At 71.5% G+C, this 57,671-nt stretch carries 40 protein-coding genes (1 of these 40 running past the window's edge); 27 read left to right on the top strand and 13 right to left on the bottom strand.

Going from position 1 to position 57,671, the window contains the following annotated elements:
* From K7957_RS19740 to K7957_RS19725, 4 genes are all read left to right on the top strand, one after another.
* Positions 1–188, top strand: partial view of an SDR family oxidoreductase gene (locus K7957_RS19740; protein ID WP_223014568.1) — the 3' portion only. The gene continues 172 nt to the left of window position 1, outside the view; 188 of the gene's 360 nt are visible here — the last part of the coding sequence; its start codon lies beyond the left edge, outside the window; the stop codon is at positions 186–188.
* A 157-nt stretch (positions 189–345) separates the two neighbouring features.
* Positions 346–969, top strand: a complete 624-nt coding sequence (locus K7957_RS19735) for a manganese catalase family protein (protein ID WP_246617319.1) — start codon at positions 346–348, stop codon at positions 967–969.
* A 164-nt stretch (positions 970–1,133) separates the two neighbouring features.
* A complete protein-coding gene (locus tag K7957_RS19730; protein ID WP_246617318.1) occupies positions 1,134–3,770 on the top strand; it encodes a TonB-dependent receptor domain-containing protein in 2,637 nt (878 codons plus the stop codon).
* Positions 3,771–3,948: 178 nt separating this feature from the next.
* Positions 3,949–5,979, top strand: a complete 2,031-nt coding sequence (locus tag K7957_RS19725; protein WP_223014566.1) for a hypothetical protein — start codon at positions 3,949–3,951, stop codon at positions 5,977–5,979.
* A gap of 128 nt (positions 5,980–6,107) precedes the next feature.
* Here K7957_RS19725 and K7957_RS19720 read toward each other — a convergent pair whose 3' ends face one another.
* Entirely contained in the window at positions 6,108–7,607 is a 1,500-nt protein-coding gene (locus K7957_RS19720; protein WP_343228480.1) for a tryptophan halogenase family protein, read from the bottom strand.
* Positions 7,608–7,874: 267 nt separating this feature from the next.
* On the opposite strand from K7957_RS19720, the gene K7957_RS19715 reads away from it, so the two are divergent.
* Complete coding sequence (locus K7957_RS19715) at positions 7,875–10,304, top strand: DUF3772 domain-containing protein (RefSeq protein WP_223014556.1); 2,430 nt, start codon at positions 7,875–7,877, stop codon at positions 10,302–10,304.
* Between the two features lie 336 nt (positions 10,305–10,640).
* The gene (locus tag K7957_RS19710) at positions 10,641–12,596 is read left to right on the top strand and encodes a putative bifunctional diguanylate cyclase/phosphodiesterase (RefSeq protein ID WP_223014554.1); all 1,956 of its coding nucleotides are present in this window, start codon (positions 10,641–10,643) and stop codon (positions 12,594–12,596) included.
* 170 nt (positions 12,597–12,766) lie between these two features.
* Here K7957_RS19710 and K7957_RS19705 read toward each other — a convergent pair whose 3' ends face one another.
* On the bottom strand, positions 12,767–13,816 hold the full coding sequence (locus K7957_RS19705; RefSeq protein WP_223014552.1) for a LacI family DNA-binding transcriptional regulator: 1,050 nt from the start codon (positions 13,814–13,816) through the stop codon (positions 12,767–12,769).
* 128 nt (positions 13,817–13,944) lie between these two features.
* Here K7957_RS19705 and K7957_RS19700 point away from each other — a divergent pair, with 128 nt between their 5' ends.
* From K7957_RS19700 to treY, 8 genes are all read left to right on the top strand, one after another.
* On the top strand, positions 13,945–15,147 hold the full coding sequence (locus K7957_RS19700) for an MFS transporter (RefSeq protein ID WP_223014550.1): 1,203 nt from the start codon (positions 13,945–13,947) through the stop codon (positions 15,145–15,147).
* A gap of 142 nt (positions 15,148–15,289) precedes the next feature.
* On the top strand, positions 15,290–16,195 hold the full coding sequence (locus K7957_RS19695) for a LysR family transcriptional regulator (protein WP_223014547.1): 906 nt from the start codon (positions 15,290–15,292) through the stop codon (positions 16,193–16,195).
* 192 nt (positions 16,196–16,387) lie between these two features.
* The gene (locus K7957_RS19690; protein WP_223014545.1) at positions 16,388–17,446 is read left to right on the top strand and encodes an NAD(P)-dependent alcohol dehydrogenase; all 1,059 of its coding nucleotides are present in this window, start codon (positions 16,388–16,390) and stop codon (positions 17,444–17,446) included.
* Between the two features lie 233 nt (positions 17,447–17,679).
* Positions 17,680–18,078 carry a DUF2934 domain-containing protein gene (locus tag K7957_RS19685; RefSeq protein ID WP_223014543.1) on the top strand — a complete coding sequence of 133 codons (399 nt, stop codon included), beginning with the start codon at positions 17,680–17,682 and terminating at the stop codon, positions 18,076–18,078.
* Between the two features lie 86 nt (positions 18,079–18,164).
* Positions 18,165–20,267 (top strand): glycogen debranching protein GlgX, encoded by a 2,103-nt coding sequence (gene glgX, locus K7957_RS19680; protein ID WP_246617317.1) that lies wholly within the window; start codon positions 18,165–18,167, stop codon positions 20,265–20,267.
* Positions 20,264–21,949: a malto-oligosyltrehalose trehalohydrolase gene (gene treZ / locus K7957_RS19675; RefSeq protein WP_223014540.1), complete on the top strand. Its 1,686-nt coding sequence runs from the start codon at positions 20,264–20,266 to the stop codon at positions 21,947–21,949. Before glgX ends, treZ begins: the two co-directional genes overlap by 4 nt.
* Entirely contained in the window at positions 21,946–23,832 is a 1,887-nt protein-coding gene (malQ, locus tag K7957_RS19670) for a 4-alpha-glucanotransferase (protein ID WP_223014539.1), read from the top strand. Before treZ ends, malQ begins: the two co-directional genes overlap by 4 nt.
* Positions 23,829–26,156: a malto-oligosyltrehalose synthase gene (treY, locus tag K7957_RS19665; RefSeq protein ID WP_223014536.1), complete on the top strand. Its 2,328-nt coding sequence runs from the start codon at positions 23,829–23,831 to the stop codon at positions 26,154–26,156. Before malQ ends, treY begins: the two co-directional genes overlap by 4 nt.
* A gap of 331 nt (positions 26,157–26,487) precedes the next feature.
* Here treY and K7957_RS19660 read toward each other — a convergent pair whose 3' ends face one another.
* Positions 26,488–27,009, bottom strand: a complete 522-nt coding sequence (locus K7957_RS19660; protein WP_223014534.1) for a ferritin-like domain-containing protein — start codon at positions 27,007–27,009, stop codon at positions 26,488–26,490.
* Between the two features lie 227 nt (positions 27,010–27,236).
* Between K7957_RS19660 and K7957_RS19655 the strand changes: the two genes are divergently transcribed.
* On the top strand, positions 27,237–27,881 hold the full coding sequence (locus tag K7957_RS19655) for a DUF47 domain-containing protein (protein WP_223014532.1): 645 nt from the start codon (positions 27,237–27,239) through the stop codon (positions 27,879–27,881).
* Positions 27,882–27,890: 9 nt separating this feature from the next.
* Complete coding sequence (locus K7957_RS19650) at positions 27,891–28,904, top strand: inorganic phosphate transporter (protein WP_223014530.1); 1,014 nt, start codon at positions 27,891–27,893, stop codon at positions 28,902–28,904.
* Positions 28,905–28,999: 95 nt separating this feature from the next.
* On the opposite strand, the gene glpK is transcribed toward K7957_RS19650, so the two are convergent.
* Both glpK and K7957_RS19640 read right to left on the bottom strand, forming a co-directional pair.
* Positions 29,000–30,496: a glycerol kinase GlpK gene (gene glpK, locus K7957_RS19645; RefSeq protein ID WP_223014528.1), complete on the bottom strand. Its 1,497-nt coding sequence runs from the start codon at positions 30,494–30,496 to the stop codon at positions 29,000–29,002.
* An 11-nt stretch (positions 30,497–30,507) separates the two neighbouring features.
* A complete protein-coding gene (locus tag K7957_RS19640; RefSeq protein ID WP_223014526.1) occupies positions 30,508–31,311 on the bottom strand; it encodes an MIP/aquaporin family protein in 804 nt (267 codons plus the stop codon).
* A gap of 110 nt (positions 31,312–31,421) precedes the next feature.
* On the opposite strand from K7957_RS19640, the gene K7957_RS19635 reads away from it, so the two are divergent.
* Complete coding sequence (locus tag K7957_RS19635) at positions 31,422–32,954, top strand: glycerol-3-phosphate dehydrogenase (protein ID WP_223014525.1); 1,533 nt, start codon at positions 31,422–31,424, stop codon at positions 32,952–32,954.
* Positions 32,951–33,739 (top strand): DeoR/GlpR family DNA-binding transcription regulator, encoded by a 789-nt coding sequence (locus K7957_RS19630; protein ID WP_223014524.1) that lies wholly within the window; start codon positions 32,951–32,953, stop codon positions 33,737–33,739. Before K7957_RS19635 ends, K7957_RS19630 begins: the two co-directional genes overlap by 4 nt.
* Before the next feature lie 152 nt (positions 33,740–33,891).
* On the opposite strand, the gene K7957_RS19625 is transcribed toward K7957_RS19630, so the two are convergent.
* The gene (locus tag K7957_RS19625; protein ID WP_223014523.1) at positions 33,892–34,290 is read right to left on the bottom strand and encodes a hypothetical protein; all 399 of its coding nucleotides are present in this window, start codon (positions 34,288–34,290) and stop codon (positions 33,892–33,894) included.
* Positions 34,291–34,381: 91 nt separating this feature from the next.
* On the opposite strand from K7957_RS19625, the gene K7957_RS19620 reads away from it, so the two are divergent.
* Entirely contained in the window at positions 34,382–37,594 is a 3,213-nt protein-coding gene (locus tag K7957_RS19620; RefSeq protein WP_223014522.1) for a helicase-related protein, read from the top strand.
* A gap of 226 nt (positions 37,595–37,820) precedes the next feature.
* Here the strand turns inward: K7957_RS19620 and K7957_RS19615 are convergent, their stop codons facing one another.
* The 3 genes from K7957_RS19615 to K7957_RS19605 form a co-directional block, all read right to left on the bottom strand.
* Complete coding sequence (locus tag K7957_RS19615; protein WP_223014521.1) at positions 37,821–39,122, bottom strand: OmpP1/FadL family transporter; 1,302 nt, start codon at positions 39,120–39,122, stop codon at positions 37,821–37,823.
* 157 nt (positions 39,123–39,279) lie between these two features.
* A complete protein-coding gene (locus K7957_RS19610; RefSeq protein ID WP_223014520.1) occupies positions 39,280–41,607 on the bottom strand; it encodes a 3-hydroxyacyl-CoA dehydrogenase/enoyl-CoA hydratase family protein in 2,328 nt (775 codons plus the stop codon).
* Between the two features lies 1 nt (position 41,608).
* Positions 41,609–42,745, bottom strand: a complete 1,137-nt coding sequence (locus K7957_RS19605; protein WP_223014518.1) for a thiolase family protein — start codon at positions 42,743–42,745, stop codon at positions 41,609–41,611.
* Positions 42,746–42,925: 180 nt separating this feature from the next.
* Here K7957_RS19605 and K7957_RS19600 point away from each other — a divergent pair, with 180 nt between their 5' ends.
* The gene (locus K7957_RS19600) at positions 42,926–43,513 is read left to right on the top strand and encodes an alpha/beta hydrolase (protein WP_223014516.1); all 588 of its coding nucleotides are present in this window, start codon (positions 42,926–42,928) and stop codon (positions 43,511–43,513) included.
* A gap of 124 nt (positions 43,514–43,637) precedes the next feature.
* On the opposite strand, the gene K7957_RS19595 is transcribed toward K7957_RS19600, so the two are convergent.
* From K7957_RS19595 to K7957_RS19580, 4 genes are all read right to left on the bottom strand, one after another.
* Positions 43,638–44,636, bottom strand: a complete 999-nt coding sequence (locus K7957_RS19595) for a sugar kinase (RefSeq protein ID WP_223014514.1) — start codon at positions 44,634–44,636, stop codon at positions 43,638–43,640.
* A gap of 53 nt (positions 44,637–44,689) precedes the next feature.
* On the bottom strand, positions 44,690–45,103 hold the full coding sequence (locus K7957_RS19590) for an acyl-CoA thioesterase (RefSeq protein ID WP_223014512.1): 414 nt from the start codon (positions 45,101–45,103) through the stop codon (positions 44,690–44,692).
* 192 nt (positions 45,104–45,295) lie between these two features.
* Positions 45,296–46,663 carry an FAD/NAD(P)-binding protein gene (locus K7957_RS19585; RefSeq protein ID WP_223014510.1) on the bottom strand — a complete coding sequence of 456 codons (1,368 nt, stop codon included), beginning with the start codon at positions 46,661–46,663 and terminating at the stop codon, positions 45,296–45,298.
* A complete protein-coding gene (locus tag K7957_RS19580; RefSeq protein WP_223014508.1) occupies positions 46,660–47,748 on the bottom strand; it encodes a Gfo/Idh/MocA family protein in 1,089 nt (362 codons plus the stop codon). Before K7957_RS19580 ends, K7957_RS19585 begins: the two co-directional genes overlap by 4 nt.
* Before the next feature lie 30 nt (positions 47,749–47,778).
* On the opposite strand from K7957_RS19580, the gene K7957_RS19575 reads away from it, so the two are divergent.
* The 7 genes from K7957_RS19575 to K7957_RS19545 all read left to right on the top strand — a co-directional run bounded on the left by K7957_RS19575 (position 47,779) and on the right by K7957_RS19545 (position 57,220).
* Entirely contained in the window at positions 47,779–48,675 is an 897-nt protein-coding gene (locus tag K7957_RS19575) for an aldo/keto reductase (RefSeq protein WP_223014506.1), read from the top strand.
* A complete protein-coding gene (locus tag K7957_RS19570) occupies positions 48,672–49,736 on the top strand; it encodes an LLM class flavin-dependent oxidoreductase (RefSeq protein WP_223014504.1) in 1,065 nt (354 codons plus the stop codon). The genes K7957_RS19575 and K7957_RS19570 overlap by 4 nt, the downstream gene beginning before the upstream one ends.
* Before the next feature lie 202 nt (positions 49,737–49,938).
* Entirely contained in the window at positions 49,939–51,186 is a 1,248-nt protein-coding gene (locus K7957_RS19565) for an MFS transporter (RefSeq protein WP_223014502.1), read from the top strand.
* Between the two features lie 112 nt (positions 51,187–51,298).
* Complete coding sequence (locus K7957_RS19560; RefSeq protein ID WP_223014500.1) at positions 51,299–52,459, top strand: glycoside hydrolase family 43 protein; 1,161 nt, start codon at positions 51,299–51,301, stop codon at positions 52,457–52,459.
* 143 nt (positions 52,460–52,602) lie between these two features.
* Positions 52,603–54,042, top strand: a complete 1,440-nt coding sequence (gene xylB / locus K7957_RS19555) for a xylulokinase (protein WP_223014498.1) — start codon at positions 52,603–52,605, stop codon at positions 54,040–54,042.
* A 28-nt stretch (positions 54,043–54,070) separates the two neighbouring features.
* Positions 54,071–55,381, top strand: a complete 1,311-nt coding sequence (gene xylA, locus K7957_RS19550) for a xylose isomerase (protein ID WP_223014496.1) — start codon at positions 54,071–54,073, stop codon at positions 55,379–55,381.
* A 258-nt stretch (positions 55,382–55,639) separates the two neighbouring features.
* A complete protein-coding gene (locus K7957_RS19545; RefSeq protein WP_223014494.1) occupies positions 55,640–57,220 on the top strand; it encodes an aldehyde dehydrogenase (NADP(+)) in 1,581 nt (526 codons plus the stop codon).
* Positions 57,221–57,671 lie beyond the last annotated feature (451 nt).

The following is a 57,671-nucleotide window of genomic DNA, read 5'->3' as shown; positions in this document are numbered from 1 at the left end:
TGTGGACGCCGCTGATCCCCTCGACCATGCCGCGCGCGACAGCGAAGAACTTCGGCGAGAACACGCCGATCGGTCGCGCCGCGCAACCCGCCGAACTGGCGCCGGCCTCTGTCCTGCTCGCCGGCGGCGAGGCGAGCTACATCCTCGCCGCGACCATCGCGGCGACCGGCGGCGGCCCCTTGCTCTGACCGAGGCGCGCGCTCGGAGCGCCATGGTCCGGGCGCACGGACTTGACGCAGGTCGTTGTAATAGCCACGTTATTCTAACCCACTATCGAAAGTTTCGGGCGGGCTGAACCGCTGGCGGATGATCAGGGCGGGATCATCACATCAGCGAGGACGTGCGATGTATTATCACGACGAGAGGCTCCACGCCGAGGGCGCCGCGGACAGCATCGTCGGCGCGGTGATGGGCGGCGAACGACCGCGTCACATCATCGAGGGGCTGATCCACAAGAACCTGCTCTCGACCGGGCTCGCGGCGATGCCGGTCGACTCCGACGGCGTGCCGTTCAACATGAGCCATGTCTACGCCAGCGGGAACATCGCCGCCGACATGTACTGCAACGTCGCGGCGGAGAGCACCGGGCGCGTGCTCGCGACGCGGCTGTATAACGCGGCGCGCGACGAGGGCATGAAGAAGATGCTCCACTTCATGATCGCGCGCGACACGATGCACGAGGAGCAGTGGCTCGCGGTGATCGAGGAGCTCGGCGGCGCCGCGACCCAGCTGCCGATCCCCAATGCCTTCCCGCAGGAGAAGGAGGACCAGGGGCACGATTACGACTTCTTCGTCACCTCGCCCGACGGCACCTATCCCGAGGGGCGCTGGACCAGCGGGCCGAGCATCGACGGGCGCGGCGAGTTCGCCGTCTTCCGCAACGAGCCGCCGGGCGGTGAGCCCGATCTCGGGGCGGCGCGGCCGGACGGCATGGCCCAGGTCGAGCAGGCCGGCGCAACCTCGGTCTGAGCGGAGCCGCCGCCGCGACCGTTGCGCGCCGGCCACAGCTGGGGCGGGATCGTTCCGACGCGATCCCGCCCCATCTTTGAAATCGATTAACGAAGGCATAGAAATGCGATCGACGCCGCCCCCATCGAGAGGGTGACGCGACCCACGTTCCTCAGGAGGGGAAGATGCTGCTACTCACCACGCGCCGCGCCGCTTTGCTCGCCGGTGCCGCGCTGCTGCCGACCGCGCCCGCGATGGCGCAGACCGTCGCCAGCGCCCCCGACGCCTCGCCGGTCGACCGGACCGGCACACCCTCGCCCGCACAGGGCTCGCCGACCACCGAGCCCGGCACCGCGACAGCGGCCGAGAACGGTGACGGCCTGCAGGACATCGTCGTCACTGGCCAGACCTCGCGCGACCGCCCGCTGATCACCTCCTCGGCCGACATCACCTACGCCACCCGCGACGACATCGATCGCCGCGCGCCGCGCTCCACCGCGGACATGCTCGAGCTCGTCCCCGGCATCTTCGTCGAGGGCACCGCGGGCGAGGCGTCGAACAATTACTCGGTGCGCGGCCTCCAGGGCGGCGGGCAGCGCTTCGTCCAGCTCGAGGAGGACGGTATGCCGATCCTCTACGGCGGCGGCGGCGCCGACTTCTTCTTCCAGCAGGACCTCACGATCGATCGGCTCGAGGCGGTCAAGGGCGGCTCGTCGGGCGTGCTCACCGTCAACGGCGCGGGCGCGACGATCAACTTCATCTCGAAGCGCCCCAACCAGGAGCGATTCGAGGCGATCGCGCGCGGCACCTATTACAATTACGGGCTCAAGCGCGCCGACCTCTACGTCTCGGCGCCGCTGGCGGAGAACCTCGCCTTCAGCATCGGCGGCTATTATCAGAGCAGCCCGGGCGTGCGGCGCAACCCGTTCGACTATGACGGCTATCGCGTGAAGGCGATGCTGGAATACCGCTTCGACGGCGGCGGCTTCCTGCGACTCTCCGCCAAGCGCGGCGACATGAACACCGCCTACTACGCCAGCATGCCGTACCGCTACGACAATGGGACGCCGAGCGGTTTTCCCGGCCTCGACACGCAGCGCGACAATATCGGCGGCGACGCCTTCCGCAACATCGCGGTGCCGGTGTCGACCTTCGTGGAGAGCGACGGCATCCGTAACTTCCACTACGACCAGGGTATCAAGTCGATCTCGAACCAGTTCCGCGTCGACTTCGAGAAGCCGGTGACGGACACGTTCGATGTCTTCCTGCGCAGCCGCTACCTCGATTACTCCTATGACTTCAACGGCCTGTTCCCGGGCTCGGGCACCGGCAACGCGGGCCTGGCCAGCGCGGTGAGCTATCTGACACCGGGCAGCGGCTCGCCGATCAATGACCTGCTCAGCGCCGGCGCGGTGGCCTTCCCCGCCCGGGTGAGCTTCGGCATCCGCAACCTGCGCACCGGCACGGTGATCGGTGCCAACCAGACGAGCCAGCTCGACGCGCTCAACGGCAACGGCTTCCTCCAGCGCACCACGCTCAACCACGACCGGCTCGACGCGCACGACTTCGGGCTCAACCTGGGCGGCCGCTGGGAATATCAGGGCGGCAGCTTCACCAACTCGCTGACCGCGGGCATGATGTACTATGCCGTCCACCGCCGCCAGAACCAGTCGGCGGTCGCCAGCGTCGTCAACGACGTGCGCGACAACAGCGACATCTACGACATCGTCGCGCTCGACGGCGGCAACAACGTGATCGGCACGCTGAGCGACAACGGCCTGGTCTCCTACGGCGACTGGGGCAACGGCATCCGCGTGCGCGACGACAATGCCGTGTCGCTCTACGCCAACGACGAGCTCGCGATCGGCAAGCTCCGCATCGACGGCGGCATTCGGTTCGAGAACATCCAGTCGACCGCGCGGGACGGCATCGACGCGGCCGCGGTCGACGCCGCCAACCGCATCGTCGAGATCCGCCCTGGTGTGTTCCAGCAACAGGTCCCGAGCGGCACAGCCGGTCTGATCACCACGGTCGGCCCGACCTTCGCCGGCCGATATACGACGCTCAACCGCACGCAGGAGAAGATCGCCTGGACGGTCGGCGCCAACTATCTGATCACGCCGAATCTCTCGATCTACGCGCGCTACGCCGACGGTTTCCAGACCAACAGCGCCGACCCGATCACCACGATCAAATTGTACGAGGCCGGGATCCGCTACCAATATGAGCGTTTCTTCAGCGGCTCGGTCACGGTGTTCCGCACCAACTTCGACGACCAGAACTACAATTTCGCCAATCCCGAGAACCCGGCGCAGCAGCAGAACATCAACGCCGACCTGCGCACCAAGGGCATCGAGATCGACGCGGTGATCCGCCCGGTGCGCTGGTTCTCGATCGACGGCCAGGCGGTGTTCCAGGATCCGCGGCTCCAGAACCTCCAGCTCGATGGCGCCACCCAGGCGGGCTATGAGGGCAATCGCCCCGAGCGGACACCCTCCACCCTGTGGACGGTGACGCCCGCGATCCAGCTGCCGAACGGGCTCGGCGACATCTTCGCGCGCTACAAATACGTCGGCAAGATCTTCGCCGACGCGGGCAACGGCGTCGCGCTGCCGGGCTATGGCGTCACCAGCGCGGGCATCAATGTCAACGTCACGCCGCAGCTGCAGGTGAGCTTCAACGCGGAGAACATCTTCAACGTCGTCGGCCTGACTGAGGGCAACCCGCGCCAGGGGCAGACGCAGGCGATCACCCAGGGCTTCTTCTACGCCCGCGGCATCGTCGGCCCGACCTATGGCGGATCGGTCACGCTGCGGTTCTGAGGACGGGAGGGCGAGCGGCGAGGATAGGTCGTCCGCCACTCCCCCACACCGTGCTCCTGCGCACGCAGGAGCCCAGAGCCGATAGCACGACGGCTGCGATCCTGGGCTCCTGCGTGCGCAGGAGCACGGCGACAGCTAGACTGCTGATGCGTCTACCCCTCACATCCGGAGCCCGACCATGACCCGCGCCGTCCGCCTCCTCGCCGTGCTGCTGCTCGCGGGCAGCGCCGGCGTGGCGCTCGCCCAGCGTCCGCCCGAGCTCGCCTATCAGCTCAGCGAGGGCGACAATCTCAACGCCTTCCTGCGCGACGGCGCCACCGCGGCGCACCTGCTGCTGCGCGACGGCGCCGAGCCGCGCATCCTCGTCGCCTTCCCGGCGGGCAACAGCGGCGTCGGCCTCTGGTTCGAGCGCACCGCCGCGCCGGTCACGTGGCGGCTCGACCGCGCGCCCGCCGCGCTCACGCTGCGCGACGCACGCGGCCGCGCGCTCCACGGCATGCGCGCGGTCGCCAGCGTCGCCGCGCCGCGGCTGGCCCTGCGCCAGGCTGTGCTGTCGAACGTCCGCTTCCTGCGTGACTATCAGAGCGTCGCGCGCTTCCCCCCCGAGGTCGGCGTTGCCGCGCGCCTCGGCCGCGACACGATCACCTACGCGCGCGACCGCGCCGACGGTGCGCCCGGCTACCGGCTCGGCTTGCGCGTGCTCGCCGGCAGGATAGAGCGCGGTGCCTTGGTGGCGGGGCGCGACGGCCGTATCCAGCTCGAGATCACCGCCGCGACCGGGGATACGCCGCTCACCGGCATCGCGCTGCCTGAGCTGCTCAACGCGACCGCCGCCGACGATCCCACCGCGCGGGACGCCCTTCGCTTCCTCAGCTATCGCGAGAAGTTCCTGGCGGGCTCGTGGCGGTTCGACACCTATTTCGGCCGTGACACGCTGATGTCGGTCCGGCTGCTCATGCCCGCGCTCCAGCCCACCGCGATCGAGGCGGGGCTCGGCGCGGTCCTGGCGCGGCTCGCCGCCGACGGTGACGTCGCGCATGAGGAAGGCCTGTCCGAGTTCGCGCTGCTGGAGAATCGCAGAGCCGGGCGCAGCGGCGACGCCGCCACACTCGACTATGCCATGATCGACGACGACTTCATGCTCGCGCCGGTCGCCGCCACCTATCTGCTCGAGCACGCCGATCCGGCCCGCGCGCGCGCCTTCCTCGCGCGGCCGATCGCGAGCGAGGCGCGTCCCGGCACCAGCGAACCCGCCGGCGCGGCGCTGCTGCGCAACCTGCGGCTGGTGATCGAGCGCGCGCGCGGCTTCGCCGAGGCGCCTGCGTCGGACCGGCTGGTCGCGCTGCGTCCCGGCCGCATGACCGGCCAGTGGCGCGACAGCGAGGAGGGGCTCGGGCGCGGCCGCTACCCCTATGACGTCAACGCCGTCCTGGTCCCCGCCGCGCTCGACGCCGCGGCCCGGCTGAGCGCGGCGGGGCTGCTCGACCCTTATGTGAGCGCGTCCGATCGCGCCGGACTGGCGCGCGCGGCGGCGATGGCGGCGACGTGGCGCGAGCGCGCGCCCGCGCTCTTCCGCGTCGAGCTGCCCGCGCGCGAGGCAGCACCGAAGATCGCGGCCTATGCGCGCACGCTCGGCGTGCCCGCCGCGCCCGCGCTGGCGAGCCTGGGGCAGGCGCCGCTGGTCTATCACGCGCTGTCGCTCGACGAGCGCGGGCGCGCGGTACCGATCCTCAACTCCGACGAGGGCTTCGCGCTGCTGTTCGGCGCGCCGCCCGCGGCCGAGCTGGAACGCGACGTCGCCGCGCTGGCACGCCCCTTCCCCGCCGGGCTGATGACCGACATCGGCCTGCTGGTCGCCAACCCGGCGCTGGCGGACGCGGCGACGCAGGCGCGCTTCACCCCCGCGGCCTATCACGGTGCCCTGGTGTGGTCGTGGCAGCAGGCGCTGTTCGCCGCCGGGCTGGAGCGACAGCTCCAGCGCCGCGACCTGCCCGCCTCGACCCGCGCGGTGCTGACCGACGCGCAGTCGCGGCTGTGGCGCGCGATCGCCGCGACGCGCGCGACGCAGAGCTCGGAGCTGTGGTCCTGGGCCTTTCGCGACGGACGCTACGAGGTGGTGCCGTTCGGCGCTGGCAAGAAGGATGTCGACGAGTCCAACGCGGCGCAGCTGTGGAGCACCGTCTATCTGGCGGTACGTCCGCCGCGGTGAGCGGCCGGCCGGCATCATAAGCCAGTTGTTCCTGCGCACGCAGGAGCTCCGAGCCACGAGCGCGCTAACCTGCCGCCCTGGGCTCCGACTTTCGCCGGAGCACGCGTCCGCGCGGCGAGCCGCGTCTGTCACGCCATCGCCGCCGCCAGCGCGTCGTCGTGCGTCGGCAGCGTCGGGGCGGCGCGCGCGATCAGCGCGGCGAGCGCGCGCACCTGCTCGATGTTGGCCGCGCCGCCGAGCGCGTCGGCGAGCGGGTGATAGCCCGCGGCCGCGATCCCCTGCCCCTCCAGCACCGCCAGCCAGCTCGCCTCGCGGAACAGCTCGTCGGGCTCCAGCATCAGCCGCCCGCCGCGGCGATACAGCGCCTCGCGCTCGACCAGCGCCTCGGGCAACGCCATCGCGCGGCACGCTTCCCACAGCGGCTCGGGCTTGTCGCGCTGCGCGTGATAGTGGAGGATGAGGAAGTCGCGGATCCGCTCCATCTCCGCCGCCATCAGTCGGTTGTAGCGCGCCGCCAGCGCCGCATCGTCGCCGCGCCCGGGGAAGAGCGTCAGCAGCTTGGCGATGCCGCTCTGGATCAGGTGGATGCTGGTCGATTCGAGCGGCTCGAGGAAGCCCGCCGCGAGGCCGATCGCGACCACGTTGCCGCGCCACGGCTCGGGCCGGGCGCCCGCGGTGAAGCGCAGGAAGCGCGGCTCGCCCAGCACCTCACCGTCGAGATGCGCGAGCAGCGTCGCCGCCGCCTCGTCGTCGGAGACAAAAGGTGAGGCATAGACATAGCCGTTGCCGGTGCGATGCTGCAGCGGGATCCGCCACTGCCAGCCCGCCGCCCGTGCGGTGGAGCGCGTGTACGGCAGCGTCGGCCGCGTCGCCGCGCTGGGCACCGCCACCGCGCGGTCGCACATCAGCCAGCGCGACCAGTCGTCGTAGCCCGCGCCTATCTCGCCCGCGATCAGCAGCGCGCGGAAGCCCGAACAGTCGACGAACAGCTCGCCCGCGAGCCGCTCGCCGCGCTGGGTGGTGAGCGCGACGAGGCGGCCGCTCGCCGCGTCGCGCTCGACCGCGGCGAGCCTCCCCTCGACCCGCACCACCCCGGCCGCCTCGGCGAGACCGCGCAGGTGCGCGGCATAGCGCGCCGCGTCGAAGTGATAGGCGTAGCCCAACGTCGTCAGGATCGAGCGCTGCTCCGCCGCCGGCTTGGCGAAGCGCCCGGTGATCGCCGCCTGCGTGGACAACGACAGCGCGGCGAGCGGCAGGTCGAGCCCTTCCGCGCGCGCGCGCAGCCAGCGGTGGTGGAAGGCCACTCCCGGCAGGTCCGCGCCGAAAACACCGAAGGGGTGGAAATATCGGTGCCCCGGTCGCGCCCAGTCGACGAACTCGATGCCCAGTTTGTAGGTCGCCCCGGTGGCCCGCAGGAACGCCGTCTCATCGAGCCCGATCAGCTGGTTGAACCAGTGGATCGTCGGGATCGTCGCCTCGCCGACGCCGACCGTGCCGATCTCCTCCGACTCGAGCAGCGTGATCGCGACCGAGCGACCGAGCTGGCGCGCGAGCGCGATCGCGGTCATCCAACCGGCGGTGCCCCCGCCGAGGATCACCACGCGCTCCACCCGCTCCCGCTCCGACACGCCCGTCTCCTCTCGCCGACGGTGTAGAGCGGAACGGCGACGAGGGGGAGCCGGGACGCGTTGGGTTGGACGCGACAGGGCAATTCATTTTCCTCGGCGTCATCCTGAACTCGTCTCAGGATCCACTGGTCCGCAGGCGCCGCGACGGCTGAGTCTGCCGCGCCGTGGATCCTGAGACGAGCTCAGGATGACGGCTGCCGCGACACCACACCCGCTTCTCGCCCGCGCTCTGGCCGCGCCCCCGCCCGCTCTGCTATCGCCGCGGCGATGACGTGCCCCCCGCTGTCCGCCCGCGCGCGCGCCGCCGCGCTGTCGCTGCTGGCGCTGCTCGCGCTCCTGCTCGCGCCCCCCGCCGCCGCGCAGGTCGACCCGGTCACCGCCGCCACCGCGCGGCTGATCAAGGCCGAGCGCGAGGTGCGCGCGGTCGACGGCGCGCTCGACCAGTCGACCGATCGCGAGGCACGGAACAGCTTGCGCGAACGCGTCAACGCCGCGCGGGAGGACGCCGCCACCGCCGCCGACGACCTCACCGACCAGCTCGCTCTGATCGACGCGCGCGCCGCGCAGCTCGGCCCCGCCGCCGCGAGCGAGGCGCCCGATCTGGCCGCGCAGCGCGCGCGGCTGGCGCGGCAGCGCACCACGATCGATTCGAACAGCAAGCGCGGCCGGCTGATCGCGGTCGAGGCGCAGCAGCTGGTGGAGGAGATCGACCGCACCGAGGCCGAGCAGTTCAGCCAGACGATCGCGGCGCACGTTCCCTCGCCGCTCTCCCCCGGCTTCTGGGGCGCAGTGCTGCAGGCCGCGCCCCGCGACCTGCGACGCATCGAGGTGGTGCTCACGCTCGCGACGCGTCAGCTCGTCGCGGGCTGGCGCGCCGCCCCGGTCTGGCCCGCGCTGCTCGGTCTGCTCGTCGCGCTGGCGATCGCGCTGCCCGGCCGCGCCGCGGCGGTGCGGATCGGGCTGCGCTTCCTGATCGACGACGCGCCGGGGCATCGCGTGCGCCGCTCGGGGAACGCGATCTGGCGCGTGCTCGTCGGCACGCTGACGCCGCTGCTCGCGAGCTTCGCCCTGGTGCAGGGGCTTCGCTGGGCCGGGCTGGTGCCCGCGGCGGTCAATGGGCTGGCGGACACGTTCGTGCAGGGGAGCTCGTTCGCCGGCTTCACCGTCGCGGTGACGGGCGCGGTGCTGATGCGCAACCAGCCGAGCTGGCGCGTCGCGCCGATCGCCGACGACGTGGCGCGACGGCTGCGCCCGTTCAGCTGGCTGCTCGCCGCGGTCGCCTTCTTCTCGATCACGGTCAACGCCTTCAACCAGACGGTCGGCGCCAGCGCCGCGGCGCTGAGCGCGACCCAGGTGTTCGTCGCGCTGCTGCACCTGCTGATCCTGGCCGCGGCGCTGGTCGCGCTCGGGCGGCTGCGCGCCGCGCGCGCGGAGGACGATCAGGCGCCCGCGCGCGCGGGCCTGGGTGCCGCCGCGCTGGTGGCCTGGACGGTGGTGGTGGTGGCGTCGCTCGCGCTGCTGCTCGGCTATGTCGGGCTGGCCTCGTTCATCGTCCGGATCGTCGCCTGGGCGACCGTGCTCGGCTGCGCCACCTTCCTGCTGATGGCCGCGATCGACGACCTCGCCACGACGGTCTTCACGCGCGACGGCGGGCTGGGGCGAACGCTGTCGCGCGCGCTCGGCGTCCGCGGCGCGCTGATCGAGCAGTTCGGCGTGCTCGCCTCGGGCGTGCTACGGCTGACGCTCGCGCTGTTCGCGCTGGGGCTGCTGTTCTCGCCCTTCAACGGCGGCAACGGCGTCGGCGCCCTGGTCTCGCGGCTCGGCACGCTCGCGCAGGGCGTGCAGGTCGGCGGCATCGCGATCTCGCCGGGGACGATCCTGCGCGGCGTGGTGGTGCTGTTCATCGGGCTGGCGCTGGTGCGCGGCTTCATGCGCTGGCTCGAGCAGCGCTACCTGCCCGCCACCGACCTGGACGGATCGGGGCGCAACTCGGTCAGCCTGGTGGCGCGCTACGTCGGCGTGGCGCTCGCGGTGATCTGGGCGCTGGCCTCGCTCGGCATCGGCGTCGAGCGGATCGCGCTGCTGCTCTCCGCATTGTCCGTCGGCATCGGCTTCGGCCTGCAGGCGATCACCTCCAACTTCGTGTCGGGGCTGATCCTGCTGGCCGAGCGACCGATCAAGATCGGCGACTGGATCCGCGTCGGCACCGACGAGGGCGACGTCAAGCGCATCAGCGTGCGCTCGACCGAGATCGCGCTGGCCGACCATTCCACGCTGATCGTGCCCAACAGCGAACTGATCACCAAGTCGGTGCTCAACAAGACGCTGGCGAGCCCGCTCGGCCGCATCCAGGTGCAATTCTCGGTGCCGCTGGAGAGCGACGGCGACAAGGTGCGCGCGATCGTCGCCCAGGCCTTCGCCGACGAGAGCGCCGTGCTCGACGAACCCGCGCCCGCGATCTTCATCGACTCGATCGCGGACGGCCGGATCTTCTTCAACTGCTTCGCCCACGTCGGCTCGCCGCGTGCCGCTTACAGCTCGCGCAGCGCGGTCTTCACCGTGCTGCTGCGCCGCTTTCGCGAGGAAGGGATCGAGCTGGGCACGGTGCCGCAGCGGCTCGAGCTGCTCTCGCGCGATCCGGCGAGCGGCCCCCTTCGCTCCGACGGGCCGACGCAGGAGCAACGATCCCAGGCATAGCGACTCCTTCGATTGCGCCTCCTCACTACCTCCCCGTCATCCCGGACTTCGTCCGGGGTCCACCCTTCCCCGAGAACAACCCTTTCTGAGTGCGCGGCGCGAGGGATTCCGGACCAAGTCCGGGATGACGGAAGCAGGTGTAGACGCGTCGCGGTCCGCGAGCACGATGTTCGGTCCGGTATCGAGAGCGCCCCACGCGCACAGAGCGTCGGCCCTCGCTCCGCATACCGCTCCAAATTGGAAGAAATCGCGGTCGCCGCGTTAGTGTATCGTCAGCCCATTCGTTCTATGGCCCATGCCGGGGAAAGGGGCGCTCGCGCGCGGCTGGGGGTGGCGATGGTGGGGCGGCTGTATCGTTGGTACGCTGAGATCGGAGACGATCCGCGGCTCGCGATCGCCCAGATCACCAATCTCTATCGCCAGGTGCCGCTACTGTACGGGCTGCTGCTGATCAACTCGCTGGCGGTGGCGGTGACGCATCACGACAGCGCGCCGGCGCTGCTCACCGTCACCGTGCCCGCGCTACTGTTCGCCGTCACGCTGATCCGCCTGCTGCGCTGGGCGCGCGCCGGGCGCCGCGGTGCCGCGCTCACGCCCGCCTCGGCGCGTCGCCAGCTGCGCACGATCACCGTCGCGGCGGGACCGATCGCGATCGCCTATATGCTCTGGTCGCTGCTGCTGATGCGCTACGGCGGGGCGGCGCAGCAGACGCACGCCGCTGTCTATCTCTCGACGACGGTGATGGGCTGCGTCTTCTGCCTCATGTCGCTGCCGCAGGCCGCACTTCTGGTGGCGACGATGGTCGTACCGCCCTTCGTCGCCGCCTGCCTCGCGCACTATCAGATCATGTTCACGGTGATCGCCACCAACGTCGCGCTCGTCGTGGCGGTGCTGCTGCGCGTGTTGTTCAACAGTTTCGACTATTTCCGCGACCAGGTGGCGGCACGCGCCGCGCTGGAGCATCAGCATGCCGAGCTGGTACGGCTCAACGCCGAGAACGGTCGGCTGGCACTGACCGACAGCCTCACCGCGCTCGCCAACCGCCGCCAGTTCCACCACGACCTCGACCTGCTCGCCGCCGCACGCGACGGCACGCCGTTCGCGGTCGGACTGCTCGACCTCGACCGATTCAAGCCGGTCAACGACACATATGGCCATCAGGTCGGCGACCTGCTGCTGGTCGAGCTGGCGCGGCGGATGCGCGCGGTCGCGGGTGGCGCCACCACCGTCTACCGGCTCGGCGGCGACGAGTTCGGCCTGCTCACCGTCGGCGAGCGCGACGAGGCGGTCGCGGCGGCCGAATGGCTGTGCCAGAGCATCGCCGCACCGTTCAGCGTCGGCGAGCTTCGGGTCGCCGTCGGCGGCTCGCTCGGGTTGGCTCTATCGTGCGAAGTGGAGGCCGCGGGCGTGCTCGCGGGTGAGCTGTTCGACCGTGCCGACTATGCGCTCTACCATGCCAAGCGAGTCAACGGCGGTGGCACCTGCGTGTTCACGCCCGACATGGCGCGCGCGATCCGCACCGACCGCGCGATCGAGGCGGCGCTGCAGGCCAGCGCGCTCGACGAGGAGCTGCGCGTCGTCGCCCAGCCGATCGTCGCCGCGGCGAGCGGCACGATCGTGGCGGTGGAGTGGCTCGCGCGCTGGCGCAGCCCGATGGTGGGCGAGGTACCGCCGACCGAGTTCATCGCCATCGCCGAGCGCTCCTCGTTGATCCACGGCATCACGCTGGCGGTGTTCCGCAAGGGACTCGCGGCGGCGCGCGCGTTGCCGGGCAATCTGGCGCTGTCGTTCAACCTCTCGGCCTGCGACCTGCACTCCCCCGCGACGATGGCCGCGATCGAGCGCGAGATCGCCGTGTCCGGCGTCTCGGCCGAGCGAATCTGGATCGAGGTGACCGAGACCGCGGTGATGCGCGACCCGCCCGCAGCGGCGCGCGCTTTGGCGCAGCTGCGGGCGTGCGGCATCAAGGTGGCGCTCGACGATTTCGGCACTGGCCATTCCAGCCTCAGCAACCTCCACCAGCTGCCGCTCGACAAGGTCAAGATCGATCGCAGCTTCCTCGCCGACGACGAGGCCTCGCGCGGCTGGGCGGTGGTGGCGGCGGTGGTGGCGCTGTGCCGCTCGCTCGCGCTGGAATGCGTGGCGGAAGGCGTGGAGACCGAGGCACAGCTCGACGCGCTGGTGCGGATCGGCTGCGGTGCGGCGCAGGGCTATCTTTTCTCGCCGCCGGTCGAGGCCGAGGCGGCGACGACCTTGGTGCGCGAGTGGGGACGGCGGCGCGAGGCGGCGTGAGGAAGGTCGCAGCTTCGCACTCTCTCGCGTCGCCGTCATCCTGAACTCGTCTCAGGATCCAGCGTGCAGCAGGCGCCTCGCGCTTCAGGTGCGGGGGGCCGTGCATCCTGAAACGCAATCAGGATGACGCCCGGAGGGGACACCAGCGTGACGCCCTGTGCGCTTCCCGCTCACCGCGGCGGCGCGGTCGAGGCGCGCAGCTTGAGCTCGCCCGCGATCACCACCGGCGCGGCGGGGCGCGCGCGGCCGCCGAGCTGCGCGATGATCAGCTCCACCGCGCGCGCCGTCGTCGCCGCGATCGGCTGCTCCATCGCGGTGAGCGGCGGGTGCGCGAAGCGCGCGATCGGGGTGTCGTCGAAGCTCACCACCGACAGGTCCTCGGGCACGCTCAGCCCGCGCTCGCGTGCCGCGGCGAGCACGCCCAGCGCCATCTGGTCGCTGCTCGCCAGGATCGCGCTGGGCGGCACCGCGGTGCCGAGCAGCGCGTGCGCCGCCGCCTCACCGCTCGGGAAATCGAAGTTGCCTACCGCGAGCAGCCCGTCGCAGCTCGCCCCGGCCTCGCGCATCGCGCCGCGCCAGCCGTCGGCGCGCTGCGCGCTGGTGGTATAATCCTCCGGCCCGGCGACGAAGCCGATGCGGCGATGGCCGAGCGCGAGCAGATGCTCGGTCGCGCGCCGCGCCCCCGCCTCGTCCGCCATCGACAGCGCGATCCCGGTGCCGCCGCCCTGCGCGCCGATCCTCGCGAAGGCGATGTCATGGCGGTCGAGCAACTCGGCGATCAGCGGGTTGTCCGAGTGCGGCGGGGTGAGGATCACGCCGTCGGGCTGGAGCGCGGCGATCGTCGCGGCGAGCTCGCGCTCGATCCGGTCGCTGTGCGTGTCGACCAGCTCGAGCAGCAGGCGGTAGCCGTGGCGCGCGCAGGTCAGCATGCCGCCGAGCAGCATCTGATCGACCCAGTCGGTCCCCTGGCGCGCGCGCCAGTCGCTGATCGTGCGCTCGCGGTCGTTGAGCGCCAGGATCAGGTAGCTGCGCGAGCCGCCCATGCGCTGCGCCGCCAGCGACGGGACATAGCCCAGCCGCGTGATCGCCTCGCGCACGCGCTCGGCCATCGCCGGGCGCACGTTGGGCTCGTTGTTGATAACGCGGCTGACGGTCTGCAGCGAGACGCCCGCGTCCGCCGCGACATGCTTGATCGTGACCGTCTGCCGCCGCCGTGCCATCTCTGCTCCCCCGGACCGCCGGTCGCCCCGGTTCGCGCACCGCCATAGCCAAGCCCGTGCCGCGCCGCCAACCCACCGCGCGGTCGAGGGTGGCGCGGCGGTGGCGCGGCTCTATCATGCGCGCGTCCATGCCCGTTCCCGCTCTCCCCCGCCCCGCGCGCCCGGCGTGGTTCCTGCTCGCCTTCGCGCTCGCGAACATCGGCGGGGTGATCGCCTATCTGCCGCTGCTCACGCTGCTGCTGCCGCTCAAGATCCACGCCGTCGCGGGGGACGCGCGCATCCCGCTGCTGAGTCTCACCGCGATCCTCGGCGCGGTCGCGGCGAGCGCGGCCAACGTGCTGTTCGGCTGGCTGAGCGACCGGTCGGTAGCGCGCGGCGGCGGGCGGCGGCGCTGGGTCGCGGGCGGGCTGGTCGCCACCGCGGCGAGCTACGCGCTGGTCGCCGCGGCCGCGAGCGCGGCGACGATCGTGGCGGCGGTGGTGCTGTTCCAGATCGCGGTCAACGCGGTGCTCGCGCCGCTGCTGCCGATCATGGCCGACGAGGTGCCCGACGCGCGCAAAGGCCTCGCCGCCGGGCTGATCGCGCTGGGCAACCCGGTCGCGGCGCTGCTCTCGGCGCTGCTGGTGGCGGACGAGGGGCTGGCCGACGCGACCCGCTTGGCGGTGGTGCCGCTGCTCGCCGCGCTCGCGCTGCTGCCGCTGCTGCTGCTGCGCGGCGACGGCGGCGCGGGCGAGACCGCGCCCGCCGCCACGCCGCGGCTGCCGCGCCGCGACCTGCTGATCGCCGCGGCGGCGCGTCTGCTGATGCAGCTCGCCACCGCGGCGCTGTCGCTCTACCTCCTCTACGTCTTCGAGAGCGTCGCGCCGGGCGAGCGTCCGCTCGTGCTCGCGCGTGAGGTCGGCACGCTGCTGACGGTCTGCTACGTCATCCCGCTGCCGCTCGCGCTGCTGGTCGGGCGCTGGTCCGACCGCGTCGGTCGGCGCCAGCCCTTCCTCGTCGGCGCGGGGCTGGTCGCGGTGGCGGGGCTGGCGGGAATGGCGCTGGCGAGCGGCACGGCCGGGGCGGCGATCGGCTTCGCGACCTACTCGGTCGGCTCGGCGGTGTTCCTCGCGCTCCACTCGGCCTTCGCGCTGCAGCTGCTGCCCGACCCGCGGCGACGTGGGCGCGACCTCGGACTGCTCAACCTGACCAACACGCTGCCATCGCTGCTAGGCCCGCTGCTGACCTGGACGCTGGCGACACCGCGCGACTTCGCGCTGCTGCTGACGGTGCTGGCGGTGCTCACCGCGCTCGGCACCGGTGCGGTGACGCTGGTGCGTGCGCGGCGCTGACCGTTCTCCTGCGCAGGCAGGAGCCCAGGGTAACAAGCGTTGATCTGCGCGGCCCTGGGCTCCTGCGTGCGCAGGAGCACGGCTCGCCTTCTGCCGCGCCGACGCGGTTGCCAGCGCGGCGGCGACGTCGCACATCAGCGTCATGTCCAGCGGCCGCGCCGACCTGCCCGATCTCAGTTACTTCCTCGTCATCGCGCGCCACCTGAGCTTCGCGCGCGCGGCGGTAGAGCTGCGCGTCACCGCCTCCGCCCTGAGTCACTCGATGAAGGCGCTGGAGGCGCGGCTGGGCGTGCGGCTGCTCCACCGCACCAACCGCAGCGTCACGCTCACCGCCGCGGGCGAGCAATTGCGCGACTCGATCAGCGACCCGCTGCGCGCGATCGATGGCGCGATCGAGGCGCTCAACCGCTTCCGCGACGCGCCCGCCGGGCGGATCCGGCTCAACGTCGTGGTCGACGCGGCGCGGCTGCTGCTCGCGCCGGTCCTGCCCGGCTTCGTCGAGCGCTACCCCGACATCGAGGTCGACGTGGTCGCGAGCAACCGGCTGGTCGACGTCGTCGGCGAGGGGTTCGACGCCGGGATCCGCTACGGCGGCACCGTGCCCGAGGACATGATCGCGCTGCGGCTCTCGCGCGACATCCGCTGGGTGGTGGTCGCCGCCCCGGCCTATCTCGATCGCTTCGGCACGCCGACGCACCCGCGCGAGCTGGCGCAGCAGCGTTGCGTGCGGCTGCGCCAGGGCGCGGGGCGGATCTACCATTGGGAGTTCGAGCGCGGCGACGAGGAGCTGGCGATCGACGTGCCCGGCGCGCTGACGATCGATGACACCGACCTCGGGCTGACGCTGGCGCGCGGCGGCGCGGGGCTGATGTACGGACCTGAGCCGGTCTTCGCGGGCGCGCTGGCGGAAGGCACGCTGCGGCTGGTGCTCGAGGACTGGGCGACGGTGGGCGGCGGCTACCACCTCTATTATTCGAGCCGCCGCCAGGTCCCCACCGCGCTGCGCCTGCTCGCCGACCACATCCGGGAGAAGCGGCCGCTGGGGTGAGGAGCCAAGGGGGCACGGTCGCTGCGCTTCCGGCTCTGGGCTCCTGCGTGCGCAGGAGCACACGGAGAGGCATAGCTGAGATCCCCTCATCACTGCGGTGAGCCGCCACCTTCCTGCGCCCGCGTCGCCGCTCCCCTATCTACAGCCCGCGCGTCACCCGACGCGCCCACATCCTGCCGAGGGAAATAATTCATGGCCACCAAAGCCTATGGCGCGAACGCCGGCGACAAGCCGCTCGAGCCGATGGACATAGTCCGGCGCGAGCCCGGCGCGCACGACGTCCAGATCGACATCGCTTATTGCGGCGTCTGCCACTCCGACCTCCACCAGGTGCGCGGCGAATGGGGCGGCACGCTCTACCCCTGCGTCCCCGGCCACGAGATCGTCGGCCATGTCACCGCGGTCGGCGGCGAGGTGAGCAGGTTCAAGGTCGGCGACACCGTCGGGGTCGGCTGCATGGTCGACAGCTGCCAGCATTGCGCCTCGTGCGACGAGGGGCTGGAGCAATATTGCACGGGCGGCGGCTTCGTCGGCACCTACAACGGGCCAACCGCGGACGCGCCCGGCCACACGCTCGGCGGCTATTCGGAGCGGATCACCGTCTCGGACAAGTTCGTGCTCAAGATCTCGCACCCGGAGGAGCAGCTCGCCGCCGTCGCGCCGCTGCTGTGCGCGGGCATCACGACCTACTCGCCGCTGCGCCACTGGGGCGTCGGGCCGGGCAAGAAGGTCGGCATCGTCGGGATCGGCGGGCTCGGCCACATGGGCGTTAAGATCGCGCACGCGATGGGTGCGCACGTGATCGCCTTCACCACCTCCGAGTCGAAGCGCGCGGACGCCAAGGCGCTCGGCGCGGATGAGGTGATCAACTCGCGCAATAGCGAGGAGATGGCGGCGCACGCCGGCAGCTTCGACATGATCCTCAACACGGTCGCCGCAAGCCACGACCTCGACGCCTTCACCGGCCTGCTCAAGCGCGACGGCACCTTGGTGCTGGTCGGCGTGCCCGAGCATCCGCACCCGTCGCCGAGCGTCGGCACCTTGATCTTCGGCCGCCGCGCGATCGCGGGCTCGCTGATCGGCGGCATCGCCGAGACGCAGGAGATGCTCGACTTCTGCGCCGAGAAGGGCGTCACCGCCGACATCGAGATGATCCGCGTCCAGCAGATCGACGAGGCGTATGACCGCATGCAGCGCAGCGACGTGAAATACCGCTTCGTGATCGATAACGCGACGCTCGCGGAGGCGTGAGCGCTTAGCTCCTCCCCGCTCGCGGGGGGGCCGCGCCCGAAGGGCGTGGTGAAGGGGGCTCTCCGCGCAGTGCAGCGCTTGCGGAGAGCCCCCTCCACCATGCTGCACATGGTCCCCCGCCCCGCCAAGCGGGGAGGATCTGCCCGCTTCCCCAACGATTTTCTTCGGCCTCCTGCGACGGAACCGCGGCTCGGGAGTTACAGCCGCGGAGAACCGGGAAAAAGGGAACGGGCATGTCGGACGATCGCGAGGGACAGATCCGCGAGCGCGCTTATCGCCTCTGGCAGGATGAGGGCGAGCCGCACGGCAAGCACGACGAGCATTGGCAACGCGCGCAGAACGAGTTCCCCGGCGAGCAGCCTGCCGACACGCCGGAGCCGCATGACGGCGGCGACACGCCTGCGGTAACCTCGGGCGACGAGACCACCGGCGCCGAGCTGACCAGGCCGCTCGCCAACGAGCCGGCGGACTCGCCCGCCACCACCATCCCCTCGGGCAGCCCCGAGACGAGCGGCGCCAACGGCGCAGCGGGCAAGTCGCCGCGCGCGCGTGGCGCCAAGTCGCCCGACTCAAAGGCGCCGGGTGCCGAGGCCGCGCCCAAGCGCCCGGGGCCCCGCACCAAGCGCGCCTGAGGGGCGCCGCGGCGCCCCTCCCCGGCGCGAGACACCCTACCTCCTCGGCCGCGATAGTGCGGCCCTCTCCTGTCGGGAGCATGATGTTGCACGACCTGCCGGACCGGCTCTCGCCGGGATCGCCCTATCCGCTCGGCGCCACGTTCGACGGGGAGGGCGTCAATTTCGCGGTCTTCTCCGCCAACGCCGACGCGATCGAGCTCTGCGTCTTCGATCCCGCGGGCAAGCGTGAACTGCGCAAGCTGATGCTGCCCGAGTGCACCGACGAGGTGTGGCACGGCTATCTTCCCGACGCCGGGCCGGGGCTGGTCTACGGCTATCGCGCGCACGGTCGCTATGCCCCCGAGGAGGGCCATCGCTTCAACCCCAACAAACTGCTGCTCGACCCCTATGCGCGCCGGATCCAGGGGCAGATCAAATGGACCGACGCGCTGCACGGCTATCGCATCGGCCACCGGCGCGAGGACCTGTCGTTCGACAAGCGCGACAGCGCCCCCGCCATGCCCAAGGCGATGGTGGTCGACGATCACTGGGACTGGTCGCGCGACCGCCGACCCAATACGCCCTGGTCCGAGACGGTGATCTACGAGGCCCATGTGAAGGGCCTGACCAAGCTGATGGAGCTGGTCCCAGCGCGCGAGCGCGGCACCTATGCCGCGCTGGGCCATCCCGCGGTGATCAAACACCTCCAGCGCATCGGCGTCACCGCGATCGAGCTGCTGCCGATCCACAGCTTCACGCAGGACCGCTTCCTGCAGGAGAAGGGGCTGCGTAACTATTGGGGCTATAATTCGCTCGGCTTCTTCGCGCCCGAGCAGTCCTACATGGCGTCGGACCATCAGGACGAGCTGCGCCGCGCGGTGCACCGGCTCCACAAGGCCGGGATCGAGGTGATCCTCGACGTCGTCTACAATCACACCTGCGAGGGGTCCGAGCGCGGCCCGACCCTGTCGTGGCGCGGGCTCGACAACGCCAGTTACTATCGCCTCGTCCAGGATAATCCGCGCTACACGATCAACGACACCGGGACCGGCAACACGCTCAACATGAGCAAGGCGCGCGTGATCCAGATGGTCGCCGACTCGCTGCGCTACTGGGCGACGAGCTTCGGGATCGACGGCTTCCGCTTCGACCTCGGCCTGACGCTCGGGCGCGAGGATTATGGCTTCGATCCCGGCGCGGCCTTCTTCGACGTGCTGCGGCAGGACCCGGTGCTCGGCCGGCTCAAGCTGATCGCCGAGCCGTGGGATATCGGGCCCGGCGGCTATCAGCTCGGCAACTTCCCGCCCGGCTTCGCCGAGTGGAACGACAAGTACCGCGACACCGTGCGCAAATACTGGCGCGGCGATCCCGCGCAGCGCGGCGATCTCGCGGCACGGCTGGCGGGCTCGGGCGACCTGTTCGACCGCCGCGCGCGGCGGCCTTGGGCAACCGTCAACCTGCTCGCCGCGCACGACGGCTACACGCTCGCTGACACGGTAATGTACGAGGGCCGCCACAACGAGGCCAACGGCGAGGACAATCGCGACGGCCACTCCGAGAACTACTCGCGCAACTGGGGCGCCGAGGGGCCGACCGACGATCCCTCGATCAACGACGCGCGCGGCCGCGTGATGCGCTCGATGCTGACCACGCTGCTCGCCTCGCTCGGCACGCCGATGCTGGTCGCGGGCGACGAGTTCGGGCGCACGCAGAACGGCAACAACAACGCTTATTGCCAGGACACTGAGATCAGTTGGCTCGACTGGAAGGCAGCGGCGAGCGAGGACGGTCAGCGCCAGATCGACTTCACCGCGCGGCTTACCGAGCTGCGCCGGCGCTATCCTGTCCTGCGCGCCGCGGCCTTCCTCTACGGCGAGGACTCGCCCGGCGAGGGCGTCAACGATGTCGAATGGTGGAACGAGCGCGGCGAGCGCATGACCCCCGAGGACTGGGACAATCCCGAGGGCCGCGCGCTGATGATGCGTCGCGCGACACGCACCGAGGATGGCGAGGTCGAGGCGGTCTCGCTGCTGCTCAACGCCAGCGCCGACCCGATCACCTTCCAGCTGCCCGCGCCGCAGGTGCAGCGCGTGGTGCTGCTCGACAGCGCCAAGCCCGAGCAGGGCGAGATCGAGGTCGATGACCAGTATGAGGTCGCGCCGCAGGGCGCCGTCCTGCTGACGTGGCGGAGCGCGTTCCCGTCATGACGGCCTGGGGTCCCGAACCGACGCGGACCGGCACGCGCTTCCGCCTGTGGGCGCCCGACGCCGCCGCGGTGACGCTCGAGCTCGCCGAGGGCGCGCCGATCGCTATGACCGCGGGCGACGACGGCTGGTACGCCGCCGAGGCGACGGTCGGCGCGGGCGCGCGCTATCGCTTCCGCGTCGGCGACCAGGTGGTGCCCGACCCGGCGTCGCGGCGGCAGGACGGCGGCGTGCACGGCTGGAGCGTCGTCACCGACGCCGCGTTCGACTGGCAGCATCCGCAGTGGCGCGGGCGGCCGTGGCACGAGATGGTGATCGTCGAGCTCCACGCCGGCGCGCTCGGCGGGTTCGCGGGCGTGACCGAACGGCTCGCCGCCATCGCCGCGAGCGGTGCCACCGCGATCGAGATGATGCCGCTCGGCGCCTACGGCGGCGAGCGCGGCTGGGGCTATGACGGCGTCCTACCGTATGCGCTGCACGAGGCCTATGGCACGCCCGACGAGCTGCGCACGCTGGTCGACGCCGCGCATGGGCTGGGCTTGAGCGTCTTCGTCGACGTGGTTTACAATCATTTCGGCCCCGACGGTAACTATCTCGGGCTCTACGCGAAGAGCTTCTTCGACGAGGCCGTCCAAACGCCCTGGGGCGGCGCGGTGAACGTGTCGGCGGAGCCGGTGGCCTGCTATTTCGTCGACAACGCGCTGATGTGGCTGCGCGACTATCGCGTCGACGGGCTGCGCTTCGACGCCGTCCACGCCATCGCCGACGACGACTTCCTCGACGCCATGGCGGCCGAGCTGCGCGCCACGCTGCCGGGCCGCCATGTCCACCTCGTGCTCGAGAACGAGCGCAACGACGCCGGGCGGCTGCACGACGGCGGCTACGACGCGCAGTGGAACGACGATTTCCACAACGTCCTCCACGTGCTGCTGACCGGCGAGACGAGCGCATATTACGGCGACTTCGCCGACCAACCCGCGGAGCGGCTGGCGCGCTGCCTGGCGGAGGGCTTCATCTACCAGGGCGAGCCGTCGCAGAACCACGACGGCAGGCCGCGCGGCACGCCGAGCAAGGACCTGCCGCCGACGCGCTTCGTCGCCTTCCTCCAGAACCACGATCAGGTCGGCAACCGCGCGATGGGCGAGCGGCTGACGCGGCTGACCTCGCCCGACAAGCTGCGCGCCGCCACGGCGCTGCTGCTGCTGTGCCCGCAGGTGCCGCTGCTCTTCATGGGCGACGCGGACGGCAGCGAGACGCCGTTCCTGTTCTTCACCGACTTCCACGACGAGCTCGCCGACGCGGTGCGCGAGGGCCGGCGCAAGGAATTCGCCAAGTTCGACGCCTTCGCCGACGAGGCCGCGCGCGCGCGCATCCCCGATCCCAACGCCGCGACCACGTTCGAGCGCTCGCGGCCCGAGCCGGGGCCGCACGCGGCGGCGTGGCGCGCGCTCTACGCCGACCTGCTCGCGCTGCGCGCCGAGCGGATCGTGCCCGGGCTGGAGGGCGCGATACCGCTCGGCGCGCGCGCCACCGGCGCGGCGGCGGTGGAGGCGCGCTGGCAGCTCGGGGACGGCACCACGCTGGCGCTCGCGCTCGACCTCGGCGACGCGCCCGCGCCCCTGCCGACACCCGATCGCGTGCTGTGGCGCGAGGGCGAGCGCTTCGTCGCCTGGGTGGAGGCGTGACCGACGTCGCCGCCCGCGCCGCAGCCGCCGGCCTCGTCCGTGACTGGGAGGACGCCGACGGCGAGGCCCAGCGCGTGCCCGACGACGTGCTCGCCGCCATCCTCGACCGGCTCGACCCGACGCCGCCCGACACCCCGCTCCTCTCCGCCGACGCGGGTACCCCGATCGACCTCCCCGCCGACGCGACCGGCGCGATCGAGCTCCAGTTCGAGGACGGCGGCCGCGCCACCCCGCGGCGCGACGCGGACGGCAGGCTCCCGCCCGTCGACCGCGCCGGCTACCACCGCCTGCTGGTCGGCGACCGCGCGTACACGCTCGCGCTCGCGCCGCGGCGCTGCCCCGAGCCGCCCCCGCGCTGCTGGGGTGCCGCAGTGCAGATCCCCGCGCTCCAGTCGCGCACGCCGCGCGCGTTCGGCGACGCCGGCGCGCTCGCCGAGGCCGCCGAGGCGTTCGGCCGCGCGGGCGCGCAGGCGCTCGCGATCAGCCCGACGCACGCGCTCTTCCCCGCTGACCCGACGCGCTTCAGCCCTTATGCGCCGTCGACCCGGCTGTTCCACAACGTGCTGCTCGCCGACCCCGGAGTCATCGGCGTGCCGCTGCCCCCCGCACCCGCACCCGCGCTGATCCAGTGGGAGAGCGCGGCGCGCGATCGGCTCCAGCAGCTGCGCGGCGCCTATGATCTCGCCGGCGAGGCGGCGCGCTCGGCCGCGCTCGCCTTCCGCCGCCAGCGCGGCGCCGCGCTCGAGGCGCACGCGCGCTTCGACGCGCTTCACGCCCATCTCGGCGGGCACGGCTGGCAGGACTGGCCGAGCGCCTATCAGGAGCCGCGCTCCGAGGCGGTGATCCGCTTCGCCGCCGAGCACGCCGACGACATCGCCTTCTACGCCTTCCTCCAGTGGCTCGCCGACCTCGGCCTCGCCACCGCGCAGCGCGCCGCGCGCGAGCGGATGCGAGTCGGGCTGATCGCGGATCTCGCCGTCGGCATGGACGGCGGCGGCAGCCACGCCTGGGGCGCGCGCGACGAGCTGCTCACCGGCCTCACCGTCGGCGCCCCGCCCGACCCGCTCGGCCCGGACGGGCAGAACTGGGGGATCACCGCGCTCGACCCGTTCGCGCTCGAGCGCACCGGCTTCCGCCCGTTCATCGAGACGCTGCGCGCGACGCTGGCGCATGCCGGCGGAATCCGCATCGACCACGCGCTCGGGCTCCAGCGGCTCTGGGTCATCCCGGCGGGCGAGAGCGCCGATCGCGGCGCCTATCTCACCATGCCCGGCGACCATCTCCGCCGCATCGTCGCGATCGAGGCGCAGCGCGCCGGCGCGCTGGTGATCGCGGAGGACCTCGGCACGGTCCCGCCCGGCTTCCGCGACGAGCTCGCGCGGCGCTGCATGCTCGGCATGCGCGTGCTGCCGTTCGAGCGCGACACCGACGGCAAGTTCACCGATCCCGCCGGATGGGACGCGATGGCGGTCGCGATGACCGGCACGCACGACACCCCCACGGTCGCGGGCTGGTGGAAGGGCCGCGACATCGACTGGGCGTGGCGGCTCGGGCGCCGCTCGCGCCGCGCCGACGCCGCCGCCGACCAGGCGCACCGCGGCGAGGAACGCGCCGCACTATGGCAGGCGATGGGCGAGACCGGCGCACTTCCGGAAGAGCCGCCGCTCGACCGCGTGCTCGCGCACGTCGCCGCCGCGCCCGCGCCGCTCGCGATCGTGCCGGTCGAGGACCTGCTCGGCGAGGAGGAGCAGCCCAACCTGCCCGGCACGGTCGACGAGCACCCGAACTGGCGCCGCCGCCTCCCCGCCCCCACCGAGCAGCTGCTCGCGCAGCGCGACGTCGCGCGCCGCACCGACCTGCTCACCGCCGAGAGACACGGATGACCCCGCGCGCCACCTATCGCTTTCAATTTCACCAGGATTTCACCTTCGCCGACGCCGAGGCGCTGGTGCCGTACCTCGACCGGCTCGGGGTGAGCCACGTCTATGCCTCGCCGATCACGGTGGCGACACCGGGCTCGACCCACGGCTATGACGTCACCGACCCGACCCGGATCAATCCCGAGCTCGGCGGCGAGGACTCGTTCCGCTCACTCGTGGCCGCGCTGCGCGCGCGCGACATGGGCGTGATCATCGACATCGTCCCCAACCACATGGGCGTCGCCGGCGGCCACAACGCGTGGTGGAACGACGTCCTCCGGCGCGGCCCGGACAGCCCGCACGCGCGCGTCTTCGACATCGACTGGCGCGAGCGGATCGTGCTGCCGGTGCTCGGCGCCCCCTTGTCCGAGGCGCTGGCCGAGGGCGATATCGCGGTCGAGCGCGGCGGTGACCGCTGGGAAGTGGTGGCCTATGGTGAGCATCGCTTCCCGATCCGCGACGAGGATCAGGACGGCGCCGAGACCAGCCCGCTCGCCCCGCTGCTCGAGCGCCAATACTATCGGCTTGCTTACTGGCGCACCGCCAACGACCAGCTCAACTGGCGCCGCTTTTTCACCATCAACGAGCTCGCCGGCGTGCGAGCCGAGGACCCCGCGGTGTTCGAGGCGACGCACGCGCTCTACTTTCGCCTCCACGACGAGGGGCTGATCGACGGCGTCCGGGTCGACCATGTCGACGGGCTGAGCGACCCGATCGGCTATTGCCAAAGGCTGCGCGCGCGGCTGGGCGCCGAGACCTGGATCATCGTCGAGAAGATTCTCGGCGCTGGCGAGCCGCAGCCCGAGGGCTGGGCGATCGACGGGTCCAGCGGCTACGACTTCATGGAGCAGGTCACCGCGCTGCTCCACGATCCCGCCGGCGCCGAACCGCTCGGCGCCTTGTGGGAGGAGATCAGCGGGCGAAGCGCGACCTTCGAGCCCGAGGAGTTCCAGGCGCGGCAGGACCTGCTGTCGTGGCAGTTCGCGGGCCAGCTCGACGGCTGCGTCGCCGCCTTCGCCGCGCTGGCCGCGAGCGCACCCGGCGGCGACGGCGTCGCCCCCGCCGCGCTGCGCCGCGCGATCGAGCGGCTGCTCTGGGTCTTCCCGGTCTATCGTACGTACGGCACCGGCGACGCCGCGCCCGCCAGCGACGAGGCGGTGCGCGCGCAGGTCCGCGCCCGCGTCGCCGAGCTGATCCCGCCGGGCGAGGCGCCGATCACCGACCGCGTCCTCGCCTGGCTCGCCGGCGACGGCCCCGGTGACACGACGCTCGCCGCCGAGGCGGTGCGCCGCTTCCAGCAGCTCTCCGCGCCGATCGCGGCCAAGGCGGTCGAGGACACCGCTTTCTATCGTTACGGCCGGCTGCTCTCGCGCAACGACGTCGGCTTCGACGCCGAGACCTTCGCGCTGCCTCCCGCCGCCTTCCACGCCGCGATGGAGGAGCGCGCGCGCGCGGTGCCGCACGCGATGCTCACCACCGCGACGCACGACCACAAGCGCGGCGAGGACGTGCGCGCGCGGCTGGCGGCGGTGAGCGCGCGACCCGAGGCGTGGCGCACGTTCGCGCTGCGCCGGGTCGACGAGGACGAGGCGGTCGATCCCGCCGACGCCTATATGCTGCTCCAGACATTGGTCGGCGCCTGGCCCGACGATGGCCCCGGCGGCGACTTCGCCGAGCGGGTGAAGGGGTGGCAGCAGAAGGCGCTGCGCGAGGCCAAGCTGCGCTCTTCGTGGGAGGCGCCAGACAAGGCTTATGAGGCTGCCGCCGACGCGCTGCTCGACCGCTGGCTCGCCGACGCGGCGTTCGTGTCGGAGGTGGTGGCGCTGCTCGCCGCCCTGCGCCCGATCGCCGAGGCGAACACGCTGGCGCAGGTGCTGCTGCGCTACACGCTGCCGGGCGTGCCCGACCTGTACCAGGGGACCGAGCTGGCCGACCTCTCGCTGGTCGATCCCGACAACCGGCGCGCGGTGGACTATGCGCGGCGCGCGCATCTGATCGAGGGAGAGGCGCCGGCGAAGCTGCGGCTGATCGCGGAGCTGCTGGCGCTGCGGCGCGCGCATCCGGCGCTGTTCCGCGACGGAGACTATGCCGCCGCCTCGGCGAGCGGCGCGCGCGCCGGGCACCTGCTCGCGTTCGAGCGCCGCGGCGACGACCGCACGCTGCGCTGCGCGGTGGCGTTGCATGGGACGACCGACTGGGCCGACACGCGCGTGCGCTTCGCCTCGGGCGAGGAGATCGCGGCGGGCGCGCTGTTCGCCGAGGGGCCGGTGTCGGTCGCGGTGGTGTGAGCGGAAGCAGCTGAGAACGGGGAGGCAAAATCCTCCCCGGTACGGGGAGGATTTGCGCCTTCACGCTGCCACTGTCCTACGCCGCGCGCGCCTGCCACACTCGGGCGGCTCTGTCTCATCGTCGCCGGTCGCGATCATGTCCGACGACGCCCACCACTCACGCGCGTGCGCGCTGCCCGCGCCGGACTCAACGTTCGCGCGGATCGCGCCGGCGACTCAACATTCGCAACATTCGCGCCCGTCGGCGGGCCGACCTTCGCGGCGAAAGCCCAGCACCGCCGTCACTTGACCGCGCACCCCATCACGCCCCGGATGTTGAGTCCCACCCGCCTCAGTGGCTCGCCGTCTCGCCCGCGGCGCGGCGCTCCACGTATTTCAGCGTGAGCTCGGCGTTATGCTCGTCGACCCAGGCCGCCATCGCCAGCTCCTCGTTGAGCGAGGCCGTCAGGAGCGACACAGGCTGCTGGAACCCGCCGGCGTCCGCCAGCGTCAGCAGCGACTTGTAGCTCGCCGCCTCGAAATTCTCGAAGGCGAAATTGGCGAAGCTGTTCTTGAGGATCTCGTCGGGCGCGAAGACGTGCGCCAGCGCCGCCATGTTGCCGGTGAAGGACAAAGCCGCGTCCTTGAGCACCGAGTGGGTCTCGCCGAAACCGGCGAGGATCTCCTCCAACCGCTGGATCTGCTCCTCGGTCTCGGCGCGATGCTGGCGCCGCTGCGCGGCGACCTCGGGATAGTTGGCGAGGTGGTCGAGCTGGCGGTCGAGCAACGCCAGCGCCTGATGCTCGACTCCGTGCGCATTCTTCAGCCCGGTCACGAACACCGACTGAACCACGTCGTTGGAATAGCTTGCCATGCGTCTCTCCTTGCTGCCCCGATCAAGCTGGCGCGGCACCGGATGTTCCTTTAAATTCAATACCTTTGATGCAGGTTATCGGTTTTCGGGGCGGACGGGCGCAGGGCGCTGCAACCCAAGTGTCACATCCCTCCGCCATGGCCCCGCTCGGTTTCGCTTGGCGCCGCGCGCAACTCGTGCTTCGGGCTACCGGGATGTGAGCACCTTCGGGTGGGGATGGGAGTTTGATGTTCGCTTGGTTCCAGCGTCTTCTGCCGAAGACGGGTAATTTCTTCGAGCTGTTCGAGGCGCACGCCGCGATCGATCTGGCGGGCGCGCGCGCGCTCGCCCGGCTGGTCGGTGGCGAGGGCGATCCCGCCGCGATGATCGCCGAGATCATCGCGCGCGAGCATGACGCCGACGACATCACCCGCGACGTGCTCAAGACGGTGCGCTCGACCTTCCTGACGCCGTTCGACCGCGGCGCGATCGCCACGCTGATCGGCGCGCTCGACGACACGGTCGACGAGATGCAGGCCGCCGCCGCCGCGATCGACCTCTACCAGGTGCGCGAGTTCGCGCCCGAGATGCGCGAGATGGCCGCCGCCGCGGTCGAGGCGGCCGAGCTCGCCGTCGCGGCGATGCCGCTGCTGCGCGACGTCAGCCGCAACGGCGCCGCGCTGCACGACTTCACCGAGCAGCTGATCCGCATCGAGGGCCGCGCCGACGAGATGCACGCCGCCGGGCTGAAGCGCTCGCTGGGCGCGTTCGGCCGCACCGACACGCTGCGCTTCGTGGTGGAGCGCGAGCTGTACAAGCATCTCGAGCGCGTGCTCGACGCCTTCGAGGACGTCGCCGACGAGATCGATGGCATCGTCATCGATCACGCCTGAGCCGCGGCCATGCACGAGCTCGCCTTTCCGCTGCTGGTCGGCCTCATCCTGGTCGCGCTGGCGTTCGATTATCTGAACGGGCTGCACGACGCCGCCAACTCGATCGCCACCGTGGTCGCGACTCGGCTGCTGTCGCCGGTTCAGGCGGTGGTGTTCGCCGCCTTCTTCAACTTCGCCGCCTATTTCCTGACGCTGGCGGTGCCGAGCCTCCACGCCGTCGCCGAGACGATCGGCAAGGGGCTGATCGCGCAGGAGGTGGTGACGCCCGCGGTGATCTTCGGCGCACTCGGCGGGGCGATGACGTGGAACGTCATCACCTGGCTGAAGGGCATCCCTTCGTCGAGCAGCCACGCGCTGGTGGGCGGGCTGATCGGCGCCGGCGTGGCGCATGCCGGACTGTCGGGCGTGAAATGGGCCGGGCTCAACAAGACGCTGATCGCGATCGTGCTCTCGCCGACGATCGGGATGGTCCTGGCGATGCTCGTCATGCTGCTGTCGAGCTGGGCGCTGCGCCGCCGCACCGCGAACCAGGCGGAGCGCTCGTTCCGCGTGCTGCACCTGGTGTCGTCGGCCGCTTACTCGCTCAGCCACGGCCTCAACGACGCGCAGAAGACGATGGGGATCATCACCGTCCTGCTCTACTCGACGGGCCGTCTGACGGGGCCGTTCGCGGTGCCGCACTGGGTCGCGATCAGCTGCTATGTCGCGATCGGGCTGGGCACGATGACCGGCGGGTGGCGGATCATCGAGACGATGGGCTCGCGTATCACGCGGCTGTCGCAGCACCAGGGCTTCAGCGCCTCCCTCGCGGGCTCGATCGTGCTGTTCGGCGCGTCGACGCTCGGGATCCCGGTGTCGACCACGCACACGATCACGGGCTCGATCATCGGCGCGGGCGTGGCGCGGCGCGCCTCGGCGGTGCGCTGGGGCGTGGCCAAGAACGTGGTGGTGGCGTGGGTGATCACCATCCCCGCCTCCGCCGCTGTGGGCGCGCTGGTCTACTCGGTGACGCTGCTGTTCTGAGAGGGTTGGCGCGCGCGCCGCGTTGCTTCATCGAAGGGTGTCGTCCTGGACTCGTCTCAGGATGACGGCGGGAGAGTGGAACGCGCCGCCCCCCCTCACCCCGTCGTCAGCGTCTTCGCCACCGCGACCTTCCAGCCGGCCACCAGGCGCTCCCGGTCCGCCGCCGCCATGCGCGGCTCGAAACAGTCGCGCCGCGCCCAGGTGGCACGCACCGCGTCGAGATCGGCCCAGACCCCTGTCGCCAGTCCGGCGAGGAAGGCGGCGCCCAGCGCGGTGGTCTCGAGATGCACCGGCCGCTCGACCGCTACCTGAAGCAGATCGGCGAGGAACTGGCACAGCCAGTCGTTCGCCGCCATGCCGCCGTCGACCCGGATCGTCGCCGGTGCGGCGCCGCCGTCGGCGATCATCGCGGCGGTGAGGTCCATCGTCTGATAGCCCACCGCCTCCAGCGCGGCGCGCGCGAGATGCGCCTGGGTGGCGCCGAGCGTCAGCCCGAAGATCGCGCCGCGCGCGTCCGGGTCCCAGTGCGGCGCGCCGAGCCCGACGAACGCCGGGACCATGTAGACCCCGTGGCTGTCGGGCACCTGCGTCGCCATGTCGTTGGTCTCGCGCGCATGCGTGATCACGCCGATGCCATCGCGCAGCCATTTGACCGCCGCCCCGGCGACGAAGATCGAGCCCTCCAGCGCATAGGTCATCGTGCCGTCGAGCCGATAGGCCGGCGTGGTCAGCAGCCGGTGCTCCGACTCGATCGCCTCGGCCCCCGTGTTGAGCAGCAGGAAGCAGCCGGTGCCGTAGGTCGACTTCGCCATGCCGGTGTCGAAACAGGCCTGGCCGATCAGCGCGGCCTGCTGGTCGCCCGCGATGCCCGCGATCGGGATCGCGACCTCGAACAGGCCCTCGGCAGTGTGGCCGAAGACGCGGCTGTTGTCGTGCACCTCGGGCAGCAGCGCCATGGGCACGTCGAAGAGCCGGCACAACTCCTCGTCCCAGCGCTGCGCGCGGATGTCGTAGAGCAGGGTGCGGCCGGCGTTGGTGACGTCGGTGGCGTGCACCTGCCCTCCGGTCAGCCGCCACAGCAGGAAGCTGTCGATCGTGCCGAACGCCAGCTCGCCGCGCTCCGCCCTCGCCCGCGCGCCCTCGACGTGATCGAGGATCCAGGCGAGCTTGGTGGCGGAGAAATAGGGGTCGATCAGCAGCCCGGTCTTGGCGCGCACCGCGGGTTCGTGCCCGGCCGCCTTGAGTTCGGCGCAGAGCCTGGCGGTCCGGCGGTCCTGCCAGACGATCGCGCGGTGGATCGGCGCGCCGCTCGCACGGTCCCATACCACCACGGTCTCGCGCTGGTTGGTGATGCCGATCGCGGCCACGCCCTTGGCACCGGCACCGCTCTGCGCGATCGCGTCGCGCGCGACCTGGAGCGTGTCGCGCCAGATATCCTCGGGATCGTGCTCGACCCAGCCGCCCTCGGGATAATGCTGCGCGAACTCGGTCTGCGCGGTGGCGACCGGGCGCGCGTCGCGGTCGAAGACGATCGCGCGGGTGGAGGTGGTGCCCTGGTCGATCGCCAGCACGTGGTTCTTCGGTTCGGCCATGATCCCTCTCCTCAGCGCCGTCGCGGCAGGTACGGCTTGACCAGGAACTGATAGAGCCCCGCACCGACGACGCCACCCACCAGCGGCCCGGCGATCGGCACCCACCAATAATGGTCCGGGCCGGGAAAGGCCGACGGACCCCAACCGAGCAGCCAGCAGAACAGCCGCGGCCCGAAGTCGCGCGCGGGATTGATCGGCCAGCCCTCGAGGAAGCCCGCCGAGGCGCCGATGCACGCCACCAGCAGGCCGATGATCAGCGCGCTCGCGTTGGCCATGGGCGCGGAGGTGTTGAACTCGTCGGTGATGGCGAAGATGCCGAGCAGCAGGATCGCGGTGAGCACCACCTCGTCCCAGAAAGCGTGGACCGCGGTGATGTGCAGCCCCGGCGCGGTGAAGAAGACGCCCGCCGCGCCGCCCTCCGCGCGGGTGAGCGCGTGGCTCACGTTATAGGCGTCGATCACCGGGCCGAACATCTGGTAGACCAGCGCTGCCCCGATCATCGCGCCGACCACCTGCGCCACCACGTAGGGCAGCACCTTGCGGCGCGGGAAGTCGCGGAACAGCGTCAGCGCCAGTGTGACCGCCGGGTTGGCGTGCGTGCCCGAGACCGCGCCGGTGACGTAGATCGCGATCGTCACCGCGAGCCCCCAGGCGATACAGACGCCCCAATAGGCGGTGGCATAGGGGCTGGGATCGTAGAGCGTGATCATCGCCGCGGCCGAGTCGCCTAGCGTCATGATGATCGCCACCGCGAGCATCTCCGAGATCAGCTCGCCGCGCAGCTTGCTGACCGCCGGCGCCGCTTCCTCCGCCATGTCCCTCTCCCCGCGACCGTGGTGGCCGTCGCCGACTTTTGTCCGCCGGGTTCGAACGAACGTCAACATCTTCGTTTGAAGTCCAGGGCACCGCGGCTCATAATCGCGCCATGCAGAGCGGGAACGAGACACGCGACGGCTTCGACACCGACCTGCTGGTGATCGGCGGCGGGATCAACGGCGCCGGGATCGCGCGCGACGCGGCCGGTCGCGGCCTGCGCGTGACGCTGGTCGAGCAGGACGATCTCGCCGCGCACACCTCCTCGGCCTCGACCAAGCTGATCCACGGCGGGCTGCGCTACCTCGAATATGGCGAGGTGCGGCTGGTGCGCGAGGCGCTGATCGAGCGCGAGCGGCTGTGGGCGATGGCGCCGCACATCATCTGGCCGCTGCGCTTCGTGCTGCCGCAGACGAACTCGCCGCGGCCGGCCTGGATGGTGCGCGCCGGGCTGTTCCTCTACGACCATCTCGGCGGGCGCGAGCGCCTGCCCGCCACCGAGACGATCCGGCTCGCGAACGACCCGCGCGGCGACGGCCTGCGCCAGCACGGCCGCGCCTTCGTCTATTCCGACTGCTGGGTCGAGGACAGCCGGCTGGTCGTGCTCAACGCGCGCGACGCCGCCGACCGCGGCGCGACGGTGCTCACGCGCACCCGGTTGGTCGACGCCGAGCGCGCGGGGGGCGGCTGGCGCGCGACGATCGCGGACGGGCGCGGCGAGCGCACCCTTACCGCGCGCGCGCTGGTCAACGCCGCGGGGCCGTGGGTCGCCGATATCCTCTCGCGCGTGCCGCACGCGCGCGACGATCGCGGGGTGCGGCTGGTCAAGGGCAGCCATATCGTCGTGCCCCGGCTCTACGCCGGCGATCACGCCTTCATGCTGCAGAACCCCGACCGCCGCATCGTCTTCGCCATCCCGTACGAGGGCGACTTCACCCTGGTCGGGACCACCGATGAGCCATGGGAGGGCGCACCCGGTCGCGCCGCGATCGCGCCGCATGAGACGGACTATCTGCTCGAGACGATCGCGCGTTATTTCGCCGCGCCGGTGTCGCGCGAGCAGATCGTGTGGAGCTATGCCGGGATCCGCCCGCTGTACGACGACAAGGCGGCCAGCGCCTCGGCGGTGACGCGCGACTATGTACTCGACCTCGATCGTGGCACCGCCGGCGCCAACGAGAACGCCCCGATGCTGAGCATCTTCGGCGGCAAGATCACCACCTATCGCAAGCTCGCCGAGCATGCGATGGCGGCGCTTGCCGAGACCTTCCCCCATGCCGGCGGCGCCTGGACCGCGGGCGCGACGCTGCCCGGGGGCGACTTTCCCGCCGAGGCGTTCGAGACGCTCGTCGGCTCGCTGGCGCGCGACTATCCCGCGCACCACCGCGCGCTGCTGCGCCGGCTGGCGCGCGCTTATGGGACCGAGGCACGCGCGCTGCTCGGCGACACTCGCTCCACGGCCGACCTTGGCGAGGATTTCGGCGCGGGGCTGACCGCGCGCGAGCTCGACTATCTCGTCGCGACCGAGTGGGCGCGCACCGCCGAGGACGTGCTCTACCGCCGCAGCAAGCTCGGCCTCCACGTCGCGCCGGGCACCGCCGAGCGGATCGACGCCTATCTCGCGCGCGCCGCGGCGCCGGCATGAGCGCGGACGCGCCCGACGGAGGCGATCCCGCCGCCGAGCGTCACCGCCGCATCCTCGCGCTGGCGCGCGGCGCGCGGCGCGTGACCGTCGACGATCTCGCTGCCCGCTTCGAGGTCACCCCGCAGACGATCCGGCGCGACCTCAACGTGCTGGCCCGGCGCGCGCTGCTGTCGCGGGTGCACGGCGGCGCGATCGTGACCTCCGGCGTCGATAATCTCGCCTACGCCAAGCGTCGCGACGTCGCGACGGGCGCCAAGGCGGCGATCGGCGCCGCGGCGGCCGCGCTGGTCCCGAACGGTGCCTCGCTCTTCATCAACATCGGCACCACCACCGAGGCGGTCGCGGGGCAGCTGGTCGCACACCGCGACCTGCTGGTGATCTCGAACAACCTCAACGTCATCGACCTGCTCGACGGACATGACGGGATCGATCTGGTGGTGGTCGGCGGGCATGTCCGGCGCGGCGACCGCGCGGTGGTGGGCGCGCTCGCGATGCGTTTCATCGAGAGCTTCAAGGTCGACGTCGCGCTGATCGGCGCCTCGGCGATCGACGCCGACGGCAGCCTGCTCGACTTCGCCGCGGACGAAGTGCAGGTCACCCAGACGATCGCGCGCAACGCACGCCAGGTGATCCTGGTGGTCGATGCCTCGAAGGTCGGACGCGCGGCGCCGGTGCGGGTCGGGCGACTCGGCATGGTGGACTATCTCGTTACCGACCAGCCGTTGCCTGAGGAGCTACGGCGCGCCTGTCACGAGTGTGGCGTGCAGGTGATCGAGGCGGGGTGAGCGGGCGGCAAGTCGCTGATGAAACGCCAGATGGGGCGTCATCCTGAACTTGTTTCAGGATTCACCCGGCCGCTAGCACCGCGACCGATGCGTATGCCGTCCGGTGGATCCTAAAACGAGTTCAGGATGACGCTGGTAGGCAAATTGGCCCCTCACCGCCGCGCGGGCGCCTTCACATAGGGCACGAAGTCGCCCAGCCGAAGGATAGGCCGGGGCACACGGGAGAAACGGTCGACGATGCGGATCTGGTCGTTGCGGCACAATTGACTGCCGAAGCGCTCCGTCACCAGCACATCGTCCCAGCGCATCGTGTCGAGCCGGCCGATCGGGACATTGACCCAGATCCGACGGCCATTGCCATAGACGATCGCCTTGCCCGAGACGATCCGCTGCGAGTCGTTGGTCGTTGGCGTGATGCAGCGCACCGCCGGCTCGGCGGTGCGGCCCCTGAGCAGCTCGGCGAGCTCCGCGTCCGGCGTCTTGCGCTTCGCCGACGCTGGTGCCGCCGCGAGCAGCGCCACCATCGCCATCGCCACGCTCGCTCTCAGCATCATACCACCTCGCGCCGCCTATCGTCCGCAGAGCAAGGGAACGCCGCCCCCGCAGGCTCGTTCCGCCCCCTAACTTCAGGGGTTTAGCCGAATGACTGAGACTGAGGCGGCAGCGCTCCCCGCGCTGACCGACCCGCTGCCGACGCCCCAGCTGGGCATCGCCGAGAGCGCCGCCGCACTGGCCGAGCTGCTGGGCGAGCGTGACCTGTTCGTCGCCACCGTGGACGAGGCCCGCGGTCTCTCCTTGGCGCACGCGCTCGCCGTGGCGATGCCCGAGGCCTGCGTCATCTTCTGCCCGGGCAGCGACGCGCTGCCGGGCGAGAAGGCCGCCGCCTCACCCGCCAACGTCGGCCAACGTGTCTCGGCGTTGCGGCGGCTGCGGCTGCTGACGAAGAAGAAGGGAAAACGGTCGCGCGTCGCCTGCGTCACGACCGGAGAGGCGCTGGCACGCGGCTATCCCTCCCCCGCGGCGTTCGAGGCCGAGCCGCCGACGGTGAAGCGCGGCGCGGTGCTCGATCTCGCGGAGCTCTACGAAGCGCTGATCGCGATCGGCTATGTCGCCGACGAGCGCGTCGACGAGCCCGGCGAGGTGGCGCTGCGCGGCCAGGTGCTCGACGTCTTCCCCGCGGACGCGCCGCAGCCGCTTCGGATCGAGGTGGCCGAGGGCAAGGTCGTCGGCCTGCGCAGCTACGATCCGGCGGACCAGCGCACGACCGAGGAGCTGGACGAGCGCGAGCTCGGGCGCGTGTCGGAGCCGGAGGTAACCGCGTCTTCCGCAGAGACGTCCGGCGCGACCATCACCCTGCTCGATCATCTCCCCGACGCGCTGGTCGTGATCGGTCCCGCCGCCGAGGAGCGGCGACGCCGTTTCCTCGCGCTCGCCGCCGACACCGCCAAGCGGTCGCCGCACCGTTCGCTCGTCGACGTGGTCGAGCAAGCGGAGTGGGACGCGGCACTCGCCGCGCGCGACCAGGCCAGCGTCGACCGCGCCGGTGATCCGCCGCCGCGATTCGTCGAGCATAAGGCGCCGCTGCGCGCCTTCGCCAAGCTCGCCCGCACGGCGCGCGACGAGGGCGAGCGTGTCGCGCTGCTCGGCAGCGAGCGCGACCTGCGCTTCCTGCGCCGCCGTGTCGCCAAGGCGCTCAAGGACGAGATCGCCACGGTCGACTCCTGGGCCGACGTCGCGAAGGCGACCAAGGGCGCGCTCGTCGCGCTTGCACTGCCTGCCGACCACGGTTTCCGGCGCGAGGGCGTCGTCGCGGTCGCCGCCGCGGACCTGCTCGGCAGCCGCGCCGAGCGCGAGAGCCTCGCCACCGCGCCCGCCGACCTCGCGCTGTTCGAGACCGGCGAGATCCGCGTCGGCGACGTCGTCGTCCACGAGGAGCATGGCATCGGTGTCGTGCTCGGGCTCGAGCGGCTGCCGGGCGAGGAGGATGGCGACGCGATCAAGCTGGGCTATGCCGACGACGGCTTGCGGCTGGTGCCCGTCGCCGAGGCGGACCGCATCTGGCGCTACGGCGCCGACGCCGATGCCGTGACGCTCGACCGGCTCGACGGGTCGAGCTGGCAGAAGCGCCGCGGCGAGATCGACGCCACGATCGCCGAGAGCGCGCGCCAGCTCACCGAGCTCGCGCGCGAGCGCGACGCGCGCGAGGCGCCGGTGCTCGAGCCCGAGGCCGCCGCCTATGAGCGTTTCGCCGCCGGCTTCGCCTTCACCGAGACCGCCGATCAGGCGCGCGCGATCGAGGCGGTGCGCCACGATCTCGCCTCGGGCAGGCCGATGGACCGGCTGATCATCGGCGACGTCGGCTATGGCAAGACCGAGGTCGCGCTACGCGCCGCCGCGATCGCCGCTCTGGCGGGCAAGCAGGTCGCGATCGCGGCGCCGACGACGGTGCTGGCGCGTCAGCATCAGGAGAGCTTCGCGCGCCGCTTCGAACCACTCGGGATCGAGGTGGCGGGCCTGTCGCGGCTGAGCAGCGCGGCGGAGAAGAAACGCGTCAAGACCGGGCTGGCAGACGGCTCGATCCGGGTCGTGATCGGCACCGGCGCGGTCGCGGGCAAGGGCGTCGACTATCACGACCTCGCACTCGTGGTGATCGACGAGGAGCAGCGTTTCGGCGCCGCCGACAAGGAAAAGCTGCGCTCGCTCTCCGCCGGCCACGTGCTGACGCTGAGCGCGACACCGATCCCGCGCACGCTGCAGAGCGCATTGGTCGGGTTGCAGCAGCTCTCGATCATCGCCACCCCGCCGGCGCGACGCCAGCCGATTGGCACCGCGGTGGCCGACTTCGATCCCGAGATGTTGCGCGCGGCGCTGCTGCGCGAGCGCGCGCGCGGCGGGCAGAGCTTCGTGGTGGTGCCGCGGATCGAGGACATGGCGGGGATCGCCGACAAGCTGGCGCGGCTCGTCCCGGAACTGTCGCTGGTGCAGGCACACGGCAAGATGCCCGCGGCCGAGATCGACGAGGCGATGGTACGCTTCGCCGGCGGCGACGGCGACGTGCTGCTCGCCACCAACATCATCGAGGCGGGGCTGGACGTGCCGCGCGCCAACACGATGGTGATCTGGCGCGCCGACCGCTTCGGCCTGTCGCAGCTGCACCAGCTGCGCGGGCGGGTCGGGCGCGGGGCACGGCGTGGGCACGTCATGCTGGTCACCGATCCCGAGCATGAGATCGCGCCGCGCACCCTGAAGCGGCTGCGCACGCTGGAGGCATTCGACCGGCTCGGCGCGGGATTTGCGATCAGCGCGCGCGATCTCGACATGCGCGGGGCGGGCGACCTGCTAGGCGACACCCAGGCAGGTCACATGAAGCTGATCGGGATCGACCTCTACCAGCAACTGCTCGAGGGCGCGCTGCGCCGTGCGCGCGGCGAGGAGGTGGAGCGCTGGACGCCCGAACTGCAGCTTGAGGTGGGCGGTCGCCTGCCCGAGAGCTGGATCCGCGACGAGGAGATACGCGTGACGCTCTACGCCCGGTTGGCGCGGATCGACGGGGGCGAGGCGCTCGACGCGCTGGAGGAAGAGTTGGAGGATCGTTTCGGCGCGATGCCGGACGAGGCGCGGGCGTTGCTGGCGGTGGCGCGGCTGCGCGTCGACGCACGCGCGGCGGGTATCGCGGCGGTGGCCGCGGGACCGGCGGCGATCGCTCTGACGCCGCGGCCGGATGTGCAGGTCGACGCCGCCGCGCACGGGCTGGAGGCGAAGGAGCGCCGGCTGTTGCTGCGCGAGCGGATCGATGCCCCAGATGCGCGGCTAGAACGCGCTGGAGCGCTGCTGCGGGAGCTGGCGCAGGAGTGAGGGGGTCCGGCGGTGCGACAGCTCGTCCTGCGAGTGGCGCGCCTGCCGCCGGACCCTTCCGTCTACCTCTGCCCCACAACCGTCATTCCCGCGAAGGCGGAAATCCAGATACGCTGATTTCAACGCTAGAGGCGCAAGGATCGCGTATCTGGACCCCTGCCTCCGCAGGGATGACGAAGGAAGGCGGGGGCAGCGGTCGCATGACGGCCGCGTCTCCCCTTCTCCCTCAGAACCGCACGCGCCCGCCCGCCGAGAACACCAGCGCGCGCGCGTCGGTCAACGTGCCGTTGACCAGCACCGGCGTCTGCGCCGCCGTGCCGGCATAGGCCGCGGTGGTGCGGTCTATCGTCGTGTCAGCGAAGTCGACGTAATTGCCCGCGAGGTCGAGCGAGAAGCTCGGCGTCACGTCGAAGGAGGCGCCCAGCGCGTAGTTCCAGCGGTTCGCATCGGGGACGCGCGCGTCGCGCTCGCCGTCGCGCGTCGGCGTCAGCGCGCGCTGCACGCCGCCGCGCAGCGTCAGCCGCGGCGACACGGCATAGTCGACGCCGCCGGCGTAGCTCCACGTGCTCCGATAATTCTCCGGCAGCGCGGCATTGACCGGCGCCCCGAGCCGGATCGCGTCGAACTTCTCCCAGGTGTAGCGGATCGTCTGCGCGTTGAGCGTCAGCGCTGGGGTAACGCGGAAGCGCCCGCCGACGATCACTTGCGCGGGCGTGGAGAAGCTCGCGTCGACGCCGTTGATCGCGCGGTTGTTCGCCGCGAGCGGGCCGAGCAGGCCGCTGACGGTCAGGTCACCCTTGAGGTTGTGCTTGATCGACGACTTGTAGCTGACGCCGACGGTCGCCCAGTCGTTGTGCATCTGGAAGCCGGCGCTCCAGCCCACGTCCCAGCCCCCGCCGGCGAGCTTCTGGCTGCCGTCGGGCAGCGCGGCGGACAAGTTGGGCAGCGCGTTGGTGAGGCTCGCCTCGGCATGCTCGACGTTGGCCGCGCCGCCGACGCGCAGCCAGTCGGTCACCGCGACGCCGACCGAGGGCTGGATGTCGAAGGTGCGCAGGTAGGTGCGGTCGGCGCTGTAGCGCGCCCAGCTATCGCCGCTGTAGTCGGTGGTGAAGCTGTAGGGCGAGGTTACCGCGAGGCCCACCGCGATCCGGTCGGTCAGCGGCACCGCGACCGCGCCCGAGGGCAGCACGCCGTTGTTGATCGGGTCCTCCGAAATGCTGTCGCCGCCTACGGGCGCGAAGGTGCCGCCGGGGCGACGGATCAGCGTATTGCTGTTGGTCACCTTGCCCTTCGGGAGGATCACCGAGGCGCTGACGGTGGCCTCGGCGCGCTCCTGCCCGCCGATCGCCGCCGGGTTCCACCATAGCGACGCCGCGCCAGTGTCCGCCGCCTCGCCCGAGAAGGCGCGGCCCGCGGCGCGCGCCGCCTGCTCCTGCAGGTAGAAGGCCTGGGCGTACGCGGCGCCGGTGCTCGCCAGCGCGCCGGCAGCGGCGGTGAGCGAGAGCGCGAGCTTCTTCGACGGGGACATGGGCGAACCTCTCATTGTGACGTTTCTGTGATCTGCCTGCGACCAGCGCGGCTGAATGCGCGGTGAAGGAAAGTGTGTGGTGGAGCCGCCGAACTTCCACGACCGCCGTGTTCCTGCGCACGCAGGAACCCGGGGCCAGGCGGCACGTCGCTCAAGCCTAATTCCGCAGCGGCTTGCCCGTCATCAGCATCGACTCGACCCGAGCGTGCGTGCGCTCGTCGCGCGCACTCTCCAGGAACGCCGCGCGCTCGAGCGCCAGCAGCTGCTCCTCGCTCACCACATCGACCAGGTCGGCCTCGCCCCCGGTCAGCACCTCGGCGAGCCGGCCCGCGACCACCACGTCATAGTCGGTCGCGACGCCCTTGCGGTGAAAGTCGGCGACCGCACCCGCGATGCCCACCCGCCCGCTCTCGCCGGGAAGGCGATAGACCGGCGGCTCGGGCGGCCGGTAGCCGTCGACCAGCGCCAGCGCGCGCGCCTTGGCGTCGGCGAGCAGCCGGTCGCGGTTCATCGTCACGCCGTCGCTCGCGCGCAGGAAGCCCATCTCCTTGGCCTGCGCCGCGGACTTGGAGACCTGCGCGGTCGAGATCAGCTCGAACGCCTTCATCACCGCGGGCATCGGCCCCCTGGGCATCGTCGGCAGCTTGGCGAGCCGGTCGAGCAGCTCGCCGTGCCCGCCCCAGCCGGGCACCAGCCCGACGCCGCACTCGACCAGCCCGACATAGCTCTCGGCATGCGCCTGCACCGCGTCGGAGTGGAGCAGCACCTCGCAGCCACCGCCCAGCGCCAGCCCCGAGGGCGCGCTCACCACCGGGAAGGGCGCGTATTTCAGCGCCTTGAACGCGCGCTGCCCGGCGGCAACGAGCTTCTCCACCTCGGCCCAGGCACCCGCCTTCACCGCGAACAAGGCCAAGCCGAGATTGGCGCCCGCCGAGAAATTGCTGCCCTCGTTGTAGATCACCAGCGCCTTGTAGCGCCCCGGCACCAGCGCCACCGCCTGTTCGATCAGCGCGGCGACCTCGCCGTCGAGTGCGTTCATCTTCGCGGTGAACTCGAGGCAGAGCACGCCGTCGCCGACGTCCCACAGCGACGCCGAGGCACTGGTCGCGACCGGCGCCGAGCGGCGCTTGACGTCCTCGAGCAGCAGCACGCCCTCGGCGCGCGGTACGTCGTGGTACGCGCCGTCGCCGCCGAGATACTGCCGCACCCCTCCCTCGACGCGATAGAACGGCCGCTCGCCCGCGACGTCGAGGATCGCGGGCACGGCGCGGCCATCGGCGCGCAGCCGCTCGGCCAACCTGCCCGGCCCGAGCCGATCGATCAGCTCGAACGGCCCGAACTTCCAATTGTAGCCGAGCTTCATCGCGTCATCGATCGCGACCACGTCGTCCGCCGCCTCACCGACCAGCATCGCGGCGTAGCTCAGCACCTGGCCGAGGATCGTCCAGGCATAAACGCCGACCTTGCCCGGCACCGTCGCCAGCGCGGCGAGGTCCTTCTCCGCCGCGGGCGGCAGCGCGACCGGCTTCTGCTCGGGGCGATAGTCGCCGCCGACGAGATCGATCGCCAGCTTGGCACGGCTGCCGTCGGGGCGCTTGTCGAGCCGGTAGAAGCCGCCCTTGCCCTTGCGGCCGGTATAGCCCTCCGCGATCATGCGATCGACCAGCGGCAGCGCGCGCACCGTCGCGAAATAAGGGTCGCCCGCGGGCAGCGTCGCGGACAGGCTCTTCGACAGCAGCGGCATCAGGTCGATCCCGACGAGATCGATCAGCCCGAAGATGCCGGTCTTGGGCACGCCCATCGGCCGCCCGCCGATCTGGTCCGCCTCCTCGACCGTCAGCCCCTGGTCGAGCGCGGCGTTGACCGCGACCGCGAGCCAATAGGTGCCGATACGGTTGGCGATGAAGCCCGGCGTGTCCTTGGCGCGGACGATGCGCTTGCCCATGAAGCGATCGACGAAGACCTCGACCTTCTCCGCCACCGCGGCGTCCGTCTGCTCGCCGCGGACGATCTCGATCAGCCGCATGTAGCGCGGCGGGTTGAAGAAGTGGGTGATCAGGAAGTCGCGCTGGAACTGTTCGGACCGGCCCGCGACGAGATGGCCGAGCGGGATCGTCGAGGTGTTCGAGCTGACCGCTGTCCCGGGCCGCTTGAGCCTCTCGAGTCGCGCGTAGAGCGCCTGCTTGATGTCGAGCCGCTCGACGATCGCCTCGACGATCCAGTCGCACTCGGCGACCCGGTCGAGATGGTCGTCGATGTTGCCGATCTCGACCAGCCGCGCCGCGGCGGTCGACATGAACGGCGCGGGCTCGGTCTTGAGCATCTTCGCTACCGCGCCCTTGGCCACCGCGTCGCGGTCGGTCGCGTCCTTGGGCACGATGTCGAGCAGCAGCACCGGCACGCCGGCGTTGGCGACCTGCGCGGCGATGCCCGCGCCCATCACGCCCGCGCCGATGACGCAGACCTTCTTCACAGCCTCGCTCATGTCACACCCGCTCCAGCACCGTGGCGATACCCTGCCCGCCACCGATACACTGCGTCGCCAGCGCGAAGCGGCCGCCCTCGCGCTCGAGCAAAGCCGCCGCCTTGCCGACGATGCGCGCGCCGGTGGCGCCGAGCGGGTGGCCGATCGCGATCGCGCCGCCGTCGAGGTTGATCGTCTCCTCCTTGAGACCCAGGTCGCGGATGCAGGCGATCGCCTGGCTGGCGAAGGCCTCGTTGATCTCGACCACGTCGAGGTCGCCCGCGGCGATCCCGGCGCGCTCCAGCGCCTTCTTCGAGGCGCCGATCGGCCCCAGCCCCATCGTCTCGGGCGCGCAGCCCGCCACGCCGACCGACACGATCCGCGCCAGCACCTTGAGCCCGTGCTTCGCCGCGAACGCCTCCGAAGTGACCAGCACCGCGCTGGCGCCGTCGGTGAGCGGCGAGGACGTCCCCGCGGTCACCGAGCCGTCCGCGCTGAACGCGGGCTTGAGCCCGGCCAGCACCTCGGCGGTAGTCTCCGGGCGGATGATGCCGTCCTGCGTCACCTCCCCCTTCTTGGTGCGGATCGGCACGATTTCCTCGGCGAGCCGGCCCTCGGCGCGCGCTGTGGCGGCCTTCTGCTGGCTCTTTACTGCGAAGGCCTCCTGCTCGGCTCGCGTGATCTGATACTGCTGCGCGACATTCTCGGCGGTCTGGCCCATCCCTATGTACGCGCCCGGGCTCTTGGCGGCGAGTTCGGGGCTGGGCAGCGGATTGTAGCCGCCCATCGGAATGCGGCTCATCGACTCGAGCCCGGCGCAGATGAACGCCTCGCCCGCGCCGATCTGGATCTGCCCCATGGCGATATGGATCGCGCTCATCGACGAGCCGCAGAAGCGGTTCACCGTCATGCCGCCGACCGACAGCGGCAGGTCGGCGAGCAAACCGACCAGCCGCGCGACGTTGAGCCCCTGTTCGCCCTCAGGGAAGGCGCAGCCCAGGATGATGTCCTCGATCGCGGCGGGATCGACCTTCGTCTTCTCCAGCAGCCCGCGGATCACCTGCGCGGCGAGGTCGTCGGGGCGGACCCGCGCCAGCTCGCCCTTGCCCGCGAGCTGGAAGGGCGACCGGGCGTAGCCGGCGATCACGACGTTGCTCATCTCATTCCTCTCGAGTCCGAGTTCGTTGGATGCCGCTTACGTCAACGTCAATGCGGGCTCAAGCTTGTCGTGCCGCCACGCGGCGATGATAGAAGAACTGCTGCGATGCCAAGTGCATCTGGACTCGCTCCCGCGATCGGCTAGCCTAGCCTGTCGATACCGATGCCGTGGGAGACGATCATGTTCGCCATCGCCGACTCGGGCCCGTTCGCCGTGCTCGCGATCAACGATTCGGCGCGTCCGGTGCCGACCTGGAAGACGATGTTCGGCTGGCCCGCCGACGATCCGCGCGCGCTGCCCCTCACGGTACGATCGCGTGCCGATCGCAAGATCTGGGCGGCAAAGGTCGACCAGGCGGTGTGCGCGACGCAGCGTCCGGTGCTGCTGATCGCGGACGGACTGGGCTGCGCCGCTAGCGCCTGGTGGGGGCGGCTCTCGCCCGCCGACTATGTGTCGCGGATCGCGGGCGCGCTGCTGTTCGCCCCGCGCGGTGAGGAGATCGGCGCCGACGGCGACCCCGGCCTGTTCGCCTCGCCGGGCACGCCGCTGCCCTTCCCCTCGGTGGTGATCCAGCCGCAGCATGACGAGGCGGCGATCCGCTCGACGCTCGACGCCTGGGGCAGCCAGCTCGTCGCCGGCCGGCGCGTGCGCAGCGTCGCGGACGATCGCGGCGCATGGCAGCAGGCGCAGCGACTGTTCCTTCGCGTCACCCATCAGGTCGCCGCGCACGAGGTCGCGCGCGCTGAGGCACTGATCGGGCGACGGTAGCGGACGCTCGCCGAGCCGCTCGAGCCGTGCGCCTGCGCACGCGGAAGCCCGGAGCCGCGGGCGTCGGCGTGAGGAACACTCGGCTCCTGCGTGTGCAGGAGCCCGGCGCCGTCCCGTCAGGCGCCTAGCGCCGTACGTCGAGCTCGCCGCCCAGGAAGGCGTCGAGGTCGGCCTGGCGGAACAGCCCCGCGTCGCCCGGCAGCGAGTGTTTGAGCGCCGCGAGCGCCAGCCCGCTCCGCGCCGCCGCTTCGGCATTCTCACCCCGACGTAGCGCGTGGAGCACCCCGGCGGCGAAGGCGTCGCCGCCACCGATACGGTCGACGATGCCGGCGAGCACCACCTCCTCGCTCTCGACCGCCCCCTCGCGCGTGTCGATGCGCGCGGACAGTCGGTTGAGGTCGACGTGCTCGACGTGCCGCGCGGTGGAGGCGATCGTCCGCAGCGTAGGGAAGGCGTCGAAGGCGGCCTCCGCGGCACGGCGCGGGTCGCCGGCGAGATCGTCGCGGCCGAGCAGCAGCGCGACGTCGCGGTGGTTGCCGAACATCAGGTCAGCGTGGCGGACGATGTCGCCGAGGATCGCGCGCGGGTCGCCGTTCCAGCGCGCCCACAGCTTGCCGCGCCAATTTCCGTCGAACGACACCGCGATGCCGCGCGCCGCCGCTGCCTCGGCCGCGGCCACCGCGCTGCGCGCCGGTATGGGCCCGAGCGCTGGGGTGATGCCGGAGAGATGCAGCCGGTCGACGCCGTCGAGCAGCCGGTCCCAGTCCCAGGACTCGGCCGGTGCCTCGGCGAAGGCGGAGTGAGCGCGGTCGTACACCACCTCGGTCGCGCGCAGGCCCGCGCCGGTGGTAGCAAAATAGAGCCCGATGCGCTCGCCGCCGAGCGCGACAGGCGAGACGTCGACGCCGTGCGCGCGCAGCGTGCGCAGCGCGGCGCGGCCGAGATCATTGTCGGGCACGCGGCTGGCGAAGGCGACGTCGTGGCCCAGGCAGGCGAGCTGGGTGACGACATTGGCCTCGGCGCCCGCGACCCAGACATCGAGCCGCGGCGACTGGAGCAGCAGCTCGCGCCCCGGCGGCGACAGCCGCAGCATCACCTCGCCGAATGCCAGCAGCCTGCCCATCGCTCTCCCCTACCCCGTTGTCCCGCCGTGTGTCGGGGCTGGGGGCGGCGGCGTCAACCGCGCGCGGTGCCGGGCTCGGCGACGAAGCGCGCGATCACGTCCTTGGCGAGCCGCGCCGGGCGCTGCGTCGCGGCGTCGAGGCAGCACCACACGCTGCTCACCTCGGCGACGATCTCCTCGCCGCGCTTGAACATCGTGCTGAAGAAGGTGCGTGCGCCCTGCGCCTTCTCCGCGATCACCTCGGCGACGATGCCGTCCTCGAGGAAGGTGGGGCGCCGGTAGGTGATCTCATGCTTGAGCGCGACCCAGAGGTGCTGCGCCACCGCCTCGGGCGGCGCGACCCGCTCCCAATAGTCCATCACCGCGGCCTGGACCCACTTGAGGTAGACCGCGTTGTTGACGTGGCCCATGAAATCGATGTCCTCGTCCGCGACATGAACGGGATATTCGTGCGCGTGCGCGGTCATGAGTCGGTCTTCCGGTGGCGAACGCCGACCGTACGGGATCGCGCCGCGCCGCACAATGCGCCGGTGACCCGCGCTGCATTGTTATGACGCGCCAATCCGGACGCTCGCGCGCTGCCGCGGACGTGACAACCCTGATGCGCTGAACGCCGCGTTGAGCGCTCCAGGCTCCTGCCTATGCAGGAGCACGGCTACTCACAGGCCCTCGCCGCCGACCCATTGAGCGTTGGCGAGGCGGCGCGCGAGCGTCCAGTTCTGCTGGCGGATGTCGGGCACCGCCACCACCTCCCACAGCTCGCCGCGGGTCATCGGTCCGATGCAGTAGAGCCGGTCGCTGATTCCGCCATCGGCGGCGGCGACGCGCGACTGGCGGTCGACGTCGAGGCCGATCCGCAGCTCGTCGGGTCGGATCATCCCCGCGGCGAGCAGCTGGCGGATCAGCGGCTCGCGCGAGCGCAGCAGGTCGCCCTGCGGGCCGGTGCAGTTGACGATGCGCGCCGCGCGCGTCGTCGTCACCGCCTCGCCGCCGCGCGCGCGCCAGCGCAGCAGCGCCTGGGTGCCGTCCGCCTCCGCCCCGACCAGCCTGCCCGCGGCGAAGCGCAGCCGCCCCGCCTCCACCAGCGCGTCGATCCGACCCGCCACCGCGGGCGCGAGCCGGTGGCGATGCACGTCCCAATAGGGCCGCAGGTGGCGGAGGAAGCGCGCGCGCGTCGCCGCGTCGGCGCTGCCCCACATCATCTGGGTGACCGGGCGCAGCTCGTCGACCGCGGCGCGCCAGCCGATCGCCTCGGCGCGGTCGCGCACCGCGCGCACTAGCGCCGAGAGCGTCGCCGCGGGCCGCTCGCTCAGCCCCGGTCGCGGCGCGCCGTCGGCGTGGCGGCGCGGCACCAGGCCGCGGCGTGACAGTGCGAGGATGCGGCCGCGGAACCCTGCCGCATCGAGCAGCAGTGCGGCGTCGATCGCGGTGAGTCCGGTGCCGACCAGCACCACCTCGTCGTCATCAGACAGCCCTTCGGCGATGTCGCCCGCCCAGGGATCCGCGCGGTAGCAGCCGTCCGGCAGCGTCGCGGGGTCGAGCCCGGGCGGGCCGTGCGGCGGGAGGTTGCCAAGCGCGAGCACCGCGACATCGGCCGCCACGCGCCCGCCCTCGGCCAGTGTCAGTGTGAAGCCGCGCGGGTCGCAGTCGAGCGCGCAGACCTCGCCCGTCACCAGCGTCAGCCGCTCGGGGTTGGCCGCGGCGGCCTCCTCGAGCATCGCGCGGAGATAGCGGCCGTAGATCTTGCGCGGCACGAAGGTGGTGCGCTCGCCCAGCCCCTCGCCCTCCAGCCAGCGGACGAAATGGTCGGGATCGTCGGGCAGCGCGCTCATGTTGCCGGCGCGGACGTTGAGCAGATGCTCGTCGTGCGCCGCGCTGTAGGCGACGCCGCGCGCGACCTGGGCGGGACGGCGCTCGATCAGCGTGGCGCGGGGGCCGTCGTGGCGGACGAGGTTGATCGCCAGCAGCGTGCCCGAGAAGCCGCCGCCGACGATCGCGACGTGGTCGCCAGGCTGGACGAGGCTCACAACCCCAGCTCCCTCATCTCGACGACGCGGTGCTCGCGCGCGCTGATCTCGGCGGCGACCCCGATCGCGACCGCGCGCAGCCCGTCCTCCGCACTCACCTGCACCGGCGCCTCGCCGCGCACCGCGGCGGCGAAGGCGAGATGCTGGTAATAGGTCGCGCCCTCGTGGCTGCCGGCGGCGTGCGCGACCGGGTCGATCGCCACGGTGGCGCGCTCCACTCGCTTGGGGTTGCCGAAGCCGGTGCGCGGCGAGAAGACCAGCTCGCCCGGCGGGATCAGTACGTCGAGCCGCGCGGCGTCGCCGGTGGCGCTCATCTCCTCCTGGTGCTCGGCGCCGTCGGCGAACATGCACAGGTCGAGCATCGCGCGGACGCCGTTGCTGAAATCGACCGTGGTGAAGCTGTTGTCGATGATGTCGGGCCGCTCGCCGCGGTAGCGCTCGTCGAGATGGTTGACGTCCATCGCGCCCGAGCAGTGGACCCGCACCGGCTCGGCGCCGGTGATGACGCGCATCAGGTCGAAGAAATGGCAGCATTTCTCCACCATCGTGCCGCCGGTGTTGCGCGCGAAGCGGTTCCAGTCGCCGACCTTCCCGAGGAAGGGAAAGCGGTGCTCGCGGATCGACAGCATGCGCAGCGCGCCGACCCGCCCGGCGTGCACCTGCGCGATGAAGGCGGCGGCGGGCGGCATGAAGCGATATTCCATGCCGGTCCAGAACGGTGCCGCACGCGCCGCGGCCCGATCGACGATCCAGCGCGCGTCGTCGAGCGTGGTGGCGAGCGGCTTCTCGCACAGGATCGCGGCGTCGGTGGCGAACAGCGGGTCCAGCACGGCGCGGTGGGTGTGGTTGGGCGAGGCGATCACGATCGCATCGACCTCGGCGTCGCGCGCCAGGGCCCCGGCCGAATCATACGCGGTCGCGCCCACCGCGGCGTCGTCGAGCGCGTCGCGCGCCCAGCCGAGCGAGGTCGGCACCGGATCGGCGAGGGCGACGACGCGCGCGCCGGGCACCAGCGCGATGTTGCGGAGGTGCTCGACCCCCATCATGCCCGTGCCGACCAATCCGTACCTGATCTCGGCTACCATCACGTCCAACCCTGTGCCATGCCGCCGCGGATGACGACGCTGCGCCTATCGAACCAACCGCGCCCGCTCGGCAAGAGCGGGCTGACCGTCTCACCGCTCGCCTGGGGCATGTGGCGTCTCGCCGGCGACGACACCGGGCCGGTGCGCGCGCTGATCGACGCCGCGCTCGAGGCCGGGATCACGCTGTTCGACACCGCCGATATCTACGGTGCCGACGTGCCGGCGGGCTTCGGCTCGGCCGAGGAACTGTTCGGCCGCGCGCTCGCCGAGGAGCGCGCGCTGCGCGACCCCATGGTGATCGCGACCAAAGGCGGCATCCGGCCCGGCATCCCGTACAATTCGGGCGCCGACTATCTCGCCGACGCGCTCGACGACTCATTGCGCCGCCTCGGCGTCGAGGTGATCGACCTCTATCAGGTCCACCGCCGCGACTTCCTCACCCACCCGCAGGAGGTCGCCGCCGCCCTGACCCGGATGGTGGAGAGCGGCAAGGTGCGCGCGCTCGGTGTGTCCAACCATTCGGTGCATGAGCTGGAGGCGCTCCAGTCCTTCCTCGCGCTGCCGCTGGCGAGCACGCAGCCCGAGTTCTCGCCGCTGCGCGCCGCGCCATTGTTCGACGGCGTGCTCGACCAGGCGATGCGGCTCGACCTCGCGGTGCTCGCCTGGTCACCGCTCGGCGGCGGGCGGCTGGCCGACCCGTCGCACCCGGCGGGGCGGCTGCTGGCCGAGCAGGGCGCCGCGTTCGGGGTCGACGCGGCCACCGCGGCGCTGTCCTGGGTGATGGCGCATCCCGCGCGGGTGATCCCGATCATCGGCTCGCAGAACCCGGCGCGGCTGCGCGCCGCCGCGGACGCCTACAAGGTCGAGTGGACGCGCGCGCGCTGGTACGCCGTGCTCGAGGCCGGCACCGGGGAGAAACTGCCATGACGCGCGCGCCGTGCGAGGTGAGCTGGTTCTCGGCGCTGTGCGACGACGATTATGAGTTCCTCGGCGTTCCCGACGAGCGGCTGCGCTCGTCCTGGGAACATTGCCGCGACATCGCGCTCCAGGCGGAGAGCGGCGGCTTCGACAATATCCTGCTGCCCTCGGGCTACACGCTCGGGATCGACACCACAGCCTTCGCCGCGGCCATCGCGCCGCTGCTGCGTCGCCTGTGGCTGCTGATGGCGGTGCGCGTCGGCGAGAGCTGGCCGCCGCAGCTCGCGCGCCAGATCGCGACGATCGACCGGATGCTGGGCGGCCGGCTGACCGTCAACATCATCTCGAGCGACCTGCCCGGCGAGACGCTGGAGAGCGCGCCGCGCTATCGCCGCACCGTCGAGGCGATGCAGATCCTGCGCACGCTGCTCGACGGCAAGTCGCTCGACCATCAGGGCGAGTTCTGGCAGCTCCAGCTCGATCCGCCCGGCGTCACCACCACGCTGGGGCGCTGCCCTTTGCTCTATTTCGGCGGCCTGTCCGAGGCGGCGCGCGACGCCGCGGCCGAGCAGGCCGACGTCTATCTGATGTGGCCCGACACGATCGAGGGCGTGCGCGGCATCATCGCCGATCTGCGGGCGCGCGCCGCGGCGAAGGGGCGGACGCTGCGCTTCGGCTATCGCGTCCATGTCGTGGTGCGCGAGAGCGAAGCCGAGGCGCGCGACGCCGCGGACCGGCTGCTGTCACGGCTCGACGACGCCACCGGCGCCGCGATCCGCGCGCGTTCGCTCGACTCGCAGTCGGCCGGCGTGCGGCGGCAGGCCGAGCTGCGCGAGGGCAGCGACGACGGCTATGCCGAGGCCAATCTGTGGACCGGCATCGGCCGCGCGCGCTCGGGCTGTGGCGCCGCGATCGTCGGCGACCCCGACCAGGTGCTCGCCAAGCTCGAGGCCTATCGCGCCGAGGGCATCGACGCCTTCATCCTCTCGGGCTATCCGCACGCCGCCGAGGCCGACCTGTTCGCGCGCCACGTGTTGCCGCGGCTCGACCACGCGCCGCTGGCGCGGTGAGCGCGGTGCGGCGGGGCGTTCGCGAGATGACCGGGCCGAGGCGCGCGTCATTTCTCGACCCTCATCCCTTCCCCCGTCATCCCGGACTTGTTCCGGGGTCCACTGAGCCGCTTTACCTGCGCTCGCGGCAGGGGCGGATGAGTGGACCCCGGAACAGGTCCGGGATGACGGAGCGGGCGGCGGGTCAGCGGACTCCTTCGACTTGACCCGTACCCTCGCCGATCTCCACTCCGCCCGTCGCGCATTGCTCTTCGCGCTGGTCATCACCGCGGGCGTGCTCAACCTGGTCGACCGCCAGATCATCGCGGTGCTCAAGCCGCAGATCGCCGCGGACCTCAACTGGAGCGACGACGATTACGGCACGCTCGCCGCCTGGTTCCAGGCCGGCGCGGCGGGTGGCTTCCTCGTCACCGGCTGGATCGCCGACCGGCTCGGGGTGAAATGGGCCAACCCGGTCGGCGTCGCGGCGTGGAGCGTCGCCGCGCTGCTCCACGGCTGGGCGCGCACCACGGTCGAGTTCGTGCTGGTCCGCGTCACGCTCGGCGCGACCGAGGCGATGGGCACGCCTACCGCGACCAAGACCGTCGCCGCGGTGCTGCCGCCGGCGTGGCGCTCGGCCGGCTTCGGCGTCAGCAACGCGGCGAGCAGCCTCGGCGCGATCCTCGCGCCGCTCGCCATCCCCGCCGCGGCGCTGCTGCTAGGCTGGCGCGGCACCTTCGCCGCGGCCGGGGTGATCGGGCTCGGCTGGGTGCTGGCCTGGTTGGTCGCCACGCGCGGGCTGCGGCTGGACTCGCCCGTCGCGGCCCCGGGCGCATCTGCGCCGGTCGATTATGGCCCGATCCTGCGCGAGCGGCGCACCTGGGCAGTCGCCGGCGCCAAGCTGCTGTCAGACGCAACCTGGTGGCTGCTGCTGTTCTGGCTGCCCGACTTCTTCCACCGCCGCTTCGGGCTGAGCGGGGTCGAGCTCGGCGTCCCGCTGGCGCTGGCCTATGGCGGCGCCGCGCTCGGCTCGCTGCTCGGCGGCGGAGTCGCGACTCGTTTGCTCGCGCTCGGGCATCGCGCCTGGGCGGTGCGCCGCGGCGTGATGCTGGCGGCGGCGCTGTGCGTACTGCCCGTGCCGCTCGCGCTGGCGACCTCGAGCTATCCCGCCGCGGTGGCGCTGATGGCGCTCGCACTGGCGGGGCATCAGGCCTTCTCCACCAACCTGTTCGCGCTGATCGCCGACATCGTGCCGCAGCATAAGGTCGGGCGGGTCACCGCCTTCGGCTCGTTCAGCGGCAATGTCGGTGGCGTGGTGATCTCAAAGGCGGCGGGCGTCGTGTTGGCGGCGGGGCTCGGCTACCTGCCGCTGCTGCTGTTCGCCGGAATGTCATACCTGCTGGCGCTGGGCTGGATCGTGCTGCTGCTCGGCGCCGCGCTGCGTACGGCGAGTGCGACGTCCCGCGCCTGACCTAACGTCACGCGATCACACGATCAAAGCTGTTGCGCACGTCGCATGGTAGCGCTAACTCTATCGCTGACGCGGGCGTAGATCCGCTGCGAACCGAGAGGAGAACGCCCGAATGCGCCCATCCCGATCCACCGCCCGCCCGCTGCTGCTCGCCGCGCTCGCATCGCTGCCGCTGATCGCCTGCTCGTCGCAGGACAGCACCTCCGCCGCCGCGGGCAACAACGCGACCGCCGAGACCGCCGGCTGGAACCAGGAGCGCGCGCCCGACGGTCGCTCGTACCTGTCACAACCGCTGGTGCGCGACATCTACACCGCCGATCCCTCGGCGCACGTCTGGGGCGACGGCAAGCTGTACGTCTATCCCAGCCACGATATCCCGACCAAGACCAAGGACGACGATCTCGGCAACCAATATGCCATGCGCGACTATCGCGTGCTGCGGCTCGACGAGCCCGGCGGCAAGGTCACGGTCGGCCCGGTCGCGCTCGACGTGAAGGACGTGCCCTGGGCGTCGCAGCAGATGTGGGCACCCGACGCCGCCTTCAAGAACGGCACCTATTACCTCTATTTCCCCGCGCGCGACCGCACCAAGGACCGCAACGGGCTGGGCGCGTTCCGCATCGGCGTCGCCACCTCGAACAACCCGATGGGCCCGTTCAAGGCCGAGCCCGAGGCGATCAAGGGCAGCTATTCGATGGACCCGGCGGTGTTCACCGACGCCGACGGCACGTCGTACATGTATTTCGGCGGCATCTGGGGCGGCCAGCTGCAGCGCTGGAAGGACGGCAAGTACGATCCCAACGGCAGCGACACCGACCTCAAGCAGGACGACCAGCCCGCGCTCACCGGCAAGGTCGCCAAGCTCGACGCCGACATGAAGAGCTTCGCCGAGACCCCGCGCGATGCGGTGATCCTCGACGAGAAGGGCAAGCCTGTGCTCGGCGGCGACCATGAGAAGCGTTTCTTCGAGGCCTCCTGGGTCTTCAAGCGCGGCGGGCAATATTATTACACCTACTCGACCGGCGACACGCACTTCCTCAACTACGCGATCGGCAAGACGCCGTACGGCCCGTTCACCTACAAGGGGCACATCCTCAAGCCGGTGCAGGGCTGGACCACGCACCACTCGATCGTCGAGTGGAAGGGCAGATGGTGGCTGTTCTATGCCGACACCCAGCTGTCGGGGAAGAACCACCTCCGCAACGTCAAGATGACCGAGCTCACGTTCAACCCGGACGGCACGATCCCGACGATCGACCCGTTCGTGAAGTGAGGCGGGCGGCAGTACGGCCAAGCTGTTCCCCGGCGGAGGCCGGGGCCCTGTTACGGGACGTGCGAGCCGACTTGCAGCCGCCTTCCCACCTGGGCCCCGGCCTCCGCCGGGGCACGACCACCGCATCCGAAGGCTAAGTCACTATGTTCCTCGGCATCGACATCGGCACCTCGGGCGTGAAGGCGGTCGTCATCGACCCCGCGGGCGCGATCGTCGCGCAGGGCACCGCCGCGCTCACGGTGCAGCGCCCGCACCCGCTCTGGTCCGAGCAGGACCCCGAGGCATGGTGGCAGGCGACCGAGGCAGCGGTGCGCGCGCTTCCGACGGACGTGCGCCGCTCGGTGCGCGGCATCGGGCTCGCCGGCCAGATGCACGGTGCGACGCTCCTCGGCGCCGACGACCGCCCGCTGCGCCCCGCGATCCTGTGGAACGACGGGCGCTCCTTCGCGGAGTGCGCCGAGCTGGAGGCCAAGGCGCCCGAGCTGCACCAGGTCGCCGCCAACCTCGCCATGCCCGGATTCACCGCGCCCAAGCTTCTCTGGGTCGCGCACCACGAGCCCGAGGTCTTCGCCGCGATCCGCACCGTGCTGCTGCCCAAGGACCATGTCCGGCTGCGCATGACCGGCGAGAAAGCGAGCGACGTGTCCGACGCCGCCGGCACGTTGTGGCTCGACGTGGCGAAGCGCGACTGGAGCGACGACCTGCTCGCCGCGACCGGGCTCAGCCGCGAGCAGATGCCGCGCGCGGTGGAGGGCAGCGACGTCGCCGGCAGGCTGCGCGCCGAGATCGCCGAGCGCTGGGGCATGGACCAGGTACCGGTCGCGGGCGGCGGCGGCGACAATGCCGCGGGCGCGGCGGGCGTCGGCGTGGTCAAGGACGGCGACGCGCTGCTGTCGCTCGGCACCTCGGGCGTGATCTTCGTCGCCACCGCCGAGCTGCGCGCCAACCCGGCGGCCGCGGTCCATGCCTTCTGCCACTGCCTGCCGAACCTGTGGCATCAGATGGCGGTGCATCTCTCCGCTGCGGTCTGCGTCGACTGGGCGGCACGGCTGATCGGCGCGGCGGGTGCGGCCGAGCTGTTCGCGCGCGCGGAGTCGGCGGGCGTCGGCAACGGCCCCGAGCTGTTCCTCCCCTATCTCTCGGGCGAGCGCACGCCGCACAACGATGCGCAAGTGCGCGGCGGCTTCCTGCGGCTCGACCATGACACCACGTCCGAGCGGCTCGCCCAGGCGGTGCTCGAGGGCGTCGCCTTCGCGCTGGCCGACGGCGTGCGCGTGCTCCGCGAGTCGGGCACCGCGGTCGAGCGGCTGTCGGTGATCGGCGGCGGCGCGCGCTCGCGCTACTGGGGCGAGACGCTCGCCGCCGCGCTCGAGGTCGAGCTCGCCTATCTCAAGGGCGGCGAGGTCGGTCCGGCGATGGGCGCCGCGCGGCTGGCGCAGCTCGCCGTCGACGGCGGCATGCCCGCCGAGGTCTGCGTCGCGCCGCCGATTAGCCATATCGTTACGCCCGACGCCGCGCTGGTCGACCGGCTCGCCCCCAAGCGCGCCGCCTTCCGCGACGCCTACCCCCGCATCAAACCCTGATCTTCGTATCCGCCTAGAGGAGCTATCGATGCCCACCGACTTCTTCGCCGACATCCCTCAGATCAAATATGAGGGCCCCGACAGCGACAACGAGCTCGCTTACCGCTTCTACGACAAGGACCGCGTCGTGCTCGGCAAGCGGATGGAGGACCATCTCCGCTTCGCCGCCTGCTTCTGGCACACCTTCTGCTGGCCCGGTTCGGACGTGTTCGGCGGCGGCACCTTCAACCGCCCGTGGCACGCCGGCGCCAACGACAGCGCCGCCGCGGCGCAGAAGCGCGAGGTGGCGTTCGACTTCTTCGCCAAGCTCGACGTGCCTTATTACTGCTTCCACGACGTCGACGTGATGGCCGACGCGCACGGCGTCGCCGAGCATCGCCGTTTCTTCGCCGAGGCGGTCGATCATCTCGAGAAGCTGCAGGCCTCGTCGGGCCGCAAGCTGCTGTGGGGCACGGCCAACCTGTTCAGCCACCCGCGCTTCGCCGCCGGCGGCGCGACCAATCCCGACCCCGAGGTCTTCGCCTTCGGCGCGGTGCAGGTGCGCGACGCGCTCGAGGCGACGCATCGGCTCGGCGGCCAGAACTACGTGCTGTGGGGCGGTCGCGAGGGCTATGAGTCGCTGCACAACACCGATCTCAAGCGCGAGCTCGACAATCTCGGCCGCTTCCTCAGCCTCGTCGTCGAGCACAAGCACAAGATCGGCTTCGACGGCACCATCCTGATCGAGCCGAAGCCGCACGAGCCGACCAAGCACCAGTACGACTTCGACACCGCCACGGTGTACGGCTTCCTCAAGCGCTACGGTCTCGAGAATGAGGTCAAGGTCAACATCGAGGCGAACCACGCCACGCTCGCGGGCCACACCTTCGAGCATGAGATCGCCACCGCCAACGCGCTCGGCATCTTCGGCTCGATCGACGCCAACCGCGGCGATCCGCAGAACGGCTGGGACACCGACCAATTCCCCAACTCGGTCGAGGAACTGACGCTGGCGATGCTCGAGATCATCCGTGCGGGCGGCTTCACCACCGGCGGGTTCAACTTCGACGCCAAGGTGCGGCGCCAGTCGATCGACGCGACCGACCTGTTCTACGGTCATGTCGGCGGCATCGACACGGTGGCGCGCGGGCTGCTCAACGCGGCGAAGCTGATCGAGGACGGCCGGCTCGATTCGATCAAGCGCGACCGCTACGCCGGCTGGGACGCCGCGTTCGGCCAGCAGGTGTCGAGCCTCGACCTCGCCGGGATCGCCGATCTCGCCGAGCGCGAGAACGTCGACCCGCGGCCGCGCTCGGGCCAGCAGGAGCGGATTGAGAACCTGCTCAACCGCTTCATCTGAGGGTGACGGTGGGACGGTGTGAGTCGCCCCGCCTCTCCACACAGTGACGTGACAGTCTAACATCCGGCCTGTTCCCCGGCGAAAGCCGGGGTCCAGTCGGAAAGACCGGGGTGAGACCAACAAACCTCCCCCACCTGGGCCCCGGCATTCGCCGGGGAACAGCGAGGGAGTAGGTAGGCCGCAACTCCACCCAGGCTTGCGCCCCCTACCCTCGACGCCTAAATATGTCGGACTAATTCCCCAAAGGCGAGGATTTCCATGATCGACGGAGCGATGCTGATCGGTGCCGAGCTGCGCCAGGCCGAGGCGCGGTTCACCGCGGTCGACCCGGCGAAGGGCGCGCCCCTCACCCCGACCTTCTCCTCGGCCGGCCCGGACGCGGTCGCTGACGCCTGCGAACTCGCCGCCGCGGCCTTTCCGGCCTATGCCGCGACCGCGCCCGAGGATCGCGCCGCCTTCCTCGAAGCGATCGCCGACGAGATCGTCGCGCTCGGCGACCAGCTGATCGAGCGCGCGCAGCAGGAGAGCGGTCTCCCGCGCGCGCGGCTCGAGGGCGAGCGCGGCCGCACCGTCGGCCAGCTCAAGCTGTTCGCGCAGGTGGTGCGTCAGGGCGACTGGCTCGACGCCACGATTGACCCCGCTTTGCCTGACCGCCAGCCACTGCCGCGCCCCGACCTGCGTCGGATGAACGTCGCGGTCGGTCCGGTGGCGGTGTTCGGCGCCTCCAACTTCCCGCTCGCTTTCTCGGTCGCAGGCGGCGACACCGCCTCGGCGCTCGCCGCCGGCTGCCCGGTAGTGGTCAAGGGCCATCCGGCGCACCCCGGCACGGGCGAGCTGGTGGCGCGCGCGATCCGCGCCGCGGTCGACAAGGCCGGCCTGCCCGCGGGCGTCTTCTCCTATCTGCCGGGCGAGACCAACCGCCTCGGCGAGGCATTGGTCGCCGATCGCCGCATCAAGGCGGTGGGCTTTACCGGCTCGCGCGGCGGCGGGCTCGCGCTGGTGAAGATCGCGGCGTCGCGTTCCGAGCCGATCCCGGTCTATGCCGAGATGTCGAGCATCAACCCGGTCGTCATCATGCCGCACGCGCTCGAGACGCGCGGCGAGGCGCTGGCGCCCGCCTATGTCCAGTCGCTGACGATGGGCGCGGGGCAGTTCTGCACCAATCCGGGCCTCGTGCTCGCGATCGCGGGCGAGGCGCTCGACGCCTTCGTCGCCGCGGCGGGACGCGCGCTGACCGAGAGCGCGCCCGCGACGATGCTGTCGCCGGGCATCCATGCCAGCTTCGAGCAGGGCGTGGAGGCGCTGGCACGCCACAGCGCGGTGACGACGGTGGCGCGCGGCAAGGTCGGCGAGGGTGTCAACCAGGCGGTCGGCGCGCTGTTCCGCGCCGAGGCGGCGAGCTTCCTCGCCGACCGCGCGCTGGGGCATGAGGTGTTCGGCTCGTCCTCGATCGTGGTGGCGTGCCGCGACATGGACGAGGTGCGCCAGGTGATCGCCAGCCTCGAGGGCCAGCTCACCGCGACGCTACACCTCGACGCCGAGGACGAGGCCGATGCCAAGACGCTGATCCCGGTGCTTGCCGATCGCGTCGGCCGCATCCTGGTCAACGGCTGGCCGACGGGCGTCGAAGTGAGCCACGCGATGGTGCACGGCGGCCCCTTCCCGGCGACGAGCGACGGCCGCACCACGTCGGTTGGGACCGCGGCGATCTACCGCTTCCTGCGCCCGGTCAGTCTGCAGAACCTGCCCGCGTCGCTGCTGCCCGAGGCGTTGGCGGACGCCAACCCCTGGGGCGTGGCGCGGCGGATGGACGGCAAGCGAGAGGCGTCGCCGCGGTAAGCTGGTCGATCGAGCTGGAATGTGCGAGGGCGGTCCTGCGGGGCCGCCCTTCTCATTAGGGCGCATCAGCGCGGAGAAGACCCGTGCCGCAGGCACGCTCACCTCGAGGTTTGCCCCGCGCGCGCCTCTCCGCCCCTCCGCGCCTCCGCGCGAGTTCATCTCACGCGCAGACGCGAGGACGCGAAGGTGTCGCTCACGCGGTGATCGTGCCGCGCGTCCATGCTTCGCGCCTTCGCGTCCTCGCGCGAGAAGGTTTGTTCGCGCAGAGGCGCGGAGAGGGCGCGCGGCGAGCGCACCTGTTCGGGCGCTCGCCCTCGCCGCCGTCCCGTGCAGCGGCACGGCTCCCCCCTCCCGGCGTCATCCTGAGCTTGGCTCAGGATCCACCGTGCCGCACTCTCGGAGGCCGCGGCGCCCGCGGGCCAGTGGATCCTGAGACGGGCTCAGGATGACG

Source organism: Sphingomonas yunnanensis, assembly GCF_019898765.1.
Lineage (GTDB): Bacteria > Pseudomonadota > Alphaproteobacteria > Sphingomonadales > Sphingomonadaceae > Sphingomonas > Sphingomonas yunnanensis.
Note: the sequence above shows the minus strand (reverse complement) of the source record. Positions and strands in the feature narration are given on the sequence as shown.

Coding starts and splice junctions, on each gene's coding strand:
- K7957_RS19685 (WP_223014543.1), top strand. CDS start 17,680: ATGTCGGACGATCGCGAGGGACAGATCCGCGAGCGCGCTTATCGCCTC.
- K7957_RS19610 (WP_223014520.1), bottom strand. CDS start 41,607: ATGAGCGAGGCTGTGAAGAAGGTCTGCGTCATCGGCGCGGGCGTGATG.
- K7957_RS19600 (WP_223014516.1), top strand. CDS start 42,926: ATGTTCGCCATCGCCGACTCGGGCCCGTTCGCCGTGCTCGCGATCAAC.
- K7957_RS19575 (WP_223014506.1), top strand. CDS start 47,779: ATGACGACGCTGCGCCTATCGAACCAACCGCGCCCGCTCGGCAAGAGC.
- K7957_RS19715 (WP_223014556.1), top strand. CDS start 7,875: ATGACGTGCCCCCCGCTGTCCGCCCGCGCGCGCGCCGCCGCGCTGTCG.
- K7957_RS19730 (WP_246617318.1), top strand. CDS start 1,134: ATGCTGCTACTCACCACGCGCCGCGCCGCTTTGCTCGCCGGTGCCGCG.
- K7957_RS19620 (WP_223014522.1), top strand. CDS start 34,382: ATGACTGAGACTGAGGCGGCAGCGCTCCCCGCGCTGACCGACCCGCTG.
- treZ (WP_223014540.1), top strand. CDS start 20,264: ATGACGGCCTGGGGTCCCGAACCGACGCGGACCGGCACGCGCTTCCGC.
- K7957_RS19650 (WP_223014530.1), top strand. CDS start 27,891: ATGCACGAGCTCGCCTTTCCGCTGCTGGTCGGCCTCATCCTGGTCGCG.
- glpK (WP_223014528.1), bottom strand. CDS start 30,496: ATGGCCGAACCGAAGAACCACGTGCTGGCGATCGACCAGGGCACCACC.
- K7957_RS19690 (WP_223014545.1), top strand. CDS start 16,388: ATGGCCACCAAAGCCTATGGCGCGAACGCCGGCGACAAGCCGCTCGAG.
- K7957_RS19725 (WP_223014566.1), top strand. CDS start 3,949: ATGACCCGCGCCGTCCGCCTCCTCGCCGTGCTGCTGCTCGCGGGCAGC.
- K7957_RS19590 (WP_223014512.1), bottom strand. CDS start 45,103: ATGACCGCGCACGCGCACGAATATCCCGTTCATGTCGCGGACGAGGAC.
- K7957_RS19705 (WP_223014552.1), bottom strand. CDS start 13,816: ATGGCACGGCGGCGGCAGACGGTCACGATCAAGCATGTCGCGGCGGAC.
- K7957_RS19545 (WP_223014494.1), top strand. CDS start 55,640: ATGATCGACGGAGCGATGCTGATCGGTGCCGAGCTGCGCCAGGCCGAG.
- K7957_RS19660 (WP_223014534.1), bottom strand. CDS start 27,009: ATGGCAAGCTATTCCAACGACGTGGTTCAGTCGGTGTTCGTGACCGGG.
- K7957_RS19700 (WP_223014550.1), top strand. CDS start 13,945: ATGCCCGTTCCCGCTCTCCCCCGCCCCGCGCGCCCGGCGTGGTTCCTG.
- K7957_RS19695 (WP_223014547.1), top strand. CDS start 15,290: ATGTCCAGCGGCCGCGCCGACCTGCCCGATCTCAGTTACTTCCTCGTC.
- K7957_RS19625 (WP_223014523.1), bottom strand. CDS start 34,290: ATGCTGAGAGCGAGCGTGGCGATGGCGATGGTGGCGCTGCTCGCGGCG.
- K7957_RS19605 (WP_223014518.1), bottom strand. CDS start 42,745: ATGAGCAACGTCGTGATCGCCGGCTACGCCCGGTCGCCCTTCCAGCTC.
- K7957_RS19595 (WP_223014514.1), bottom strand. CDS start 44,636: ATGGGCAGGCTGCTGGCATTCGGCGAGGTGATGCTGCGGCTGTCGCCG.
- K7957_RS19615 (WP_223014521.1), bottom strand. CDS start 39,122: ATGTCCCCGTCGAAGAAGCTCGCGCTCTCGCTCACCGCCGCTGCCGGC.
- K7957_RS19630 (WP_223014524.1), top strand. CDS start 32,951: ATGAGCGCGGACGCGCCCGACGGAGGCGATCCCGCCGCCGAGCGTCAC.
- K7957_RS19640 (WP_223014526.1), bottom strand. CDS start 31,311: ATGGCGGAGGAAGCGGCGCCGGCGGTCAGCAAGCTGCGCGGCGAGCTG.
- K7957_RS19580 (WP_223014508.1), bottom strand. CDS start 47,748: ATGGTAGCCGAGATCAGGTACGGATTGGTCGGCACGGGCATGATGGGG.
- K7957_RS19560 (WP_223014500.1), top strand. CDS start 51,299: ATGCGCCCATCCCGATCCACCGCCCGCCCGCTGCTGCTCGCCGCGCTC.
- treY (WP_223014536.1), top strand. CDS start 23,829: ATGACCCCGCGCGCCACCTATCGCTTTCAATTTCACCAGGATTTCACC.
- K7957_RS19570 (WP_223014504.1), top strand. CDS start 48,672: ATGACGCGCGCGCCGTGCGAGGTGAGCTGGTTCTCGGCGCTGTGCGAC.
- xylA (WP_223014496.1), top strand. CDS start 54,071: ATGCCCACCGACTTCTTCGCCGACATCCCTCAGATCAAATATGAGGGC.
- xylB (WP_223014498.1), top strand. CDS start 52,603: ATGTTCCTCGGCATCGACATCGGCACCTCGGGCGTGAAGGCGGTCGTC.
- K7957_RS19635 (WP_223014525.1), top strand. CDS start 31,422: ATGCAGAGCGGGAACGAGACACGCGACGGCTTCGACACCGACCTGCTG.
- K7957_RS19735 (WP_246617319.1), top strand. CDS start 346: ATGTATTATCACGACGAGAGGCTCCACGCCGAGGGCGCCGCGGACAGC.
- K7957_RS19655 (WP_223014532.1), top strand. CDS start 27,237: ATGTTCGCTTGGTTCCAGCGTCTTCTGCCGAAGACGGGTAATTTCTTC.
- K7957_RS19710 (WP_223014554.1), top strand. CDS start 10,641: ATGGTGGGGCGGCTGTATCGTTGGTACGCTGAGATCGGAGACGATCCG.